At 68.2% G+C, this 45,017-nt stretch carries 42 protein-coding genes and 1 riboswitch; of the genes, 27 read left to right on the top strand and 15 right to left on the bottom strand.

The genetic code is table 11. The features are described 5' to 3' along the window. Positions 1 to 81: 81 nt before the first annotated feature. Complete coding sequence (locus tag ACWGE0_RS42030) at positions 82 to 675, bottom strand: N-acetyltransferase family protein (RefSeq protein ID WP_452266464.1); 594 nt, start codon at positions 673 to 675, stop codon at positions 82 to 84. Between the two features lie 55 nt (positions 676 to 730). Between ACWGE0_RS42030 and ACWGE0_RS42025 the strand changes: the two genes are divergently transcribed. Genes ACWGE0_RS42025 through ACWGE0_RS42010 form a run of 4 tightly spaced genes read left to right on the top strand, consistent with a single transcriptional unit; the run spans position 731 to position 5,277 of the window. Next, a complete protein-coding gene (locus tag ACWGE0_RS42025; RefSeq protein WP_452266463.1) occupies positions 731 to 1,645 on the top strand; it encodes an ABC transporter ATP-binding protein in 915 nt (304 codons plus the stop codon). Then, positions 1,645 to 2,418, top strand: coding sequence for an ABC transporter permease (locus ACWGE0_RS42020; RefSeq protein ID WP_452266462.1), 774 nt, complete (start codon positions 1,645 to 1,647; stop codon positions 2,416 to 2,418). The genes ACWGE0_RS42025 and ACWGE0_RS42020 overlap by 1 nt, the downstream gene beginning before the upstream one ends. Beyond that, complete coding sequence (locus ACWGE0_RS42015; protein WP_452266461.1) at positions 2,415 to 3,257, top strand: ABC transporter permease; 843 nt, start codon at positions 2,415 to 2,417, stop codon at positions 3,255 to 3,257. Before ACWGE0_RS42020 ends, ACWGE0_RS42015 begins: the two co-directional genes overlap by 4 nt. A gap of 58 nt (positions 3,258 to 3,315) precedes the next feature. Then, the gene (locus tag ACWGE0_RS42010; protein WP_452266460.1) at positions 3,316 to 5,277 is read left to right on the top strand and encodes a TIGR03960 family B12-binding radical SAM protein; all 1,962 of its coding nucleotides are present in this window, start codon (positions 3,316 to 3,318) and stop codon (positions 5,275 to 5,277) included. Positions 5,278 to 5,284: 7 nt separating this feature from the next. Here the strand turns inward: ACWGE0_RS42010 and ACWGE0_RS42005 are convergent, their stop codons facing one another. Further along, positions 5,285 to 6,034 (bottom strand): PhzF family phenazine biosynthesis protein, encoded by a 750-nt coding sequence (locus ACWGE0_RS42005; protein WP_452266459.1) that lies wholly within the window; start codon positions 6,032 to 6,034, stop codon positions 5,285 to 5,287. Beyond that, positions 6,031 to 7,416: a S8 family peptidase gene (locus ACWGE0_RS42000; RefSeq protein ID WP_452266458.1), complete on the bottom strand. Its 1,386-nt coding sequence runs from the start codon at positions 7,414 to 7,416 to the stop codon at positions 6,031 to 6,033. Before ACWGE0_RS42000 ends, ACWGE0_RS42005 begins: the two co-directional genes overlap by 4 nt. Positions 7,417 to 7,654: 238 nt before the next feature. Between ACWGE0_RS42000 and ACWGE0_RS41995 the strand changes: the two genes are divergently transcribed. The 6 genes from ACWGE0_RS41995 (at position 7,655) to proB (ending at position 15,128) form a co-directional block, all read left to right on the top strand. Beyond that, entirely contained in the window at positions 7,655 to 8,380 is a 726-nt protein-coding gene (locus tag ACWGE0_RS41995; RefSeq protein ID WP_452266466.1) for a TIGR03936 family radical SAM-associated protein, read from the top strand. 216 nt (positions 8,381 to 8,596) lie between these two features. Next, entirely contained in the window at positions 8,597 to 11,581 is a 2,985-nt protein-coding gene (locus ACWGE0_RS41990; protein ID WP_452266457.1) for a translation initiation factor IF-2 N-terminal domain-containing protein, read from the top strand. Positions 11,582 to 11,836: 255 nt separating this feature from the next. Then, positions 11,837 to 12,148, top strand: a complete 312-nt coding sequence (gene rplU / locus ACWGE0_RS41985; RefSeq protein WP_030479431.1) for a 50S ribosomal protein L21 — start codon at positions 11,837 to 11,839, stop codon at positions 12,146 to 12,148. 14 nt (positions 12,149 to 12,162) lie between these two features. Beyond that, positions 12,163 to 12,432 carry a 50S ribosomal protein L27 gene (gene rpmA / locus ACWGE0_RS41980; RefSeq protein WP_319968109.1) on the top strand — a complete coding sequence of 90 codons (270 nt, stop codon included), beginning with the start codon at positions 12,163 to 12,165 and terminating at the stop codon, positions 12,430 to 12,432. A gap of 116 nt (positions 12,433 to 12,548) precedes the next feature. Continuing rightward, the gene (gene obgE, locus ACWGE0_RS41975; protein ID WP_452266456.1) at positions 12,549 to 13,997 is read left to right on the top strand and encodes a GTPase ObgE; all 1,449 of its coding nucleotides are present in this window, start codon (positions 12,549 to 12,551) and stop codon (positions 13,995 to 13,997) included. A 3-nt stretch (positions 13,998 to 14,000) separates the two neighbouring features. Then, entirely contained in the window at positions 14,001 to 15,128 is a 1,128-nt protein-coding gene (gene proB / locus ACWGE0_RS41970) for a glutamate 5-kinase (protein ID WP_452266455.1), read from the top strand. Positions 15,129 to 15,130: 2 nt separating this feature from the next. Here the strand turns inward: proB and ACWGE0_RS41965 are convergent, their stop codons facing one another. Together ACWGE0_RS41965 and ACWGE0_RS41960 are read right to left on the bottom strand one after the other, a co-directional pair. After that, entirely contained in the window at positions 15,131 to 16,396 is a 1,266-nt protein-coding gene (locus ACWGE0_RS41965; RefSeq protein WP_452266454.1) for an MFS transporter, read from the bottom strand. 12 nt (positions 16,397 to 16,408) lie between these two features. Beyond that, positions 16,409 to 16,765 carry an alpha/beta fold hydrolase gene (locus tag ACWGE0_RS41960; protein WP_452266453.1) on the bottom strand — a complete coding sequence of 119 codons (357 nt, stop codon included), beginning with the start codon at positions 16,763 to 16,765 and terminating at the stop codon, positions 16,409 to 16,411. Between the two features lie 233 nt (positions 16,766 to 16,998). Here ACWGE0_RS41960 and ACWGE0_RS41955 point away from each other — a divergent pair, with 233 nt between their 5' ends. After that, positions 16,999 to 17,382, top strand: coding sequence for a VOC family protein (locus ACWGE0_RS41955; RefSeq protein WP_452266452.1), 384 nt, complete (start codon positions 16,999 to 17,001; stop codon positions 17,380 to 17,382). On the opposite strand, the gene ACWGE0_RS41950 is transcribed toward ACWGE0_RS41955, so the two are convergent. Further along, on the bottom strand, positions 17,364 to 18,263 hold the full coding sequence (locus ACWGE0_RS41950; protein WP_452266451.1) for an AraC family transcriptional regulator: 900 nt from the start codon (positions 18,261 to 18,263) through the stop codon (positions 17,364 to 17,366). The two genes, ACWGE0_RS41955 and ACWGE0_RS41950, sit on opposite strands and share 19 nt — an antisense overlap. A gap of 82 nt (positions 18,264 to 18,345) precedes the next feature. Between ACWGE0_RS41950 and ACWGE0_RS41945 the strand changes: the two genes are divergently transcribed. Continuing rightward, positions 18,346 to 18,756: an anthrone oxygenase family protein gene (locus ACWGE0_RS41945; RefSeq protein WP_452266450.1), complete on the top strand. Its 411-nt coding sequence runs from the start codon at positions 18,346 to 18,348 to the stop codon at positions 18,754 to 18,756. Here the strand turns inward: ACWGE0_RS41945 and ACWGE0_RS41940 are convergent. Continuing rightward, entirely contained in the window at positions 18,734 to 19,918 is a 1,185-nt protein-coding gene (locus ACWGE0_RS41940; protein WP_452266449.1) for a cytochrome P450, read from the bottom strand. The genes ACWGE0_RS41945 and ACWGE0_RS41940 overlap by 23 nt on opposite strands. 55 nt (positions 19,919 to 19,973) lie before the next feature. After that, positions 19,974 to 22,058 (bottom strand): RecQ family ATP-dependent DNA helicase, encoded by a 2,085-nt coding sequence (locus ACWGE0_RS41935; RefSeq protein ID WP_452266465.1) that lies wholly within the window; start codon positions 22,056 to 22,058, stop codon positions 19,974 to 19,976. Positions 22,059 to 22,323: 265 nt separating this feature from the next. Here ACWGE0_RS41935 and ACWGE0_RS41930 point away from each other — a divergent pair, with 265 nt between their 5' ends. The 10 genes from ACWGE0_RS41930 (at position 22,324) to ACWGE0_RS41885 (ending at position 32,764) form a co-directional block, all read left to right on the top strand. After that, on the top strand, positions 22,324 to 23,589 hold the full coding sequence (locus tag ACWGE0_RS41930) for a glutamate-5-semialdehyde dehydrogenase (RefSeq protein ID WP_452266448.1): 1,266 nt from the start codon (positions 22,324 to 22,326) through the stop codon (positions 23,587 to 23,589). 16 nt (positions 23,590 to 23,605) lie between these two features. Beyond that, entirely contained in the window at positions 23,606 to 24,775 is a 1,170-nt protein-coding gene (locus tag ACWGE0_RS41925) for a cytochrome P450 (RefSeq protein ID WP_452266447.1), read from the top strand. Positions 24,776 to 24,954: 179 nt separating this feature from the next. Further along, positions 24,955 to 25,536 carry a nicotinate-nucleotide adenylyltransferase gene (nadD, locus tag ACWGE0_RS41920; RefSeq protein ID WP_452266446.1) on the top strand — a complete coding sequence of 194 codons (582 nt, stop codon included), beginning with the start codon at positions 24,955 to 24,957 and terminating at the stop codon, positions 25,534 to 25,536. Positions 25,537 to 25,621: 85 nt separating this feature from the next. Continuing rightward, positions 25,622 to 25,825, top strand: coding sequence for a transcription antiterminator/RNA stability regulator CspE (cspE, locus tag ACWGE0_RS41915; RefSeq protein ID WP_053735596.1), 204 nt, complete (start codon positions 25,622 to 25,624; stop codon positions 25,823 to 25,825). A gap of 141 nt (positions 25,826 to 25,966) precedes the next feature. Next, positions 25,967 to 26,350 (top strand): ribosome silencing factor, encoded by a 384-nt coding sequence (gene rsfS / locus ACWGE0_RS41910; protein WP_030468098.1) that lies wholly within the window; start codon positions 25,967 to 25,969, stop codon positions 26,348 to 26,350. Positions 26,351 to 26,358: 8 nt separating this feature from the next. Continuing rightward, positions 26,359 to 26,964, top strand: coding sequence for a histidine phosphatase family protein (locus tag ACWGE0_RS41905; protein ID WP_452266445.1), 606 nt, complete (start codon positions 26,359 to 26,361; stop codon positions 26,962 to 26,964). After that, positions 26,961 to 27,674, top strand: coding sequence for a diglucosylglycerate octanoyltransferase (gene octT / locus ACWGE0_RS41900; RefSeq protein WP_452266444.1), 714 nt, complete (start codon positions 26,961 to 26,963; stop codon positions 27,672 to 27,674). Before ACWGE0_RS41905 ends, octT begins: the two co-directional genes overlap by 4 nt. 20 nt (positions 27,675 to 27,694) lie before the next feature. After that, positions 27,695 to 28,552 (top strand): DegV family protein, encoded by an 858-nt coding sequence (locus ACWGE0_RS41895; protein WP_452266443.1) that lies wholly within the window; start codon positions 27,695 to 27,697, stop codon positions 28,550 to 28,552. Positions 28,553 to 28,675: 123 nt separating this feature from the next. Next, positions 28,676 to 29,365, top strand: a complete 690-nt coding sequence (locus ACWGE0_RS41890) for a helix-hairpin-helix domain-containing protein (protein WP_452266442.1) — start codon at positions 28,676 to 28,678, stop codon at positions 29,363 to 29,365. A 630-nt stretch (positions 29,366 to 29,995) separates the two neighbouring features. Continuing rightward, positions 29,996 to 32,764: a DNA internalization-related competence protein ComEC/Rec2 gene (locus ACWGE0_RS41885; protein WP_452266441.1), complete on the top strand. Its 2,769-nt coding sequence runs from the start codon at positions 29,996 to 29,998 to the stop codon at positions 32,762 to 32,764. Here the strand turns inward: ACWGE0_RS41885 and ACWGE0_RS41880 are convergent. Beyond that, a complete protein-coding gene (locus tag ACWGE0_RS41880; RefSeq protein ID WP_452266440.1) occupies positions 32,752 to 32,946 on the bottom strand; it encodes a hypothetical protein in 195 nt (64 codons plus the stop codon). The genes ACWGE0_RS41885 and ACWGE0_RS41880 overlap by 13 nt on opposite strands. A 408-nt stretch (positions 32,947 to 33,354) precedes the next feature. Further along, entirely contained in the window at positions 33,355 to 34,611 is a 1,257-nt protein-coding gene (thrC, locus tag ACWGE0_RS41875) for a threonine synthase (protein ID WP_452266439.1), read from the bottom strand. Positions 34,612 to 34,622: 11 nt separating this feature from the next. After that, positions 34,623 to 34,766: riboswitch (SAM riboswitch) on the bottom strand. Between the two features lie 78 nt (positions 34,767 to 34,844). On the opposite strand from thrC, the gene holA reads away from it, so the two are divergent. Next, positions 34,845 to 35,822, top strand: coding sequence for a DNA polymerase III subunit delta (gene holA / locus ACWGE0_RS41870; protein ID WP_452266438.1), 978 nt, complete (start codon positions 34,845 to 34,847; stop codon positions 35,820 to 35,822). 12 nt (positions 35,823 to 35,834) lie between these two features. Here the strand turns inward: holA and ACWGE0_RS41865 are convergent, their stop codons facing one another. The 3 genes from ACWGE0_RS41865 to ACWGE0_RS41855 form a co-directional block, all read right to left on the bottom strand. Next, entirely contained in the window at positions 35,835 to 36,641 is an 807-nt protein-coding gene (locus ACWGE0_RS41865) for a class I SAM-dependent methyltransferase (RefSeq protein WP_452266437.1), read from the bottom strand. Positions 36,642 to 36,726: 85 nt separating this feature from the next. Further along, positions 36,727 to 36,993 carry a 30S ribosomal protein S20 gene (rpsT, locus tag ACWGE0_RS41860; protein ID WP_452266436.1) on the bottom strand — a complete coding sequence of 89 codons (267 nt, stop codon included), beginning with the start codon at positions 36,991 to 36,993 and terminating at the stop codon, positions 36,727 to 36,729. Between the two features lie 123 nt (positions 36,994 to 37,116). Next, positions 37,117 to 39,381, bottom strand: coding sequence for a glycoside hydrolase family 3 N-terminal domain-containing protein (locus tag ACWGE0_RS41855; protein WP_452266435.1), 2,265 nt, complete (start codon positions 39,379 to 39,381; stop codon positions 37,117 to 37,119). Positions 39,382 to 39,535: 154 nt separating this feature from the next. Here ACWGE0_RS41855 and ACWGE0_RS41850 point away from each other — a divergent pair, with 154 nt between their 5' ends. Beyond that, positions 39,536 to 40,285, top strand: coding sequence for a PIG-L deacetylase family protein (locus tag ACWGE0_RS41850; RefSeq protein WP_452266434.1), 750 nt, complete (start codon positions 39,536 to 39,538; stop codon positions 40,283 to 40,285). A gap of 3 nt (positions 40,286 to 40,288) precedes the next feature. Here the strand turns inward: ACWGE0_RS41850 and ACWGE0_RS41845 are convergent, their stop codons facing one another. Then, on the bottom strand, positions 40,289 to 40,504 hold the full coding sequence (locus ACWGE0_RS41845) for a hypothetical protein (RefSeq protein WP_319968134.1): 216 nt from the start codon (positions 40,502 to 40,504) through the stop codon (positions 40,289 to 40,291). After that, a complete protein-coding gene (locus ACWGE0_RS41840; protein ID WP_452266433.1) occupies positions 40,504 to 41,430 on the bottom strand; it encodes an SPFH domain-containing protein in 927 nt (308 codons plus the stop codon). Before ACWGE0_RS41840 ends, ACWGE0_RS41845 begins: the two co-directional genes overlap by 1 nt. 71 nt (positions 41,431 to 41,501) lie before the next feature. Between ACWGE0_RS41840 and ACWGE0_RS41835 the strand changes: the two genes are divergently transcribed. The 3 genes from ACWGE0_RS41835 to ACWGE0_RS41825 are packed head-to-tail and all read left to right on the top strand — an operon-like array spanning position 41,502 to position 44,677. Then, positions 41,502 to 41,936: an NUDIX hydrolase gene (locus ACWGE0_RS41835; protein WP_452266432.1), complete on the top strand. Its 435-nt coding sequence runs from the start codon at positions 41,502 to 41,504 to the stop codon at positions 41,934 to 41,936. A gap of 42 nt (positions 41,937 to 41,978) precedes the next feature. Further along, positions 41,979 to 43,325, top strand: coding sequence for a polysaccharide lyase 6 family protein (locus tag ACWGE0_RS41830; RefSeq protein ID WP_452266431.1), 1,347 nt, complete (start codon positions 41,979 to 41,981; stop codon positions 43,323 to 43,325). Further along, positions 43,322 to 44,677, top strand: coding sequence for a polysaccharide lyase 6 family protein (locus ACWGE0_RS41825; RefSeq protein ID WP_452266430.1), 1,356 nt, complete (start codon positions 43,322 to 43,324; stop codon positions 44,675 to 44,677). Before ACWGE0_RS41830 ends, ACWGE0_RS41825 begins: the two co-directional genes overlap by 4 nt. Positions 44,678 to 45,017: the final 340 nt, after the last annotated feature.

The raw sequence follows: 45,017 nt of genomic DNA, 5'->3' as shown, positions 1-45,017 counted from the left end.
GTGTCGAGTTGACACCCCTCCCTGGTTGCAGCAAGTGCTGTGGCACGACTCGTGACGGGACCACACCACCGGAAACGCTCGCTAATTGCTGGTTCTGCGGGGGCTGCTTCCCAGGCCGCCTGGCTTTGCGCCGTTGAGGGTTGTGCCCTCCGGGTAGCCGAGTTGCAGGTACATCGTCACGTCGTCCCAGCGTTCTTGTCCCACGGCGATGGCGTTGGGCATGCGGCCGCATTCGCGGAAGCCGATGGCTTCGTAGAGTTCGATTGCGCCGTGGTTGTTGCCGCGCACGCCGAGCATGAGGATTTCGATGCCTGCCTCGCGGGCGTTGTCCACCAAGCCCCGCACTACCCGCTGGCCCAGTCCCAGGCCGCGTGCTGAGGGGTGGGCCATGATCTGCTGGATTTCGGCGCGGTGCTGGAAGACGGCGGTGCTGCCGCGTCGCCACAGGCCGATGGCCCGGACCACGTTGTCGACGGACACCGTTGTGAAGGCTGCGTTGTTGTCGCGGACCTGCTTCAGGGCGGTGTCCAGCCAGGTGGAGATGCGTTCCAGCGTTGGGGGCTCGTGGTAGCCGACGGCGCCGCCTGCTGCCACTACGTCATGGACGACGGTGTGGATCTCGGTGCGCAGCTGGTCGGTGGCTTCGGACAGCCATCGCAGGTTGATCTCTGGCATGGGGCGATCGTAATTGCGTCGAGAATTGTCAGACCTGGTCGTTATCGTCGTGCGGGTGGAGAACCTCGTTGAGGCCAAGGCGCTGACCAAGCATTTTGGGACGTTTGAGGCCGTTCGTGGCATCGATGTCGAGGTGCGCAAGGGGGAGGCGTTCGGGTTTCTGGGGCCGAACGGGGCTGGGAAGTCGTCGACCATGCGGATGATCTCGTGCGTGTCCGGGCGGACGGGTGGGGAGCTCAAGGTTCTCGGCATGGATCCGGGTGCCGATGGGCCGAAGATTCGCGCGCGGCTCGGGGTGGTGCCGCAGCTCGACAACCTCGATACGGAGTTGACGGTTCGGCAGAACCTGCAGATTTATGGAAGGTACTTCGGGATGTCGCGGCAGCGGTGTCGCGAGAAGGCTGCCGAGTTGCTGGAGTTCGCGCAGCTCACGGATCGGGCCGATCACGAGGTCGAGCCGTTGTCCGGAGGGATGAAGCGGCGGCTGACGATTGCCCGGTCGTTGGTGAACGACCCGGAGTTGCTGCTGTTGGACGAACCGACCACCGGGTTGGACCCGCAGGCTCGGCATCTGTTGTGGGACAGGCTGTTCCGGTTGAAGCAGGACGGCGTCACGCTGATCATCACGACGCACTACATGGACGAGGCCGAGCAGCTGTGCGATCGGCTGGTGGTGATGGACGGCGGGCGGATCGCGGCTGAGGGGTCGCCCAGTGAGTTGATCAGTCGGTACTCGACCCGGGAAGTGCTGGAGTTGCGGTTCCAGCCGGGGGCGCCGAAGCCGGAGCTGGAGCGGTTCGCCGAACGGGTTGAGGTGTTGCCGGATCGGTTGTTGCTCTACACGCAGGACGGCGAGCACACGCTGAACTTGGTGCACGAGCACGGAGTGCAGCCGGTGCAGAGTTTGGTGCGGCGCAGTTCGCTGGAGGACGTGTTCCTCAGGCTCACGGGCCGGACGTTGGTGGACTGATGCAGACGCTGAGGGCCTCTTGGTTCGGCTTTGAGAAGCATTGGTTGTGGTACCGGCGCAATTGGCGGGCCACGGCGGTGTCGAGTTTCTTGACGCCGGTGTTGTTCCTGGTGGCGCTGGGGCTGGGGTTCGGGTCGCAGGTGCAGTCGACGGCGTTGATCGGTGGCGTGCCGTACCTGCAGTACCTCGCGCCGGCGTTGGTCGTGGTCACGGCGTTGCAAGGGGCCACGTTCGAGTCGACGTACGCGATCATGTCGGCCTTCTTGTGGCAGAAGACGTACATCGGGATGGTGGCCACGCCGATCACGCCCGCGCAGGTGCTGTACGGGCAGACGTTGTGGATCGGGTCGCAGCTGTTCGCGCGGGCGGCGGTGTTCGTGGGCATCGCGGCGGTGCTCGGGGCGGCGGTGGGGCCGGGGATTCTGCTGGCGATTCCGTTTGCGACGTTGGCCGGGCTGGCGTTCAGCGCGCCGTTGGTCGCGTACAGCTCCACGTTGGACAAGCCGGACAGCTTCACGACGATCTTCCGGTTCATTCTGATGCCGATGACGTTGTTCACCGGGGCGTTCTTCCCGGTCAGCCAGTTGCCGTCGTGGTTGTTGCCGGTGGTGTGGCTGACGCCGTCGTGGCACGGCATCGAGCTCGCGAGAGGTGCGGCCTTCGGGACGATGGACCTCTTACCGGCGTTGGGGCACATCGCGTACCTCGTCGCGTTGACGGCCGGCGGCATCGCGCTCGGCGTGAAGTTCTTCCACCGAAGGCTGGCGGTATGACTCAGACCCTTGATCGAACGAATTCGGCGCCCGCCAGCGTGGGGCTGTTGTGGCGGGTGATCCCGCCTGGGCTGTACGGCGGGCGGGCCAGCATGCTCGTCGAACGGGCCGCGCTGGTGAACCGGCGGGCCTGGTTCGTGCTCGTCGGCGGGGCGTTCGAGCCCATGTTGTTCCTGTGGTCGCTGGGGCTCGGGTTCGGGCAGATGGTGAGCGCGGTGGCCGGGCCGGACGGGCGGCCGATCAGCTATGCGGCGTTCGTGGCGCCCGCGCTGCTGGCGGCGTCCGCGATGAACGGTGCGGTGTACGACGCGACGTTCAACGTGTTCTTCAAGTTCAAGTACGTGAAGTTGTACGACGCGATGCTCACGACGCCGATGGGGCCGATGGACATCGCGATGGGCGAGATCGCCTGGGCGTTGATCAGAGGTGGGCTGTACTCGGCGGGGTTCATCTGCGTGATGCTCGGGATGGGGTTGATCGCCTCGCCGTGGGCGGTGCTGGCGTTGCCGGCGGCCTTGCTGGTGGCGTTCGCGTTCGCGGCGGTGGGGATGGCGGCGACGACGTTCATGCGGTCGTGGCAGGACTTCGACCTCGTGCAGCTGGCGGTGTTGCCGCTGTTCCTGTTTTCGACCACGTTCTACCCGCTGTCGGTCTACCCGGGCTGGTTGCAGACGGTGGTGTCGTGGACGCCGCTCTACCACGCGATCGAGCTCATGCGGGGGCTCACGCTGGGCGTTGTCGGGTGGGGGATGCTCGGTCACGTCGCCTACTTCGCGGTGATGGCGGCCGTCGGAACGGTGGTGGCGGCGCGGCGGCTGGGCAAGTTGTTGCTGGACTGAACCCACCGGTTCCGGCACGCGATTCGGCGGGCACCGTGAGGGCCGTTACTCTGGTCGTGTGAGTGTCGAGTCTGTTTTCCCCAGGTTGGAGCCACTGCTGCCGCGGATCTCGAAGCCGGTGCAGTACGTCGGCGGGGAGCTCAACGCGACCGTCAAGGACTGGGACGCGGCGTCCGTGCGCTGGGCTTTGATGTACCCCGACGCGTACGAGGTCGGGCTGCCCAACCAGGGCGTCATGATCCTTTACGAAATCCTCAACGAGCTGCCTGACGTGCTCGCCGAGCGCACCTACGCCGTGTGGCCGGACCTCGAAGCTCTCATGCGTGAGCACGAGGTTCCGCAGTTCACGGTGGACGGGCACCGGCCGGTCAAGGCGTTCGACCTGTTCGGCATCAGCTTCGCCACGGAGCTGGGCTACACGAACATGCTCACGGCGCTGGACCTCGCGGGCATCCCGCTGCACGCGGCGGACCGCACCGAGGACCACCCCATCGTGGTCGCCGGCGGGCACGCGGCGTTCAACCCGGAGCCCATCGCGGACTTCGTGGACGCGGCGGTGCTCGGCGACGGCGAAGAGGCCGTTCTCGAGATCACCGAGATCGTGCGGACCTGGAAGGCCGAGGGCTGCCCTGGTGGCCGCGACGAGGTGCTGACCAGGCTCGCCGAGACCGGTGGCGTGTACGTCCCGCGCTTCTACGACGTCGAGTACCTGCCGGACGGCCGCATCCAGCGCGTCGTGCCGAACCGCGACCGCGTGCCGTTCCGCGTGTTCAAGCGGACCACGATGGACCTCGACGCGTGGCCGTACCCGAAGCAGCCGCTGGTGCCGCTCGCCGAGAGCGTGCACGAGCGGATGAGCGTCGAGATCTTCCGCGGCTGCACGCGCGGCTGCCGGTTCTGCCAGGCGGGCATGATCACCCGCCCGGTGCGCGAGCGGTCCATCGAGGGCATCGGTGCCATGGTCCAGAAGGGACTGGAGGCGACCGGCTTCGAAGAGGTCGGCCTGCTGTCTCTGTCCAGTGCCGACCACAGCGAGATCGCCGAGATCACCAAGGGCCTCGCGGACCGCTACGAGGGCACGAACACGGGCCTGAGCCTGCCCAGCACGCGCGTCGACGCGTTCAACATCGATCTCGCGAACGAGCTGTCCCGCAACGGAAGGCGCTCGGGTCTCACCTTCGCGCCCGAGGGCGGCAGCGAGCGGCTGCGGCGCGTCATCAACAAGATGGTGTCCGAAGAGGACCTCATCCGGACGGTGTCGGCCGCGTTCTCCAACGGCTGGCGGCAGGTGAAGCTGTACTTCATGTGCGGCCTGCCCACCGAGGAGGACGAGGACGTCCTGCAGATCGCGGAGATGGCGAAGAACGTCATCCGCGCGGGCCGGCAGGCGAGCGGCCGCAACGACGTCCGCTGCACCATCTCGATCGGCGGTTTCGTGCCCAAGCCGCACACGCCGTTCCAGTGGGCCCCGCAGTGCGACCCGGACACGGTCGACGACCGGCTGCGCAAGCTCCGCGAGGCCGTGAACTCGGACCGCAGCCTCGGCCGCAACATCGGCATGCGCTACCACGACGGCAAGCCCAGCCTCATCGAAGGCCTGCTCAGCCGCGGTGACCGCCGCATCGGCAAGGTCATCGAGGCCGTGTGGCGCGACGGCGGCCGGTTCGACGGCTGGAGCGAGCACTTCTCCTACGACCGCTGGACCAGCAAGGCCGCGGAAGCTCTGGAGCCGCTCGGCGTCGACCTCGCCTGGTTCACCACCCGCGAGCGCGAGGAGCTGGAGGTCCTGCCCTGGGACCACCTCGACTCCGGCCTCGACAAGGAATGGCTCTGGGCCGACTGGCAGGACGCGCTGGACGAACGCGAGCAGGACGACTGCCGCTGGACCCCGTGCTTCGACTGCGGTGTCTGCCCGGCGATGGGCACGGACATCGAGGTGGGCCCGACCGGCCGCAAGCTGCTGCCGATCTCACCGGTCGGCGTCGGTTCGCCGGTGAAGAACACGGCGCTCACGCCGTAAGGGCTGCTCACGCCACAACGGTTGCCCGCCCGCCCACCATCACGCCCGGTCCTGAGACCGTGGCCGTGATGGTGGCGGGCCGGCCCAGCGAATCGCCCATGTCGACGGCGATGTCCGCGGCCAGATGAGCCGCGAGGCAGGCCGTGCTGTTGGCGTTCGCGATGTCCTCAGGCACGCCGATGGACGGCGCGAACATCCGCGCCGCATACCGTCCAGCAGACCCAGGGCTGTAGACGTAGCAGCCCAGCAGGCCGAACTCGTCGGTCGCCGCACGCAACCGGCGAAGATCCGGTGTCAGCGCCGCGAGTCCGTCGGGCAGTTCGACGAGCATCCGCGGCCGGCCGAGCGTCGCGACCACGCACGTGCCACCCGCGCCCAACGCAGCCACGACGGCATCCCGCTCGGCCGTGGTCGCTGGCCTGACCTGCACCGGACCGGGATCGAAGACCCCTTCCACTCCATCGGGAACGAGCCTCGCCGTGCCGCGGAACGTCCGGCCACCGGCCCGAAGCGCGAACTCCTCGTCACCACCGGCGGCCAGCACGGCAAGCGCCGCAACCGTGCCGTGTCCACAGCCCGGCAACTCACCCTCCGAGGTGAAGAACCTCAGCGCGTTGCCCGGTCCGACGAACACGGCGTGCGAGGTTCCACATCGCCCCGGCATCGCCTGGCGTTCAGCGTCGGTGAAGTCTCCGTCGGTCAGGACAGTGGTCGGACTGCCGCCGCGCCCGTCGCGCAGACAGGCGTTGACGATCACTTGGTGACGGCGGCCAACGCGTCCACGAGACCGTGGCCGTAGAAGGAGTTGTACTCGGAGTAGCCCGTGCAGAACGCGTCCTGCACGCCGGTCCCGTTGAGGTCGTAGTCAGCGGGGCACGCGAGGGTCTCTGCCTGGGCGTTCAGCATGCGTCCCAGCGACACCGCGTCCGTCTCGGGATGCGTTGACGCGATCAACGCCGCCACGCCGGAGACGTGCGGTGTCGCCATCGAGGTGCCGCACGAGTAGTCGTAGCCGGACGGCACGGTGGAGAGCACACAACCCGTGGGTGTCCGGGTGTCACCACCGGGCGCGGTCACGTCGATCGCACCCAGCCCGTACGAGCTGTATCCGGCCTTGGTCTTGGTCGACTCGACAGACGACACGCCGACCACGTTCTTGAGTTGCGCCGGCAGCACCACGCAGGTCGAGTCGACCGGACGGGTCTGCGCGTCGCCGTTCGTCGGCGACAGCGAATCGCGCCCCGGCCGGGACAGGTCCGCGGCGTTGTTGCCGGCGGCCGCGACCGTCAGCACGTTGCGAGAGGTGGCGTAGTCGACGGCACGACGCACGGCCTCGTAGATCACGCGCTGACCGGGCTCGCTCTGGCACGTGAACAGGTACGGGTCGATGAAGTAGCTGTTGTTGGTGATGGTCATGCCCTGCGCGGCGGCCCACATGAAGCCGCACACCGCGTACTCGGGGTAGATGAAGCCGTCGTCGTCGACGACCTTCACGGACGCGATGCGCACGCCCGGTGCGACGCCCGTGGTGCCGCGGCCGTCGTCAGCTGCGGCGATGGTGCCGGCGACGTGCGTGCCGTGCGCGGAGGTCGTCGGGATCCACGCTGAGGGGGACGTGTCGGGCTTGCCGCTCAAACAGCCGGCGGACAGTTCGGGTGCCAGCGCCCCGGCCAGATCGGGGTGGCGGGCGTCGACGCCGGAGTCCAGCACGCCCACGACCACGGATTTCGAGCCCGTGCTGATCTCGTGCGCGGCCGGGGCCTTGATGAGATCCATGTCCCACTGCTCGCCGGACCGGACGCCGGACGGGCGGAACAGCTCGGTGTCGTCCTTCTTTCGCATCACCGACCGCTTGGCGAGGCTCTCGGCCTGGGCGCTGTACGCGCGCTGCGGGCCGATCAGCTTGAGGAACGACGGGTCCGGCGAGGTGGCCACCGCGACCCCGATCTCGGGGTAGTAGACGGTCGCCGTGCCGCAGGCTGCCGTGATCTCCGCATTCGCCACGTCAGGGGTCGTGAGCTGCGAGAACACCACGAGGTAGCGCAGCAGAGGACCAGGCTGGATGCACGTCTGGACGTGCGGCTCCGCACCAGCGGGCAGGGACACCGCCAAACACCCGGCCGCGAGCAGTGCGGTCATCGCCACTGCCCGTGCGCGGTGGAGCAGAGGCACCAGGGACCTCCAGGTTGGCAAGGCGTCCAGTCAGCCGGACCGTAGCCACGCGCAACGATCTAGACAAGCTGAACGTTCTGAATCGGGTTCACGGTACCGTCCTACCGGACGAACAGCCTGCGCCGATGGGACCGCTCACCCGTCGGAACACCCATGGGGAGCTCCACTGAGCCGCAACCTGCCCAACAACCCGTCGGCCGTGGCCGTGCAGAAACTGCGCCTCCGCTACACCAAGCGGGGGAGGCTGCGTTTCACTTCGCACCGCGACATCGCTCGCACGTTCGAGCGCGCGCTGCGCAGGGCCGGCGTACCCATGGCGTACTCGCAGGGCTTCAGCCCTCACCCGAAGGTGTCGTGGGTCGGTGCCGCACCGACCGGCGTCGCCAGCGAGGCGGAGTACGTCGAGGTGTCGGTGGTCGAACAGCTCGACCCGGAGGCGTTGAGGATCGCGCTCGACAAGGCCCTGCCGCCGGGCATCGACGTGGTCGACATCGTCCAGGCGCGAGGTGGCAACCTCACCGAGCGCATCGACGCGAGCGAGTGGCGGATCGAACTCGACGGTGTCGAGCCGGAGAGACTCGCCGAGGCGGTGAGCGTCTTCCTCGCGCAGGAGCGCGTGGAGGTCGAGCGTCTCACCAAGGACGGCAAGAGGATCATCGACGTGCGGCCCGCCGTCGTCTCAGCGCTGGTCGAACCCCGTTCGAGCGACGCCGGACACGATGAAGCCGCATTGTCACAACCGTGTGGGATACTCATGACGGTCGTTCGGCAGGTAACGCCTACCGTCCGACCCGACGACGTGCTGAATGCGCTTCGTGTCGTGGCCGATCTCGTGCCGCCGGTACCTGCGAGAGCAACCCGGATGGCGCAGGGAAGGCTCGACGGCGAAGGCAGGCTGGTGGACCCGCTCCAACAGGACAAGGAGTCCTGACGCAGGAGCGCTGGAACGTCACACCTGCTACGCAAACAGGAGGAGCGACGCTGCCAGCGGCGTCGTCGTGGGACCTGCGCAAGCGTGCGCCCAGAGAGGCGCCACGCAGCTGCGCGCGAGGCAAGGATTCCCGCCGCGAGCAGCGGTGGAGAGAGACAAGAGAGGCCCCTGCGCGGCCGCGTCCTCACGGGACGCGCCCGGGGGTGGAGGAGCTGCATGTCGAACAAGGACAAGCCTGCCGGTCCTACCGGCGGGCAGGGCGTGGTTGCCGCACGCCCTGAACTGGCGGACCTGCCGGACAAGTTGCGGGTTCACGCTCTGGCGAAGCTGCTGGACGTCAGCAGCAAGGACGTGATGACAGCGCTGGCCGACCTCGGTGAGGTCGCCCGAAGTGCGCAGTCGAGCGTGAGCCGGGACGTGGCCCTGAAGGTGGCGGAGACGCTGCTGGACTGGGACGACGTCGTCACCGGCGAGGTCACCGAGGACTACGAGGCCCCCGCGGTCCCGGCGTTCGAGGCACCGGCGCTCGCACCGCTCTTCGCGGCCCCGACGGCGGTGTTCATGCCGCCGCAGCCGATCGAACGGCCGAAGGTCCAGCCGGTCTTCGCGCTGCCGGAGGAGCCCGCCGCCGTCGTCGAGGACGAGAAGTCGGTCGGCGAGATCGCCGCGGACGAGCTCGACGCCGCCGAGTCGGAAACCGAGGACGAGGCAGAAGGCCGTCGCCGTCGTCGCCGTGGCCGTCGTGGCCGTGGCCGCGGCAAGGGCACCGACTCCGAGTCGGACTCCGAGGAGACCGACGAGGCCCAGACCGAGGACGCCGAGGCTCCGGCCGAGAGCACCGAGGCCGAGGCCGACGACTCGGACGACGAGGGTGACGAGGGCTCGACCCGCCGCCGTCGCCGTCGCCGTCGTCGCAAGACCGGCACGGACGAGGAAGCGGTCTCCGAGGACGACCCGCCGAACACGGTGGTGCACGTCCGCGAGTCCCGCGACGCGCGTGACGACAAGGCCGACTCCGAGGCCGCGCAGAACGAGGTGCGCAGCATCCGCGGCTCCACGCGCCTGGAGGCCAAGCGCCAGCGTCGTCGTGACGGTCGCGAGGCCGGCCGCCGCCGCGCCCCGGTGCTGACCGAGGCCGAGTTCCTGGCCCGCCGCGAGGCCGTGGCCCGCACGATGGTCGTCCGCGAGCGCGGCGACCGCACCCAGATCGGCGTGCTCGAGGACGGCGTGCTGGTCGAGCACTTCGTCACCTCGTCGGGCTCCGGCTCGATCGTGGGCAACGTCTACCTCGGCCGCGTCCAGAACGTGCTGCCGAGCATGGAAGCCGCGTTCATCGACATCGGCCGCGGCCGCAACGCCGTGCTGTACGCCGGTGAGGTCGACTGGGACGCCGCCGGTCTCGAGGGCAAGTCCCGCAAGATCGAACAGGCTCTCTCGAGCGGCGACTCCGTGCTCGTCCAGGTCACCAAGGACCCGGTCGGCCACAAGGGCGCGCGCCTCACGACCCAGATCAGCCTCCCCGGCCGCTTCCTGGTCTACGTGCCGGGCGGCGGTGCCACCGGCATCAGCCGCAAGCTGCCGGACAACGAGCGCAAGCGCCTCAAGGACATCCTGAAGAGGGTCGTCCCCGAGGACGCCGGCGTGATCATCCGCACCGCCTCCGAGGGCATCGTCGAGGAGGAGCTGGGCCGCGACGTCACGCGTCTGCAGGCTCAGTGGCAGGTCATCAAGGAGAAGTCCGCGAGCACCTCCACCAAGGCGCCGACGCTGCTCTACGAAGAGCCGGACCTGCTGGTGAAGGTCGTCCGCGACCTGTTCACCGAGGACTTCGCCCAGCTCGTCGTCCAGGGCGACGAGGCGTGGGAGGTCATCGACTCGTACGTCCGCCACGTGGCGCCGGACCTGCAGGACCGCCTGAAGAAGCACGTCGGCAACAACGACGCGTTCGTCGAGTACCGCATCGACGAGCAGCTGATGAAGGCGCTCGACCGCAAGGTCTGGCTGCCCTCGGGTGGCTACCTGATCATCGACCGCACCGAGGCGATGACGGTCATCGACGTCAACACCGGCAAGTTCACCGGTTCCGGCGGCAACCTTGAGGAGACCGTCACCAGGAACAACCTGGAGTCGGCCGAGGAGATCGTCCGTCAGCTCCGGCTGCGCGACATCGGCGGCATCATCGTCATCGACTTCATCGACATGGTCCTGGAGTCGAACCGCGACCTGGTGCTGCGCCGCCTGACCGAGTGCCTCGGCCGCGACCGCACGCGTCACCAGGTCGCCGAGGTCACCTCGCTGGGTCTCGTGCAGATGACCCGCAAGCGGGTCGGCACCGGCCTGCTGGAGGCGTTCAGCCAGACGTGTGAGCACTGCCGCGGCCGTGGCGTCGTCGTGTCCACCGAGCCCGTGCACTCGCACGGCGGTGGCAACGGTGGTGGTCAGCAGCAGCAACAGGCTCAGAGCGGTGGCCGCAAGTCGCGCCGCAACAAGGGTGGTGGCGAGCAGGCCGCCGAGGTCGTCGAAGCCGCCGTCGAAGCGCCGGAGGCTCCGGTCGTCGAGCCCGAGGTCGTGGAGCCGGGCGATCCCGAGGACACCTCGGAGTCGTTCGTCGCCGCCGACCAGGAGCACGACGGTCACGGTGGACGTCGTCGCCGCCGTCGTCGCCGCGACAAGGAGCCGCAGACGCCCGTCGAGGCGGTGGTGGACGCGGTCGTGGTCGAGGAGCAGGCGCTCAACGGTCACGTGCCGGTCGACGCCGATGACTCCGTCGACGCTGTCGAGGACCCGGCGCCGATCGAGCTCGAGCCGGTCGCAGAGGCCGCCCCTGAGGTGATCACCGAGGCCGCCGAGGAACTCGTCGAGCCCGTGACGGTGGCCGAAGAGGTCGCCGAGACGGCAGAGGAAGTCGCGGAAGAGGCCGCAGAGGTGGCCGAGGAGGTCGCTGAGGCTGTCGCAGCCGTCGAGGCGGCCGCGGTGACAGAGGAACCAGCCCCGGTCGTTGCGGAGGCTCCTGCGGCCCGTCCGCGCCGTCGTGCCGCCAAGCGCCCCGCCGGTGCACCGGCGGCGATCGAGACGCCCGCCCCGGTGGTCGTCGAGGTCCCGAAGCAGCCAGAGGTCCAGATGCCCGCACCGGTGGTCACCACCACCCGCAGGCGCCGCGCCGTGTCGCGGCCCGCGGGACCGCCGGTCCAGGAGGACTGACGCGAACGAGCGAGACCGGGGTCGCCTGCGGGCGGCCCCGGTTTTGCGTTGTGAGGGACCGCACAGCCTGCGGGAACGCGATCAGGGCACCCCAGTTTGCTACTGCAGTACCCACTCCCGTAACCTTGTTGACGGCCCGCCATCCGACGGGTCCTGTCGTGTGCCCCCTCTGCTGGTTCTTCAGTGGAAACACTGTTTCGCAGATCGGTGGGCGCATGGCCCGTCACCATCGAGTAGCAGGAGACTTCCGTCCTGATGTACGCGATCGTCAAGACCGGCGGCAAGCAGTACAAGGTCGCTGTCGGCGACATCGTCGAGGTCGAGAAGCTCGAGGGCGAGCCGGGCACCGAAATCTCCCTCCAGGCGCTGCTCGTGGTCGACGGCACTGACGTCACCGCAGACGCGGCGGCCCTGGCGAAGTTCTCGGTTACCGGCAAGCTGGTCGAGCACACCAAGGGCCCGAAGATTCGCATCCACAAGTTCAAGAACAAGACCGGCTACCACAAGCGACAGGGTCACAGGCAGAAGCTGACCCGCGTCGAGGTCACCGGCATCACCGGTAAGTGAGGACCTGACTTCTCATGGCACACAAAAAGGGTGCGTCCAGTTCCCGCAACGGCCGTGACTCCAACCCCCAGTACCTGGGTGTGAAGCGGTTCGGCGGTCAGGTCGTCAAGGCCGGCGAGATCCTGATCCGCCAGCGCGGCACCAAGTTCCACCCCGGCGTCGGCGTCGGCATCGGCAAGGACGACACGTTGTTCGCCCTGCTGCCGGGTGCGGTGGAGTTCGGCATGAAGCGCGGTCGCAAGACCGTCAACATCGTTGCGGTCGAGGTTCCGGCTGCGGTCTGAGAAGACCGCTCCGCAGCACGACTGAACGACTGTTAGACACCTCAGCGAGGGGCGGGACCGGTCATCCGGCACCGCCCCTCGTTGCTTGTTCAAGTCTTTTGAGAGGAAGTAGTTCCGTGGCTCGTTTTGTTGACCGGGTGGTGATCCACGCTGCCGCCGGCAACGGGGGCAACGGCTGCGCTTCCGTGCACCGCGAGAAGTTCAAGCCGCTGGGCGGCCCGGACGGCGGCAACGGCGGGAGCGGCGGCAACGTCGTGCTCGTCGTCGACTCGCAGGTGCACACCCTGCTGGACTTCCACTTCCGCCCACACGCCTCCGCCACCAGCGGCAAGGCCGGCGCCGGTGCGAACCGCGACGGTGCGAACGGCGAGGACCTGATCCTGCGCGTGCCCGACGGCACCGTGGTGATGACCGAGGCCGGAGACGTTGTCGCGGACCTGGTCGGCGAGGGCACCCAGCTCATCGCCGCCGCCGGTGGCCGTGGCGGTCTCGGCAACGCCTCGCTGGCGTCCAAGGCCCGCAAGGCGCCCGGTTTCGCGTTGCTCGGTGAGCCGGGCGAGACGCGGGACCTGGTGCTGGAGCTCAAGTCCGTCGCGGACGTCGGCCTGCTCGGGTTCCCGTCGGCCGGCAAGTCGTCGCTGATCTCGGTGCTCTCCGCCGCGAAGCCGAAGATCGCCGACTACCCGTTCACCACGCTGGTGCCGAACCTCGGCGTGATCACCGCGGGCGAGACCATCTTCACGATGGCCGACGTCCCCGGCCTGATCCCCGGCGCGTCGCAGGGCAAGGGCCTCGGCCTCGACTTCCTGCGCCACATCGAGCGCACCGCCGTGCTCGCCCACGTCGTCGACTGCGCGACGTACGAGCCCGGCCGCGACCCGATCGCGGACATCGACGCGCTGGAGAACGAGCTGGCGGAGTACACCCCGTCGCTCGGCGGCAACTTCGCGGACCGCCCGCGCGTGGTGATCCTGAACAAGATCGACATCCCGGACGCCAAGGACCTGGCCGACATCGTCCGCCCGGAGATCGAGGCCCGCGGCCTGCCGGTGTTCGAGGTGTCGACGGTGTCCCGCGAGGGACTGCGCGAACTCTCCTTCAAGCTCGCCGAGGTGGTGCGCGAGTACCGCGCCGCCCAGCCGAAGAAGGAATCGACCCGAATCGTGCTGCGGCCGACCGCCGTGGACGACGAAGGGTTCACCGTGATCGAGGACCCCTCGGTCGAGGGTGGCTTCATCGTCCAGGGCCACCGCCCCGAGCGCTGGATCCGCCAGACCGACTTCTCCAACGACGAAGCCGTCGGTTACCTCGCGGACCGCCTGCAAAGGCTGGGTGTCGAGGACAAGCTCGTGAAGATGGGCGCCATCCCCGGCTGCCAGGTCACCATCGGCGACCTGGTGTTCGACTGGGAGCCGACCACGCCCGCCGGCATCGCGATGACGATGACCGGACGTGGCACGGACATCCGTCTCGAGCGCAACGACCGCATCGGCGCGCACGATCGCAAGGCCCTGAAGAAGGCCCGTCGTGCGCCCGGCGACTACGGCGACAACTTCGAGGAGTAACCCGTGACGGCCCCCGTGGTCTCACAAGCTCGCAACGCGGTCGCTTCGGCGAACCGGATCGTGGTGAAGGTCGGTTCTTCTTCTCTGACGACGGCCGAGGGCGGCCTCGACCCAGCGCGTCTCGACGCGCTGGTCGACGCCCTCGCCGCCCGGTCCGCCGCGGGCAGCCAGGTCGTGCTGGTCTCGTCCGGCGCGATCGCCGCGGGCCTGGCGCCGTTGAAGATCTCCCGGCGCCCCCGCGACCTCGCCACCCAGCAGGCCGCGGCGAGCGTCGGCCAGCTGACTTTGGCGCACGCCTACGCGAACTCGTTCGGCCGCTACGCCCTGACCGTCGGCCAGGTCCTGCTGACCGCCGACGACGTCGTGCGTCGCGCCCACTACCGCAACGCCCAACGGACGTTCGACCGTCTGCTGGCCCTGGGTGCCGTGCCGGTCGTGAACGAGAACGACACCGTTGCCACCGAGGAAATCCGCTTCGGCGACAACGACCGGCTCGCTGCCCTGGTGGCGCACCTGGTCGGTGCCGACGCGTTGTTCCTGTTGTCCGACGTGGACGCCCTCTACTCCGGCGATCCGCGCAAACCCGGTGCTGTCCGCATCTCCGAGGTCGGCTCAGCGTCCGATGTGGACGGTGTGAAGGCCGGAACCGTTGGTGCGTCCGGACTCGGCACCGGCGGCATGGCCTCGAAGCTGGCCGCCGCCCGACTCGCGTCCTCCGCGGGCATCCCGGTCCTGCTGGCCGGCGCCTCGGACGCCTCCCGGGCGCTGACCGCGGCCGACGTCGGCACCGCCTTCGCCGCCACGGGTTCCCGCCTCACCGCCCGCCGCTTCTGGCTCGGCTACGCCACCGACGCGAACGGCCGCCTGCACCTCGACGACGGCGCGGTCGCCGCCGTGGTCGGTCGCCGCAGGTCGTTGCTGGCAGCCGGAATCACGGGCGTGGACGGCGACTTCGAAGCCGGTGACGTCGTGGAACTGGTGAGCCTGGCGGGCGAGGTCGTGGCCCGCGGCGTGGTCGGCTACGACTCGGCGGAGCTGCCGTCGTTGATCGGCCGCAAGTCCCACGACCTGCCGGCCGAACAGCGCCGCGAAGTCGTGCACGCCGACGACCTGGTGCCGCTGCACCGCTGAACTCAGCTCAACCGAACACCCTTCGTCTCCGGAAGCGTCAGAATGACCAGGAACGAGATCACCGCGGCCACCGCGACGTACCAGAAGAACACGGTGCCGCCGACGGCCTGAATGACCAGCGGCGCCGTGCCGCCGAACAGCGCGACCGTCAGGTTGTACCAAGCGCCGATGCCGAGCCCGCGCAGTTCGGTCGGGAACAGCTCGCTCATCAACGCCGGCGCGATCGACGTGATCGTCGTGTAGAGCCCCAGCCCGACGCAGAACACGATCACCAGGTTGCCCAGACCGGGTTTGACCAGCGTGGACAGTGGCACGATCAGCAAGGCCATCGCCGCGGACCACACCAGGATCTGCGGTTTGCGGCCGTAGCGGTCGGCCAGCCAACCCATCGGATACTGCAGCGCGATGAACACGACCGTGCCGATCGACAGCGCCAGGAACACGTCGATGTCGTTGGCGCCCTTGGTCTTCACCGCGAACGGCGTCAGCGCGCTGAAGAACGTGTAGAAGCACAGCGTCGACAGCAGCGTGACTCCGATGAGCTGCCCGACGGCTTTCGGGTGTTCCTTGATGGTGAGCAGCAACGGGTTGCGCAGCTTCTCCGCCTTGGCACGGTTCTCCTCGAACTGCTCGGTCTCCGGCAGCTCGCGGCGCAGCCACAGACCGATCAGGCCGAGCACACCGCCGATCAGGAACGGCACGCGCCAGCCGTAGGAGGCCATGGCGGCCTTGTCGAGGTTGCGGCTGAGGAAGAACCCGAGCAGCGACGCGATCAGCACCGCCGCGCCCGTCGAGATGTAGAAGAACGACGAGTACCGGCCGCGATGGCTCGGCGCGGCGATCTCCCCGAGGTAGGCCGACGCGTTGGACACCTCGCCGCCCAGCGCCATGCCCTGCGCGACGCGAGCGAGCACCAGCAGCGCCGGTGAGAGCCAGCCGACCTGCTCGAACGTCGGCAGCAGCCCGATCACCACCGAACCACCGGACATCAACGCGATCGTCAGCAGCATCGCGGTGCGGCGGCCCTTCAGGTCAGCGAACCGGCCGAGCAGGTAGCCACCGAGCGGGCGGAAGAAGAACGCGAGCGCGAACGTGGCGAACGTGCTCAGCAGCGCCGCGGCCTCGTTGCCGCTGGGGAAGATCTGGGTGGCGAAGTAAATGCTGAACGCCGTGTAGATGCCCCAGTCGTACCACTCAACGGCGTTGCCGGCGGAGGCCGCGACCAGCTTGCGCACGGGCAGTCGATGCGTTTCCGAAGTAACCGCCATAGAGGCACCCAATCACATACGGCGACGAATCGGAGCGTACGTCTCAACTGGTTCATTGGTTAGGAAGTCAACGATCATCGCGTTGCACAGCGCGGGTTTCTCGTGCAACAGGCCGTGCGACGTGCCGGGAACAACGGCCCGTTCGGCGTTCGGGAGCGCCCGGTACATGGCCGTGGCGTGCTCCAGCGTCACCTCGTCGTCATCGCCGATCATGATCAGGGTGCGGTTGGGCAACGTCGCCAGGTCCTGTTCGGTCAGCGCGGGCGAACGGTGGTGCATGGGCGTGAGCTCCGTCGCCGGATCCCAGCCGTTGTGGTGGAACACGCCGCACACGACCACGAGTCGTTGCACGAGATCGGGTCTGAGCACGGCGGTCAGCAACGCGACCGTGGCGCCGTCGCTGCACCCGAGCAGGTGCGCGGGCCCAGGCCTGTTCCAGGACCTCGGGCGTTCACTCCGATGAGTGAACCTCGTCCCGATTCACGCCTGGAGGCCTCTAGTAGATGTCACGAAATCATGGTCATCTTCCTCGCGACGAGAGGAAGGAGCGCACGGGCGAGCATCTGCGGGGCTACCTTTCTCATCGGGCCATACTGATCAGCGTGCGTTCAATTGGTTTGGTGACGTTGGTGGTCCGCGACTACGACGAGGCGATCCGCTTCTACGTGGAGGGGCTCGGGTTCACGCTGGTCGAGGACACGCCGCAGGGTGACAAGCGTTGGGTCGTGGTGTCGGCGGGGGAGGGGGCGTCGCTGCTGCTGGCACAGGCCGACACGAGCGAGCAGTCCGCACGAGTCGGTGACCAGACCGGCGGCCGCGTCGGTTTCTTCCTCAACACCGACGACTTCGACCGCGACCACGCGCGCATGACCGCGTTCGGCGTGCGCTTCCTGGAGACGCCGCGCGACGAGGTCTACGGCCGCGTGGCCGTGTTCGAGGACCTCTACGGCAACCGCTGGGACCTGCTTCAGCCCGCCCGCGCCTGACCGGGGGAGACTCCGACGATCCGCTTGAACGCCCGGCTGAACGCGGCCTCCGACTCGTAACCGAGGCCGCGCGCGATTTCGCTGACAGTCGTGTCGCGGTCCTTGAGGCGGTTCATCGCGACGTGCATGCGCCACCGCGTGACGTACCGCATCGCCGGTTCGCCGACCAGGTCCGTGAACCGTGCCGCGAACGCCGAGCGGGACATCGCGGTCTGGTGCGCGAGGCGTTCGACGGTCCACGGCTGCGCGGGGTCGCGGTGGATCAACGCCAGCGCCTGCCCGATCTGCTGGTCCTGCAACGCACCCAGCCAACCCGTGCGCGCCGCCGGGTCGTTGGCCAGCCACGAGCGGATCGTCTGGATCACCAGCACGTCCGCGAGCCGGGTGATGACCGCTTCGCCGCCGGGGCGCAGGGTCCTCGCCTCGGCGGCCATCAGGTCGATCGTGGCGCGCATGTCGTCGGCGCGGCGCACGTACACCACGTGCGGCAACACGTTGACGAGGTGCTTCGCCGCCGGATGGTCGAACTTCACCGCACCACACACGAGATGCGTCACGGCACCACCACCGCCGTGCCGCAGGATCGCGTAGTTGTCCGTTTCGAACGTGTGCGGCAATGTCGTGACGACCGGCGAATCCGTGTCGCCGTGGAAGAGCCGGTGGCCCTGCCCGCCGGGAACCAGCAGCACGTCGCCGGGTTCGAGCGTCGTGATCTCGCCGTCCACCTCGATGTCGCAACGGCCGCTGGTGAGCACGTGGAACCACAGGCAGTCGGCCATGTCGGGCATCGTGAGCCCCCACGGCTCGGTGAGCTCGTTCCGGCAGTAGAAGGTGCCGGACATCCGCAGCAGGTGCAGTGCCTCGCCCAACGCGTCCGTCATGCCCACCAGTCTGGACGAACGAGCAAGCGCACGCGATGAAATGTCATTGAGAGTCCGGCGCTGACCAGACACAGTGAGCGCCATGGGGATTATCACGCTGATCGCAGTCGCCGCGTCCGGCCTGATGGCCGGCTTGTTCTTCGCGTTCTCCACCGCCGTCATGCCGGGCCTCGCCGACCTGCCCGCAGAGCAGGCTCGCGGAGCCATGCGCCGGATCAACGTGCGCATCCAGAACCCGTTGTTCCTGCTGGTGTTCCTCGGCACCGCCGTCCTGTGCGGCATCGAGGTCTTCCAGGGCAGGATCGCCGGCGGCCTGCTCTACATCGTCGGCTGCTTCGTGCTGACGATGGCTGTCAACGTGCCGATGAACAACCGCCTCGAACGGACCGACGACGCCTACTGGCCCGAGTACCTGCGCAAGTGGACGCTCTGGAACCACGTCCGCGCCGTCGCCTGCCTCGCCTCGGCGGTCACCCTGCTGCTCGGATTCTGAGGCCGTGCTTCGGGCGCATCGCGGCAACGCTGGTAGGCGTGATGCGCTGGGGAAGCAGCTCCGGTTTCGGCCGCTGCAACAACGCTTTCAGCATCACGGTCAGCTCCGTGGTGGCAAGCCCGGCGCCGATGCACCGGTGCGGCCCACCACCGAACGGCAGGAACTCGTGCGGCGCCGGCTTGCGCTCCCACCGGTCCGGGTCGAACCGCAGCGGATCCGGCCACACCTCGGCCAGCCGATGCGTGACATACGGGCTGTACAGCAAGAACGTGCCCTGCTTGATCTTCTTCCCGGCGAACTCGAACGACTGTGCCGCCACCCGAGCCGAGACCACCGCGGGCGGATACAGCCTCAACGTCTCGTTGACGACGTTGGCCAGGTAGTCGTCGTCCTCCTGCGCGCGTTCCCAAACCCCGTTGTGCCGCAACAGGTTGAACACCGACCACGCCATCGCGCCACTGGTCGTCTCATAACCGGCCGCGATCAGCGTGACCACCTGATCGCGCACCTCGAGATCACTCAGCCCGTCGCTCTGCACAAGAGAGGTGAGCACGTCTCCAGCCGTGTTGCCCTGACGTGTCTCCTCAATCGCCTTGTAAACCCGCGCGTCAACAGCCCTGCGCGCCCTCATCGCGTTGCGCCACGCCGGCGCCTTCATCGTGCGCAACAACGTGACCACCGCCGGGTTGCGATCGATCAGGTTGATCAGCAACTGCAGGTGCGCCCCGAAGAACTCCGCGTCCTGCGCCAGCTTCTCGCCGAACAACGCCTGAATCGTGCTGCGCCGAATGGCCCGCCGGAACTCCTGATAGACGTCAACCGTCTGGCCAGGCCGCCAAGCGTCAAGCGTCTCCTCCGCATTGGCCCGCATGACCGGCACGTAGCCGGCGATCTGCCGATGCACCAACGCAGGCTGCACGAGCCGGCGCCGCCGCTTGTGGTCCTCCCCGTCGCTGACGATCAACGACGTGGGCCCGTCCACCGGCACCAACGACTGGAACGCCCGCTCCACCTCGAACAACTCGGAGTTGGCGAACACGAACCGATTCGCCTCCGCCCCGAGCAGGTAGGTGTACGGCCCCATCCGCACCACCGGCCCGAACCTCCGGTACAGGGCGCCGAGAAGGTCGGCCTGCCGGAACCGCACGACGTCCGGAATCATGACCACGACAGTGCCACACCGCACCGCGCGACGGCCCGCGATGCCGGTCCGGGTTTCAGTTCGTCACGGCCAGTGCGAACGGCAGCACCGCGGGCACCCCGTCCTTCCGGAGCATCCGAGCCGCCACCGTCATCGTCCACCCGGTGTCGATGTGGTCGTCGATCAGCAGCACCGGACCGTCCACACCGGACACATCCGGTGTCTCACCTGTCCGCACGAGCCCCGCCAGGCGTTGCGCGCTGTTGGCTCGGTGCGTCGACTCGCCGAGCCACACCGTGCCGAGGAAGGGCAGCCGGCCGATGGACGCGATCTGCTGGCCGAAGCTGCCGACCAGTGTCGGGCGCCTGCGGGAACCGACCGTCACGACGCCTACCGGGCGCTCGTCCCAGCCCCACGCCGTCAGCACCTTCACGCAGGCCGCGAACACGTCCTCCGGGATCTCGCGGTCGGCGCCGTCGGCGAGCAGGTCGCGCAGCCGGGTGCCCCAGCCGATGTCGGTGAGGCGGCCGAGTGCCCTGCCTGTCGCCGCGATCTCCGTCGGCGGGATCTTGCCGGACAGCGGCACGCCGATCGCGGACATGCCGGTCGGCCACATCTTGCGCGGGGCCACGTCCAGGCCGGGGCGCAGCAGGCGTTCGCGAGCCGCACCCGCGGCGGTCTCGGACACCTCGACCGACAGACGTTCGCCGGTGCAGTTGTCGCAGCGGCCGCAGTCGTGGGAGGTCGGGTCGTCCAGCTGGTCCTGCAGGAACTTCATCCGGCAGCCCGGCGTGCGCTGGTACTCGATCATCACCTGCTGTTCGGCCTTACGCGCTTCCGCGATGCGCGCATAGCGTTCGCCGTCGTACTCCCACGGCCGTCCGGTGGATTCCCAGCCGCCGCGCACCCGCCGGACCGCGCCGTCGACGTCCAGCACCTTCAGCACTACCTCGAGCCTGCTGCGGGACAGCTCGACCATCGGTTCCAGCGCCGCCGTCGAGAGGGGTTTGCTCGCTCCGTCGAGTGCGGACAGCACCTGCCGCACCACCACCTCGGCCGGGAAGGCCAAGGACGCGAAGTACGCCCAGATGTCCCGGTCCTCATGGCCCGGCAGCAGGATCACCTCGGCGCGCTCGACGCCGCGGCCCGCCCGGCCGATCTGCTGGTAGTAGGCGATCGGGGAGGAAGGCGCGCCCACGTGGACCACAAAGCCCAGGTCCGGCTTGTCGAAGCCCATGCCGAGCGCGGAGGTGGCGACCAGCGCCTTCACCCGGTTGTTCAGCAGGTCTTCTTCGGCACGCTCGCGTTCGGCGGGCTCGGTCTTGCCGGAGTAGGCGGCCACCGCGAAGCCCCGGTCGGACAGGAACGCCGCGATGTCGTCCGCCGCGGCGACGGTGAGCGTGTAGATGATCCCGGAGCCCGGCAGGCGGGTGAGCTGTTCCGCGAGCCAGCCCAGACGGGACTCGGCGGTCGGCAGCAGCGCGACGTTCAACCGCAGGCTGTCGCGGTCGAGAGGTCCGCGCAGGACCAGCGTGCCCTCGTCGGCACCGAGGCCCAGCTGCTCGGTGACGTCGTGCACCACCCGGTCGTTGGCCGTCGCCGTGGTCGCCAGCACCGGCACGCCCGGCGGTAGTTCGGTCAGCAACGTTCGCAGCCTGCGGTAGTCCGGGCGGAAGTCGTGACCCCAGTCCGAGATGCAGTGCGCCTCGTCGACGACGAGCATGCCCGCGGACGCCGTCAGGGAGGGGAGCACGGTGTCGCGGAAGTCGGGGTTGTTCAGCCGTTCCGGACTCACCAGGAGCACGTCGACGTCGCCCGCGGCGACCTGCTCCTGCACGGCGTCCCACTCGTCGGTGTTCGCCGAGTTGATGGTGACCGCGTGCACGCCTGCTCGTGCCGCTGCGTCGACCTGGTTGCGCATCAACGCGAGCAACGGCGAGACGATGACCGTGGGGCCCTCGCCGAGTTCGCGCAGCAACGCCGTCGCGATGAAGTAGACGGCCGACTTGCCCCAGCCGGTGCGTTGCACGACCAGAGCTCTCCGGCGGCCGGCCACGAGGGCGTGGATCGCGGCCCACTGGTCGTCGCGCAGCACCGCCTCCGGGCCCGCCAGTGCCCGGAGCCGTTCGTCGGCCAGTTCCCGCAACGCGATCTCGTCCACGTGGAGCAGCATGCCAGGCGGGTCTGACAGTGTTCATTGCCGCTGCTCCGCAGACGGCGGCGAGTTCGTCTGGAAGTCGGTCGTCCGGCCGAATCGCTCGCACCGAATTGGGCTTCGCCGAATTCGGCGCGAGCGGTTGACCGGACGACCGACACGAACTCGCGGGCCGCGGGAAACCCGTTCTCGGTATCCAGCCGACCGACGCGAACTCGCGAGGCCTCAAACCGTTTTCTGGTGCCCAACCGCAGGTCGTAAGCTGTGTGACGTGACTGATGACCTGCGCGACCAGGTGCACGCCGCAGCCCGCCGCGCCCGCGTCGCCGCCGACGAACTCGTCCTCGCCACCCGTGAGCGCAAGGACACCGCGCTGCACGAGATGGCCGCCGCGCTCCGCCAGCGCGCACCGGAGATCATCGAGGCCAACAAGAAGGACCTCGAAGCGGGCAAGGCCGCCGGACTCCCGGACGGCATCCTGGACCGTCTCGCGCTCAACGAAGCCCGCATCGAAGGCGTGGCCAAGGGCCTGGAAACCGTTGCGGGACAGGCTGATCCGGTCGGCGAGGTGCTGCGCGGCGGCATCCTCCCGAACGGACTGGAGATCAAGCAGATCCGCGTCCCGATGGGCGTCGTCGGCATGGTCTACGAGGCCCGCCCGAACGTGACGGTCGACGCCGCCGGTCTCGCGCTGAAGTCGGGCAACGCCGCGCTGCTGCGGGGCTCCTCGACCGCCGAGCACTCCAACACCACGCTCGTCGCCGTGCTGCGCGACGCACTCGAAAGTGTGAACTTGCCGGCCGACTGCGTGCAGTTGCTGCCGTGCCACGACCGCGCGTCCGTCACGCACCTCATCACCGCGCGTGGCCTGGTGGACCTGGTGATCCCGCGTGGTGGAGCGGGACTGATCAACGCGGTCGTCGAGCAGGCGACGGTTCCCACGATCGAGACCGGTGTCGGCAACTGCCACGTCTACGTGGACGCGCACGCCGACCTCGACATGGCCGAGGCCATCGTCCTCAACGCCAAGACGCGACGCACGAGCGTGTGCAACGCAGCGGAATCCCTTCTGGTGCACAAGGACGTTGCCGCGGAGTTCGTCCCGCGCATCACCAAGGCGTTGCAGCAGGAGAGCGTGACCATCCACGGCGACGAGCAGTTCGCCCAGCAGCCCGACGTCGTCACGGCCAACGACGACGACTGGGGCACCGAGTACCTGAGCCTCGACATCGCCGCGAAGGTCGTCGACTCCCTCGATGACGCGGTGAAGCACATCGCGACGTACGGCTCCGGCCACAGCGAGGCCATCGTGACGAACGACGTTGCGGCAGCACGGAAGTTCACCACGCGTGTGGACGCGGCAGCCGTGTTCGTCAACGCCTCCACGGCGTTCACCGACGGCGCCGAGTTCGGCATGGGCGCGGAGATCGGCATCTCCACGCAGAAGCTGCACGCACGCGGACCGATGGGCCTATCCGAGCTGACGTCCTCGAAATGGGTCGTCTGGGGCGAAGGCCACACACGTCCGAAGGCGTAGCTCTACCTTCGGAGACATGGCTCCCACCTACCCGTTCTCCGAACCTGACGGCCTGGCCCTCGATCCGACCTACGAACGTCTACGGCGTGACGAACCCGTCTCGCGCGTGACGTACCCGTACGGCGGCGAGGGCTGGCTCGTCACGTCTTACGAAGAGACGAAGTTCGTCCTGGGCGACCCGAGGTTCAGCCGAGCGCGAACGGTCAACCAGGACGTGCCGAGGATGCAGCCCCTCATCGCACCAGGCGGGTCCATCCTCACGCACGACGGCGCGGACCACTCGCGCATGCGCCGCCTGGTGTCCAAGGCGTTCACGGTCCGGCGGATCGAGGAACTGCGGCCGCGCGCCCAGCAGATCACCGACGACCTGCTCGACCGGCTGGACAACCCCGGCGACCTGGTCGAGGGCTTCACCATGCCGTTCCCGATCACGGTCATCTGCGAACTGCTGGGCGTGCCGTTCGAGGACCGCGCCGACTTCCGCACGTGGTCGAACCAGGTGCTGTCCACGGTCGGCGGCTACACGCCTGAAGAGGCGATGCACGGCATGATGAAGCTGCACGCCTACTTCGTCGACCTCGTCGCCAAACGCCGTGCGCATCCCACGGACGATCTGATCAGCGCGCTTGTTGCCGCGCGTGACAACGACGACCGGCTGAGCGAGGACGAACTCGTCCGTTTCGGCATCACGTTGTTGGTCGCAGGACACGAGACGACGGCGAACATGCTCGCCAACAGCGTTGTGACGTTGTTCGAGCGCCCAGACGCCATGAAGCGCCTGCGTGAGGACCCCGGCACGCTGCCGAACGCCATCGAGGAGTTGCTGCGGTTCATCCCGCTGGGCAGCGGCGCCGGCTTCACCCGCATCGCGACCGAGGACGTCCAGGTCGGCAACGCGCTGGTGAAGGAGGGTGACGCCGTGCTGGTGGTCGTGTCGTCGGCGAACCACGACGAGTCGATGTACCCCAACAGCGCGGAACTGGACATCGAGCGCGAGGTGGGCCAGCACCTGCAGTTCGGGCACGGCATCCACTTCTGCCTCGGCTCCCAGCTCGCCAGGATGGAACTGCAGGTCGCGCTGGGGACGTTGCTGCGCAGGATGCCCGATCTGCGGCTCGCGGAACCCGTCGAGTTCCGCAAGGGATCGCTGGTCAGGGGCCCTTTGAGGCTCGTCGTGGCCTGGTGAGAAAAATCTTGGCCGAACCGCGTAATGGTGCACGGGCGGGTGCGTTCCTCCAGTACGCGGCTCTGCTTCGGGGTGGGCCGCGACCCGAACGGCCCGTCCTCCCCCTGGGCCGTGCGGTGTGATCAGCACGACCGGCGTCGGGCCACGGGAGCGGCCCCACGCCGGTCTACGCTGTTTTGATGCGCATCGGCGTCATGGGTGGCACGTTCGATCCCATTCACCACGGCCACCTGGTGGCCGCCAGCGAGGTGCAAGCCAGGTTCGACCTGGACCGCGTGATCTTCGTGCCGACGGGTCAGCCCTGGCAGAAGGCGTCGCGCGAGGTCTCACCGGCGGAGGACCGCTATCTGATGACGGTCATCGCCACCGCCTCCAACCCCAGGTTCTCGGTCAGCAGGGTCGACATCGACCGCGACGGCCCCACCTACACCGTGGACACGCTCTCAGACCTCAAGAAGCAGTACCCGGACGCCGACCTGTTCTTCATCACCGGCGCCGACGCGCTGGAGCAGATCCTGTCCTGGAAGCGCGCCGCGGATGCGTTCGAGCTGGCCCACTTCATCGGAGTCACCCGGCCGGGTTACACGCTCGACGACCACCACCTGCCACCGGGTTCCGTGTCGCGCGTCGAGATCCCGGCCATGGCCATTTCGTCAACTGACTGCCGTGCCCGAACGGCTTCAGGTCAACCCGTTTGGTACCTCGTCCCCGACGGGGTCGTCCAATACATCGCGAAAACGGGCTTGTACTCCGAGTCGTAACCACGTTCGAGTGGATTTTGCGTGCATCCGTGGTCCCGGGGAGCAACAATCATCGGGTTGTTGCTGGTTCGTGGAAGGCAAGACTTTGGCTACAGGCACCGTGAAGTGGTTCAACGCCGAGAAGGGCTTCGGCTTCATCGCCCCCGACGACGGCTCGGCTGACGTCTTCGTGCACTACTCGGAGATCCAGTCCAAGGGTTTCCGTTCGCTCGAGGAGAACCAGAAGGTCGAGTTCGAGGTCGGTCAGGGTCAGAAGGGGCCGCAGGCCCAGCAGGTTCGCCCGATCTAAGCTTCGGCACAGGTGAAGGCCACCTCAGGGCGCTGAGGTGGCCTTCGTCATGCGTGCGTGTGAAGTACCCGTTGGCGCGCGCCGGTACCCTCAGTAACTCGTGTGGGCGTATCGACGCCTGCCGGAAGTCAGAGGAGTGACGTGGCAGCCACCGACGAGGCACGACGGCTGGCGCTGGTCGCGGCGAACGCAGCGGCCGACAAGAAGGCGCACGACGTGACGGTGCTCGACGTCTCCGACCAGCTCGTGATCACTGATGTGTTCGTGATCGCGTCCGCTCCCAACGAGCGGCAGGTCGGCGCGATCGTCGACAACATCGAGGAGAAGCTGCGGGAGGCCGGTACGAAGCCGGTGCGCCGCGAAGGAGCCCGCGAGGGCCGGTGGGTGCTGCTGGACTTCGTCGACGTCGTGGTGCACGTGCAGCACGTCGAGGAGCGCAGCTTCTACGGCCTGGAGCGGCTGTGGAAGGACTGCCCGCGCATCGAGTTCGAAGCGGACGTTCCCGCCGACTCCACGGCTGAATGAGGTAGCTGATGGCCCTGAGCCGGCTCGTGCTGTGGCGGCACGGTGAGACCGACTACAACGCGACAGGTCGCCTGCAGGGTCATCTGGACTCGGCGCTCACCGAGACCGGCTTGAACCAGGCGAGGTTCGCCGTGCCGGTGCTCGCCGGGTTCGAACCGGAGATCGTGGTCGCCTCCGACCTGCAACGCGCGCGCGACACCGCGCGCGTTTTCACGACGTCCGCGGACGTCCCGTTGCGGATCGACGAACGGCTGCGCGAGACCCATCTGGGCAAGTGGCAGGGCCTGACCACCGCCGAGGTGGACCAGGAGTGGCCGGGTGCGGTCACGGTGTGGCGCACCGACCCGACCTACACGCCGCCGGACGGTGAGTCGCGGGTCGAGGTGGCCGAGCGGGCCATCCAGGTCGTTCGCGAAGTGGACGCGGAGTTCTCCGAGACCGTCCTGCTGTGCGCGCACGGTGGCCTGATCAGTGCTCTGACCGGGCGACTGCTCGACCTGCCGGTGGAGAACTGGTCGCAGCTCGGTGGCATCTCGAACTGCCACTGGACGGTGTTCACGCGGCGCAACGACCGTTGGCGGCTGTCGTCGTACAACGCGGGCACCACGCGTTGAGACTGCTCGTCCTCGGGGACTCGCTGTCGTTCTTCGGCCCCGGTGGGCCTCTGCCTGCTGATCACCCGCGGTTGTGGCACAACATCTGTGCCGCTTCCCTGGGTGGCTCGGCGGAGCTGGCGGCCGGGTTCGGGTGGACGGCCCGGGACGCCTGGTGGGCGTTGACGGGGGATCCGCGGATCTGGTCGTTGCTCCCTCGCACCGACGTTCTGGTGTTCGCGGTGGGCAGCATGGACACGTTGCCCTCGCCGTTGCCCACGTACCTGCGTGAGGGGCTGCGTTATGTGCGGCCGGACTGGTTGCGGCGTTGGGTGCGCAAGGGCTACACGGCGGCTCAGCCTCGGTTAGCGCCTTACGCGCGCGTTGCGTTGCCTCCTGCGTTGACCGCGCGGTATCTGCGCGACTCGCTGCAGTCGATCCGCAATCTCGAGTACACGATGCCGGCGGTCGGGATCGTGCCGTCGGTGCATCGGGCGCCTTCGTACGGGTTCGTGCACGGCGGGCACGCGGCTGCGGTTGCCGCTGTGCGTGGGTGGGCCTCAGATGCGGGTGTGCCGCTGGTGGACCTGCCGGCCGTGATCGGGGAGCACGTGCGGTCCGGCGCCGGAAATCCGGACGGGATGCATTGGGGCTGGGAGGGGCACGAGCTGGTGGGTGAGGCGATGGCCGCCTTGATCTCGTCCGTGGCGTTGAGTCCCTCGGAGGAGTGAGCCCCGTAGGCTCGTCGCTCGTGCGCATCACCATCGTCACCGACTCCACGGCATACCTGCCCGAGGGGTTCGCGAAGCGCCATTCGATCACCGTGGTGCCGCTGCACGTCGCGGTGGACGGTGCCGGACGCCTCGACGGCGTCGACTTCGGTCCCTTCGAACTGGCCGGTGCCCTCGCAGAGCACCGCCGGGTGACCACATCGCGTCCCACCCCTGGCGAGATGGCCTCCGTGTATCGCGAGGTGCTGTCGTCGTCGGATGCGGTCGTGTCCCTGCACCTCTCTCGTGAGCTGTCTGGGACCTGGGAGGCCGCACGGCTGGCGGCTGAGGAGATCGACTCTTCTCGTATCCGCGTGGTGGACTCGCGCTCCACGGGCATGGGGCTCGGGTTCGCGGTCTTGCGCGCGTGTGCGGCCGTTGCTGCCGGGCGCTCGCACGCCGAGGTGGAGGACGCCGCCACTTCCGCGGCTCAGCAGACCCGAATGTTCTTCTGCCTCGAGACGCTGGAGCACCTGCGCCGGGGCGGCCGAATCGGTACGGCGGCGGCTCTGGTGGGGACCGCGCTGGCCGTGAAACCGTTGCTGCACATGGACGACGGCCGGATCGTGCCGCTGGAGAAGGTGCGCACGATGAGCCGCGCCGTTGGCCGTCTGGTCGACCTGGCGGCGGCCGCGGCGGGCGACGGACCGGTCGGCCTGGCCGTGCACCACCTCGCCGCTCCCGAACGCGCCGCCGAACTCGCGACCCGGCTGGACGAACGCCTGCCCGGCTCGACGGGATGCGTGATCTCCGAGGTGGGCGCGGTGATCGGCGCACACACGGGCCCAGGCGTGCTGGGCGTGGTGGTGCTGCCGGGAGGACCCGACAGTCTCCCATAGACCCCCGACAATTCCCCGTCTCCGAGGCGCGAGTGATCGCGACCTGTCCACAACCCGCGAGTAATCCACAGCCCCGGAGTTCACCCCACCTCCCCACCCGCCCCGCTCCGTAACGTCGCCCGCATGTTCCCCCGCCCCCATCCGGACGACCGCCCGAGTGAACGTCTGGCCGCCCTGGCCGAAAAGGCGCGAGCCGACCCGACCCTGGTCTTCGCGCGTTCAGAGGACTCGGACGAACACGGCCCACCCCGCCGCCGCTTCCGCCTGCCCCACCTCCCACGCCGAGGCCTGCTGGCCTTCGGCATAGCCATCGCCTGCACCGTGATCGGCCTGGGCAGCTGGTGGCAGAGCCCCGCCGCCGAACCCGCTCCAGACCTCGCCCTGGTGAGCACCTCGGCCCCGGCCCCAGAACTCGTCGTGAACGTGATCGGCGAGGTGGCCACCCCAGGCCTGGTGACGGTGACCTCAGGCGCCCGCGTGGCCGACGCCCTCCGCCTGGCCGGAGGCGTGAAGCCGAACACGAACCTCCACAACCTGAACCTGGCCCGCAAACTCACCGACGGCGAACAACTGGCCGTGGGCATCCCACCCCCACCCGCCGGCGCCGCCGCGGCCGTTCCGTCCAAGTTGGACCTGAACTCCGCCACCGCCACCGAACTGGACAGCCTCCCCGGCGTAGGCCCGGTGACGGCTCAGCGCATCGTCGACCACCGCACCCGCAAAGGCCCCTTCGCCTCAGTCGACCAACTCCGCGAGGTGGAAGGCATAGGCGACTCGAAACTCGCCAAGCTGGCCGACCTGGTGCACACATGACCCTCGCCACCGCAGCCCTGGCCCTCTACCACCGCACCAAAGCCCAGTACCTCCAACTAACCCACTCCACACCCCTCCTCCCGCCCGACCACAACCACCTCCAACACCCGCTCGCCATCACCTTCCAGACCCACCGCACCACCACCCACCGCCGTCGCCCGCGCCGACTGACCAAAGCCATCCGCCACCTGCTGACCGCCTACCAACCAGCCCCGCTCCCACCACCAAGCCCCGCCCCACGCACCCCGAAGCCGCCGCCCTGCCGCCTCTGCGCAGCCACCACCCAGCCCGCACCCACCCGCCGCTGCAGCTGATCCACACCCCGCCGCCTGTGCGCGGCAACAACCCAGCCCTCATCCCTCTCAGTCCCGCCCACCGACAGGAGCCCGTCATGCGGTCCGTCCGCATCACCCGACGAGCCATCGCTGCCCGGCCGATCGCCAACTCCCGCAGCCGCGCGCCACAGCCCGGCGTCGACACCACGTGGCACCGCCCCACAGCCAGGCTTCCTCTCGTCCGGCCAGAAGCCACAGCACTCCGGCATCCCACCCCGAACCCCCGACGGCCACCCCACCCGCGCCAAGGCAGCCCCACCCGTGACCCCCGGCCTCCCAGCGAGCGGAGGCAACGGTGGCCCGCAAACGCCCGATAACCCAGGACTACCGCCTGGTCCCAGCCGCAGCCGCAGTCTGGACAACCGCCATCGCCGGTCTCTTTCTGAGCTGGCAAGCCGCGGTCGTCACCGGCCTGGCGGCAGGAGCCATCGGCCTCGCAGCATGGCGAAGAGCCTGGTGGACCAGAACCTGCGCGATAGCCCTCCTGATCTCCGGACCGGTAGCGGCAGCCTGGGTGGGCGGCCACGTCCTGCGAGCCGAAACCCACCCCCTCCGCCTCGCCGCCGACGAAGGCAAAGCCACCAGCCTCACCGTCGAACTCACCTCCAGACCCAAAGGCATCCGGGCTGCGGGCTTCGGCGGTCACCAGGCAGGCATCGACAACGTCGTGATCACGGCCGAAGCGAACGGCGCCCAGCTGGTGCTGTTCGCTCCCAAGGACAAGTGGCGAGACCTGTTGCCAGGCCAGAAGGTCACGGTCAAGGGCAACCTCGCGCCACCTCGAGGCGGCGACCTGGCGTCGGCGCTGCTGAGGGTCCGCGGCCCGCCGATCGACCCGCGACCACCTCCGGCCTGGCAGAGCTGGGCGGACGACCTCCGCGACTGCCTGGCTCGGGCCAGCAAGGTCCTCGACGACGAGGAAGCCGGGCTGCTGCCGGCACTCGTGGTGGGCGACACCGAGCAGATGGTGCCGCGCATCGTGGACGAGTTCCGGACCGCGGGCCTCGCTCACCTGCTCGCGGTGAGCGGCGCGAACCTGGCGATTGTGTGTGGCGCGGTCTACCTGCTGTTGCGGCGGTTCGGACCGCGTCAGGCGGCCGTCGCGGCGATGGTGGCGCTGGTCGGGTTCGTGATTCTGGCCGGGCCCGAGCCCAGTGTGCTGAGGGCCGCGGTCATGGGTGCCGTCGCGCTGCTGGCGTTGGTGCTGGGCCGGGAACGGTCCGCGGTGCCTAGTCTCGCGACCGCCGTGCTCGTGCTGGTTCTGATCGATCCGGCACTGGGCGGCGATCCGGGGTTCGCGTTGTCGGTCGTGGCGACGGCGGCGTTGGTGCTCGTTGCGCCGAGGTGGGCGCGGGCGCTCAAGCAGCGCGGTGTGCCCAACGGGTTGGCCGAGGCGATCGTGGTGCCCACGGCCGCGAGTCTTGCCACGGCACCGGTGGTGGCGGGGCTGTCCGGGCAGGTGAGCCTGGTTTCGGTGGTGGCCAACCTGGTCGCCGGGCCGGTGGTCGCGCCGGCGACGGTGCTGGGTGTCCTCACGGCGGTTGTCGCGCCGTTCTGGCCCGGTGCGGCCGAACTGATCACCCACGTCGCCGGGCCCGCCGTGACCTGGCTGATCCAGGTCGGGCGACAGGCGGCGACCGTGCCCGGCGCGGCGGTCGGCTGGCCCAAGGGCTGGGCCGGGGCGTTCGTGCTGACCGCGGTGGTGGCGGTGGTCATCACGTTGCTGCGCCTCAAGAAGACGCGGACGTTGGTCGTCGCGGTGCTCGTCGGCGGGTTCGTCGTGCTGGTGCCGCTCAAAATCGCCGCGCCGGCCTGGCCGCCGGACGGCTGGACGGTCGTCAGTTGCGATGTGGGCCAGGGCGACGCGCTGGTCCTCGCGACGGACGATGCCGACAGCGCGGTCGTGGTCGACACCGGGCCCGATCCCGGTGCGGTCGACCGGTGCCTGAAGACGTTGGGAATCAAGAGGATTCCGCTGGTCGTGCTCACTCACCTCCACGCGGATCACGTAGGAGGCCTCGAAGCGGTGCTCACCGGGCGTGCGGTGGGCGCGGTGGCGACAGGCCCGCTCAAGGAGCCCGCGTGGGCGTGGAGGGAGGTCAACGAGCAGGCCCGCAGGAACGGCGTGCGCGTCACAGAACCGAAGGCAGGCGAACGATTTTCCTTGCCCGGACTGGAGTTGGAGGTGCTGGGCCCACGACGGCCGCCGACCCCGGGAGACGCGAACACGACGGTGAACGACTACTCGCTCGTGCTCAAGGCCCACACGAAAGCAGGCCGGGTGCTGCTTACCGGTGATGTCGAACTGGCCGGCCAGTCGGCGTTGCTGGGGGAGCGGGACCTCGCGGCCGAGGTGCTCAAAGTGCCGCACCACGGCTCGCGGTACTCGCTGCCCGCGTTCCTCAAAGCCGTGCGGCCGCGGGTGGCGTTGGTGAGCGTCGGCATGGGCAACAGATACGGGCACCCGAGCCCGCAGGTGATCGACATGTTGCGGGCGGGAGGTGCGCTGGTGTTGCGCACGGACCAGGACGGAGACCTGGCGGTGTTGCCAGGAAACCGAATCGTACGAAGGAGAAGAGATGGACGACGTCTGGATCAGGCTGTTCAACGCGCGCTACCCGATCCCCGGTGGCACACCAGGGCTCGCGTGGGCGCTGTGGCAGATGAACTACTCCGCTTCGCCATGGCCGCACGACGAGCTAAAACCCGATTTCGGTTACTACATCTGCGAAACGCTAGAGGACGGCACACGCGCCCTCACACACAAGGCGACGGCCACGCACGTGCTGCCGCCCACCAAGGCCACGACGCCGGAGGAGGCTTTCGCTCTCGTCTCGGAGTACGTGTTCGACGACGACCTGCGGATCGCGCCGCAGGACTGGAACGACTACCACTACAACGTGCTCAAGGCGGAAGCCCCGTGGCCGCAACGGATCGTGGCGTGGCGTGCGAACGTGCAGCCGGTCGGGCCACACGTGATGGAGGGCTTGCAACGGTTCCCGCGCACCGGCTGGGTCAAGACGGACGCGATCTCCGTGTGAGACAACGCGTTCAGTGGTGGTGATCGAGGAGACTGTCGGCCAGCGGCATGGAAAGGCGCATGGTTGCAGGCCACGGCGGGCGGTCTGGAGTCGATCCCCAGGTGAGGTGGACCTGAGCGAACCACGCAGGATCCTCCTCGACGCTGTACACCACCTCGTCGCAACGATCACAGCGAGCGATCGCGATGACCGTCTTGCCGAACAACGGGTGTCCGTCCGCGACTTCGGTTCGCAACTGGGTCTCCAACCCAGCCCTGGTTCCGCTGTCCGCGATAGCCGCCCACGGCTCCGGCAACGGTCGCAGCGTCGCGAAGACGTAGTCGTGTTCAGGGAGCGATCCGGCATCGGACCACGGGCCCGTGTCGCCTTCAGGTCGCCAGGCTGCGTGGCGGCCCGTTTCGCATCGCCGTAGCTCACGTATGTCCTTGCGGCGCGCGCGAAGAGGGTCGTCAGGCGACGCTTGGCGGACGGTCCGGCCGGTCAGCGGCGCGGAGCAGGTAGGGCACGAGTCCACGTCAGGAGCATGCCAGGAACCGAATCGTGACGGGGCCTCGATGACTGAGCACAACGCGGCTCGGGGACGCACGCGCGTCCCCGAGCCGGAGGGAGGTGATTAACCCAGTGCCTTGATGACGGCCTCGGCCGACGCCGGGACCGTCGCGCGCGGGCCGACCGTGTCGCCGAGCGCGTCGAGGGTCTTGAGGCCGTCGCCGGTGATCAGCAGCACGGTCTCGGCGTCCGGGTCGAGCTGGCCCGACTCGATCAGCTTCTTCGCCGTCGCCACGGTCACGCCGCCGGCGGTCTCGGCGAAGATGCCCTCGGTGCGGGCGAGGAGCTTGATGCCCTCGACGACCTCTTCGTCGGTCACGTCCTCGATGGCGCCGTTGGTGCGGCGCACCGCGTCGAGCACGTACGGGCCGTCGGCCGGGGCGCCGATCGCCAGCGAGCGGGCGATGGTGTCCGGGCGGACCGGGCGGATGACGTCGTGGCCTGCCTTGAACGCGGTGGAGATCGGGGAGCAGCCGGTGGCCTGCGCGCCGAACACCTTGTAGGGGCTGGCTTCCACGAGGTCCAGCTGGCCGAGTTCGCGGAACGACTTGTCGACCTTGGTGAGCTGCGAGCCGGAGGCGATCGGCACGACGATCTGGTCGGGCAGGCGCCAGCCGAGCTGTTCGGCGACCTCGTAGCCGAGCGTCTTCGAGCCCTCCGCGTAGTACGGGCGGACGTTGACGTTCACGAACGCCCAGTCCTCGTTCTCCGCGGCGAGTTCCTGGGCGAGGCGGTTCACGTCGTCGTAGTTGCCGTCGACGGCGATCAGGGCGCCTTCGTAGACGGCGCTCATCAGGATCTTGGCGCGCTCGAGATTGGAGGGAACGAGAACGACCGACTTCCAGCCCGCGCGGGCTGCGGCCGCGGCGACGGCGTTCGCCAGGTTGCCGGTGGACGGGCAGGCCAGCACCTTGAAGCCGAGTTCGCGGGCCGCGGCGAGCGCGACGCCGACCACGCGGTCCTTGAAGGAGTGGGTGGGGTTGCCGGTGTCGTCCTTCACCCAGATCTTGCGCACGCCCAGGGCCTTGGCGAGGTTGTGAGCCTCGACCAGGCGGGTGCCGCCGGGGTCGGTGTTCGGGTGCTGTTCCACAGTGGACGGAACGGGGAGGAGGCCGCGGTAGCGCCAGATGGACCTGGGGCCGGCTTCGATGTCCTCGCGCCGGATCTTCCCGAAGTCGTAGGCCACTTCCAGCGGCCCGAAACACTCGAGACAGGCGTACTCAGGAGCGAGAGGGGTTTCATTCCCACATTCCCGGCACAGCAGTGCCCGGGCAGGGCCGAGGTCGAACTTGGTGCTCGTGGGCACAGTGACAGCAGTCATCGCGAGGTATCTCCTCATCTTTCCCGCGAAATCGAACGGGTCGGAATTGGCACCGTGATCGTCTGCGCATGACTCTGTGCATGGCTCTGCACATAGCGCTGACGCCGGTTGCCGGGGCTTCGTCGGGCCGTTCCCTCTGCCCCTCTGGATGAGCGGTGTTCAGTTGTGGCTACCAAGCTACGGCACCGGTCCGTTGCTCAGCCACCGACGTCCACGATTCGAGACGTGGGAAGATGCGGAGCGTGAGCGCACCGGAGTCACTGCACCTCGTCATCGGCGAGGAGGAGTTGCTGGTCGAACGTGCTGTTCGGGCGGCTCTCGACGCAGCACGCAAGGTCGATCCGACCGCCGACCTGACCCGTGTCCAGGTGACTGATCTCACGGCCCCGGAGCTGGCCGAACTGGTGAGCCCGTCGCTGTTCGCGGAGGGTCGCGTGATCGTTCTGCAGAACACGCAGGACATCGGCAAGGAGGTCGCCGACACGGTGCTCTCCTACCTCAAGACGCCCGCGGACGGGGTCACGCTCGTCGTCCTGCACACGGGCGGTGGTCGCAGCAAGGCCGCCAAGGACCTGCCGGGACAACTGAAGAAGGCCGGTGCCGCGGTCACCGAGTGCGCCAAGATCACCAAGGCCGCTGAGCGCGAGGCGTTCGTGCGCAACGAGGTGCGGCAGGCGGGCGGCAAGATCGACTCCGAGGCCGTCGCCACGCTCATCGACGCCGTGGGCACGAACCTGCGTGAGCTCGCCGCGGCGTCGTCACAGCTCGTGTCGGACACCGACGGCAAGGTGACGGTCGACGAGATCCGCCGCTACCACCAGGGCAAGGCCGAGGTGACCGGGTTCGCGGTCGCCGAGAAGGCCGTGACCGGTGACCGGGCCGGCGCCATGGAGGCGTTGCGCTGGGCCATGCAGCTCGGCGTGCCGCACGTGCTGGTCGCGGACGCGCTGGCGGACGCGGTGCGGACGGTCGCGCGGGTGTCCGCTGTTGGCCGGGCCGACCCGTTCAGCCTGGCCGGCCCGCTCGGCATGCCGCCGTGGAAGATCAAGAAGGCGCAGGCCCAGGCCCGCGGCTGGGACCAGTCAGGGCTCGCCGACGCGATGCAGGTGGTCGCGGGGCTGAACGCGGACGTGAAGGGCGTGGCGGCCGATGCCGACTACGCGCTGGAGCGGGCCGTGCTCAGGATCGTCGCCGCGCACAGCCGCCGCTGATCCCCAGAAAGATCACTGGCGAGGGATCCCGATCAGGTACTGGGCTCCCGTGAAGCCGGGCACGACGCCGATCGTCCAGTTGAACGACTCGGAGTTGTCGAGGCCGTCGACCATCCGACGCAGTTCCGAGCGTCCGTACATGCGCAGGAACGACACGACGCTGTCGAAGAACATCATGAACGGCAGCACCGGCACCACGTAGGTCAGCGCCAGCCGCAGCAGATAGCGCGGCAGGGGATTGCGCTGGAACGGCGCCGACAGCAGCACGGCCAGCGTGGTGAAGAACGGGAAGGCCAGCACGTAGAGCCATGACCGTTTGGTGTCCACGACGACCATCGGCTGCCGGGTGTCGACGGCGTTCTGCAGCATCCGCCGGGCGAGCGGCGGCGGGAAGTGGTGAAAGGCGCCGTAGATCGTCCGCGTCCCCTCGACCGCGCAGTCGGTGGCGTCGACGGACGACGACACGTAGTCCACGGAACAGCACTCGTCGGGCAACAACCGCTGGTTCGAGGCCTGAACACGTTGGAACGCACGCACGTTCGGCACCAGGTCCGTCAGCGTCACGCGGGTGTGGACGCCCTCGCGGTGCAGCCGCCGCTGAATCAACGGCACCGGCCCGCCCGACCCCGCGCACAGGTCGACGATCCGATGATCGGCACCGGAACGCAGGGCCAGCGCCAACGGCTGGGAGTACTCCCGCGCGGCATCCGTCAGCCGGTAGATGAACGCGATGGACTCCGTGTGCAGCGTGCGCAAGACGGCCGGCGTGCCGTCGAGGTCGTGCAGCTCGACGAAGTCGATGCGCGGAAGCGATTCCATGACCCAATACCTACCGCGCCACCGAGACAGCGAAAAGGGCCCGCTCGACGAGGAGCGGGCCCTTCTCCAAAGCTCTACAGCGTGATCAGCCCTCGAGGGCGTTCACGCGCAGGGCCATCGCCGACTTCTTGTTGGCGGCCTGGTTGGCGTGGATGACGCCCTTGGTGGCGGCCTTGTCGAGCTTGCGGGACGCGTCCTGCAGCAGCTCCAGGGCCTTCGCCTTGTCACCGGCCTCGGCAGCCTCGCGGAACTTGCGGATGGCCGTCTTGAGGGACGACTTGACCGACTTGTTGCGAAGGCGAGCCTTCTCGTTGGTCTTGATCCGCTTGAGCTGGGACTTGATGTTCGCCATGCGACATCACCCTTCTTGTCGAAACCGGAGTTCGTGACGCGCTTTGTCGGCACCGGCCAGGGGCCGGCTCTCCTCCACGACGGAGTGCCGCGCATTCACGACGACGAAGGATATCAGGCCAGCTCAGCGCACCGTGAAGGCGGCCTTCTCGGCACCCACCACGGCCTCGTAGTTGCCGCGCGCGACCTCACGCCGCCCGTCGCCGTCCACGTCGCCGACGGTCAGTGCCAGCTGCGAGAGCTTGAACGACACCTCGACCTGCTTCGACTGTCCCGCAGCGAGTTCCACGCGGGTGAAGCCCACCAGCCGTGCGTCCGGAGTGAGCACGGGGGAGGCCGGCTGACGCACGTAGACCGGCACCACAACGGTGCCAGCGCGCGCGCCGGTGTTCGCCACCGTGAACTTCACCACGCCGTCACGACGATCAACGGCCGCCGTGGTCCCCGAGGTCGTGAACGAGGTGTACGACAGCCCGTGCCCGAACGGGTAGAGGGGGTCGTACTTCGCGTTCGCCGCGGTGTTCGCACCCGGCAGCTGGTCGTAGGTCAGCGTCGGGTCGCCCAGCGTCTTCGGCCACGACACCGGCAGCTTGCCGCTCGGGTTCACCGCGCCGAACAGCACGTCCGCGACCGCCCTGCCACCCTCGCTGCCCGGCAACCATCCCGCGACCAGCGCGTTCGCGTCCGCCGCCGACCCGAGCACCTGCGGACGCGCGGTCAGCAGCACCACGACCACCGGCTTGCCGGTCGCCTGCACCGCGTCCACCCACGCCTGCTGCTCGGCGGTCAGGATCGGGTTCTCCGTGTCGGCAGGACCCTCCGCACCGGGCTTCTCACCCAGGACGACGACGACTGCGTCCGCACCATCCGCCTCAGCCACCGCCGCGGCCTGAGTCGGAGCGTGCACGACGGACGCGCCAGGAACGGCCTCACGAACACCGGTCAGCACGGTCGCGGTCGGCGGCAACGGCGAGTCGTCCGGCACGCCCTGCCACTCGACGGTCCAGCCACCGAGCTGGCGGCGCACGTCGTCCGCGGTCTCACCGGTCACGACGATCTTCTTGGCAGCCGAGGAAAGTGGCAGCACGCCGTCGTTCTTCAGCAGCACGGTGCCCTCAGCGGCAGCCTGACGCGCCAACGACCGATCCGCGTTCACCACGTTGCCGTCGGCCTTGGCCGGGTCCACGTACGGCTTCTCGAACAGCCCGAGGTCGAACTTGAGCTTCAGGACTCGCCGCACCGCCTGGTCGATCCGCCCGCGCGACACGGAACCGTCGCGCACGTTCGCCAGCAGCAGCGACGTGAACTCGGCCGCGTTCGACGGCTCCATCGCCATGTCCACACCGGCGTTGACGCTCATCGCGATCGCCGTCTTGTAGTCCGGTGCGACCTTGTGCCGGTCCACCAGGTACTTCATGTCCTGCCAGTCCGACACCGCGACGCCCTTGAAGCCCATGCGGTCACGCAGCTGCTTCTGCAGCATGTACTTCGACGCGTGCACCGGCACCCCGTTGACCGAACCGGAGTTGATCATCACGGTCTTCACGCCCGCGTCGAACTGCGCCTGGAACGACGGCAGCACGACGTCCTGCAACTGCCGGATCGGAATCTGCGCGGCACCGCGGTCGTGCCCGTTCTCCGGCGCCGAGTACCCCGCGAAGTGCTTGGCGGTCGCGGTCAGCTGTGCGGTGTCGTCCACCTTGGCCTGCTGCCCGCGCACGTTCGCCGCCGCCAGCTGCCCGGCCAGGAACGAGTCCTCGCTGTAGGTCTCGTAGAAACGGCCCCAACGCGTGTCGCGCGCGATGTCCGAGACCGGCGCGAAGTTCCAGAACACACCCGTCGAGCGCAACGCCTTCGACGCGGACACACCGATCTTCTCCTGCAACGCGGGGTTCCACGTCGCGCCGAGACCGATCTGGTGCGGGAACATCGTCGCCGAGATGACGTTGTTGTGCCCGTGCACGCCATCGGCGCCGTAGATGATCGGGATCTTCAACCTGTTGTGCTCCAACGCATAGCGCTGGATCGCGTTGTTCATCTCGGCCCACGCCTTCGGCGTGTTCTCCAGCGGCGCGTCACCGCCACCGGACAGGATCGAGCCCACGTGTGCGTCCGCGAGCACCGTCTTCAGGCAGGACTCGACCAACGGTCCGTTGGCGTTGTTGCAGTCACCGCGCAGCTTCCCGACGCGGATCTGCGCCATCTGCCCGATCTTCTCCTCGACCGTCATTCTGCGCAGCAGGTCCTCGACCCGCCGCTCGGTCGACGCACGAGCGTCCAAATAGATCTCTTTGCCGGCAGCGAGACCTCCGGCTGGTGTCAGCGACGCGATCACCACAGCAACGCCCAGCACGCCGAATCCGGCGCGCTTGCGGGAAAACAATGACAAGACCCCTCCACGTTCCCGTGCGCCCGCCGCACACGATCGTCTGCGGGAGTCGGACAAAAACACCCCCGAACGGAGGAACTCCATGGAAGCGGTTTCATGCTGGTGAAACGCCTGTTCAGGCACTCGGCTGCGGCAGGATCGAAAGCGGAGAATGATGGCCGGCATGACATTGCCTGCCTTCCCAGAGGGGTCTTTCCAACGGGTGCTCTGCGTCGTCGCGCACCCCGACGACATGGAGTACGGCACGTCCGCTGCCGTCGCTCGCTGGACCGCGAGCGGCATCGAGGTCGGTTATCTCCTCCTCACCCGCGGCGAGGCCGGGATGCCGAACCCTCCCGAGGAGACGGCACGCCTGCGCGCCGCCGAGCAGCGGGCCGCCTGCGACACCGTCGGCGTCAAGCACCTGACCATCCTCGAACACCCGGACGGCGTGCTCGTCTACGGCCTCGACCTGCGCAGGGACATCTGCCGGGAGATCCGCCGGTTCAAGCCCGACGCCGTGCTCGGCACCGGCTTCGAGGTCTTGACGCCCTACGGCTTCGACCAGGCCGACCACCGTGCGGTCGGCCTCGCGACCCTCGACGCGATCCGCGACGCGGGCAACCGGTGGGTCTTCCCGGAGCAGGTCGACGACGAGGGCCTCGAACCGCACTCCGCGCGCTGGTACCTCGTTCCCGGTCTGCCCGGCTCCGGCGCGACCCACGGTGTCGACGTGACGGGTGATCCGCTGCGCCGCGGCGTCGCCTCGCTCGAAGCGCACGCCGCGTACCTGGCCGCGCTCCCGGACCACCCCGCCCCCGCGGACTTCATCCCGAAGTTCCTCGCGATGAGCGGCGAGGCCATGGGCGTCGAGCACGCTGTGCTGTTCCGCGCCCATGACCTGCAGGCACCACCGGAGTTCTGAGCACTATTCGTCTGGTTCGTCTTCGAGCTTCTTCGGGGGCCTGCCGCGGCGAGGCATCTTCTTCGCCTCGCCGGGCAGCCGGCCCGCTTCCGCCAGCGCACGCCGCAGCAGGAACTCGATCTGCGCGTTGGTGCTGCGCAGCTCGTCGTTCGCCCACCTGCTCAGCGCGTCGTGCACGGCCGGATCAAGCCTGAGCAGAACGCTTTTTCGATCAGCCATCAGGTGTAGAGGGAACCGGCGTTCACCACGGGCTGGGTGGATCGGTCACCGCACAGGACGACGAGCAGGTTCGACACCATCGCCGCCTTGCGTTCCTCGTCGAGCTCCACGACGTCGTGCTCGGCCAGCTTGGCGAGCGCGAGCTCCACCATGCCGACGGCGCCTTCCACGATCCGCGACCGTGCCGCCACGACCGCGCTCGCCTGCTGCCGCTGCAGCATCGCGTGGGCGATCTCCGGCGCGTACGCGAGGTGCGTGAGCCGTGACTCGATCACCTTCACGCCCGCGGACTGCACCCGCGCGGCGATCTCGATCGAGAGCGTCTCGGTGATCTCGTCCGCGTTCTCTCGCAGCGAGAGCCCGGCCTCGTCGTGGTTGTCGTACGGGTAGCTGTTCGCGATGTGCCGCACGGCGGTCTCGGTTTGGATGCCGACGAACCGCACGAAGTCGTCCACCTCGAACCGCGCCCGCGCGGTGTCCTCGACCTGCCACACCACCACGGCGGCGATCTCGATCGGGTTGCCGTCCGCGTCGTTGACCTTGAGTGCGGACGTCTCGTGGTTGCGGATCCTGGTCGAGATCTTCTCCCGCGTGTTGAACGGGTTCACCCACCGCAGACCGTCCGTGCGCACCGTGCCCACGTACCGGCCGAAGAACTGCTGCACCCGCGCCTCACCCGGCGCCACCGTGAAGAGGCCCCTGAACACCAGCGCCGCCGCCAGGAACAGCAGTATCGCCGCGATCAGGAATCCCGCTGGCGGGCCGTCGTTGTCGGCGGCCTTGATTCCCTCGATGAACGTCCATGCAGCCACCGCGACCAACACCACCCCTCCGAAGAACATGGGCAGACCGGGCAGGTCCCGTGCGCGCTTCTCCCGCACCACAGGCGCCGGCATCTGCACCGTCGTGTCCACAACCGCGCTCATTCAGCCCCCTATCGAAGTAGTATCTAAGTGATATCACTTTTCTGGGGTGATCGCCAGTTAGGCTTGATCGCATGAGGGCGAAGAAGCAGCGTGTGGCCGCCTATGGGGTGTGCATCAACGACAACGACGAGATCCTGCTGGCGCGCTGGCTTGGCCCAAAGGGCAAACGTTGGATCCTGCCCGGTGGCGGCATCGACCACGGCGAGCACCCGTACGACGCCGTCATCCGCGAGTTCGAGGAGGAGACCGGATTCGACGTCGAGGTGCTGCGGCTGCTCGGCATCGACTCGGAGTTCCGCGAGGAGCCGGACCGCGACTACCACGCACTTCGCATCCTGTACGAGGTGCGGATCGTTGGTGGCGAGCTGCGCTACGAGGTGGGTGGCACGACCGACCTCGCCCAGTGGTTCCCGCTCGCAGACATCGGACAACTGGAACGCGTGCCCTCGGTCGATACGGCTCTTGGTTTGTATCGAACTACTCCAGCTGCTGGGATCTTGCGGTAACTTGGGTCCACCGCCGCCAACGGCCCACAACGGAGTTGGCGAATGATCCGATCACTGGCCGCAGTCGGCGCGGCCGCCCTGCTGTCGTCCTTCGTCCACGTGCCCGCCTTCGCGGCGGTCGTCGGCGTGTCGAGCGTGTCCTCCCTGCAGGCCGCGATCGACTCCGCACGTCCTGGTCAGCGCCTGGTGCTCGCGAACGGCGTGCACCTGGCCGACCAGCCCGTCAAGATCACGAAATCCGGCATCACCATCGCGGCGCAGACCGTCGGTGGCACGGTGTTCACGCGTGGCGGCTTCGAACTCGGAGCCGTCAAGGGCGTGACGATCGAGGGGTTCGTCTTCGACGGAACCAGCACGCTCTCGGTCCCGCCGGAGGCACAGGCCACCCGCATCACCCGCAACACGTACTCCGGTAACAAGGACGGCGCCTCGCTCAGCGTGAGCGCCGATGACGTCCAGATCGACCACAACACGTTCCAGAACCGGACGAACGAGGGCGTCTACCTGCAGATCACCGGCCCTGGCAGCGAGATCGCCAAACGGTCGTGGATCCACCACAACTACTTCTACAACCACCAGTTCACCGGCGCGAACGGCGGTGAGTCGATCCGGCTCGGCTACAGCCACAAGCAGTCGAAGTCGGCGAACGCGATCGTCGAGCACAACCTGTTCGAGAAGGCGGACGGCGACGCGGAGGCCATCTCCATCAAGTCGTCGGACAACACCGTCCGCTACAACACGATCCGCAACAGCAAGGGCTACATCGTCCTCCGCCACGGCCACCGCACCACGGTCGAGGGCAACCTGCTGTTCAACAGCGGCATCCGGTTCCACGGAAACGACCACAAGGTCATCAACAACTACGTGGAGAGCACCAAGGACCGCGCGATCGTGTTCGGCTCCGGCAAGGAAGCCGACTCCGGGCCGACGTCGAAGCTGCACGACCGCCCTGACCGCGTGACGGTCGCGTTCAACACGCTGATCGGTGCCGGCGCCGTGGTCGACAGCGACGGTGGCGACTTCAAGCCGAAGGACTGCGTCCTCGCGAACAACGTCATCAAGGGCTCGTCGGGTGGTGTCGTCTCCATGCACAGCGGTTCGACCGTGAAGTACGAAGGCAACGTCATCTGGGGTGGCACCGGCGGCAACATGCCGTCGTCGGGCTACAAGTCCGTCGACCCGAAGCTCGTGAAGGACGCCAACGGACTGTTCCGGCTCGCTTCCGGCAGCCCGGCGATCGACGCTTCGGCCGGCACCTACTCCTACGTGACGCGTGACTTCGACCCGCAGGCGCGCTCGGGCAAGCCGGACGTGGGTGCGGACGAGTACAGCACCTCGGCCACGCGCAAGCCGCTGACCAAGGCCGACGTCGGTCCGTCCGCGCCGTGAACGTCGTCTTGGCAGGCCTGTTGATCGCGGTGGGTGTGGCCGTTCCCGCACCCACCGCGATCACCAGGGTGACGAGCCTGGCCGCATTGCAGACGGCGCTGGACAACGCCCAGCAGGGCGAACGGATCGAACTCGCCGACGGCACCTACACGTCGTCGAAGGCGATCACGATCAAACGAGCCGGCGTGACCGTCGCGGCGGAACACGTCGGCAAGGCGCAGATTCGCGGCAAGGCGGGCTTCGTGTTCGCCGCCGGTGTCGCGCAGGTGGTGGTCGAAGGCTTCGACCTGCGCCACGACGGCCGGCTGGCGGTCCCGGCCACCGCGCACCACGTGCGGATCACCCGCAACGTGTTCGAGCTGAACGTGCCGGTGGTGCCGGACGACGCGGGCGGCTTCGTCGAGGTCAACGGCGACGACGTCGAGGTGGACCACAACACCTTCCAGAACCGCACGAACGAAGGCGTGTACCTGCACGTCGGCGGTCCGAAGCCGGGGATCGCGAAGCGCACCTGGGCGCATCACAACCACTTCTTCAACCACAGGTTCAGCGGCGGCAACGGTGGCGAGTCCGTGCGCATCGGCAACAGCGACCGCCAGAAGGAGTCGGCGCGGACCCTCCTCGAGAACAACCTCTTCGAGAAGGCCGACGGCGACTCCGAGGCGATCTCGGTGAAGTCGTCGGACAACGTGGTGCGGCACAACACCATGCGGGACAGCCGCGGCTTCCTGGTGTTGCGGCACGGCAATCGCAACGTGGTCGACGGCAACGTCCTGCTCGGCACCGGCATCCGGTTCCACGGAAACGACCACCGCATCGTCAACAACTACGTCGAGGGCGGTCGTGACCGGCAGATGGTCTTCGGGTCGGGCAAGGAAGCCGACTCAGGGCCCACCTCGAAGCTGCACGACCGGCCTGACCGGGTGACGGTCGCGTTCAACACGCTGATCGGTACCGGCGCGGTGGTGGACAGCGACGGCGGGGCGTTCCTGCCGAAGGACTGCGTGCTGTCCAACAACGTCATCACCGGGTCGTCGTCGAAGTTCGTGGACATGAAGTCCGGGTCCACGGTCCGGTACGAGGGCAACATCGTGTTCGGCGGTTCCGCCGGCATGCCTTCCGGTGGCTATCGCGCCGTTGACCCCAAGCTGGTGCGCGACGCCCACGGGTTGTTGCGCCTGTCGTCGGGGAGCCCCGCTGTTGACGCGTCCGTGGGCTCGTTCCCCTATGTGACGACCGACTTCGATCCGCAGCCGAGGGTGGCGAAGCCGGATGTGGGGGCTGATGAGTACGACGTCGCCGCGGTGCGTCGTCCGCTCACGCGTGCCGATGTGGGGCCTTCCGCGCCCTGACGACCGTGTTTGTCCTGGTAGTCGCACGTTTCGCGGCTACCGGGACCCCCCGATTTGGAGATCGAAACAGGCCCGTGTAATGTTCTCCAAGTCAGAGCGAAGCGGGCCGGAAATCAAAACCGGAACGAGCCTGGCAAAAGCCGGAGAGAAAGAGCCTCCTAGAGGCCGATTTGACACCGGCGAGCAAGACTGAATAAGCTTTGCAACACAAGCCCCGGAAGTAAGTCAGCGTAAAGCTGATGTGACTGCGGTGTGCGCGTGTTCTTTGAGAACTCAACAGCGTGCCGATAACACAGCCAGTAATATATGAATTACCTCCTCGTCGAGGTAGTTCCTTTGA

The organism is Lentzea sp. NPDC054927 (assembly GCF_053610285.1).
Note: the sequence above shows the minus strand (reverse complement) of the source record. Positions and strands in the feature narration are given on the sequence as shown.

Coding starts and splice junctions, on each gene's coding strand:
- ACWGE0_RS42030 (WP_452266464.1), bottom strand. CDS start 675: ATGCCAGAGATCAACCTGCGATGGCTGTCCGAAGCCACCGACCAGCTG.
- ACWGE0_RS42020 (WP_452266462.1), top strand. CDS start 1,645: ATGCAGACGCTGAGGGCCTCTTGGTTCGGCTTTGAGAAGCATTGGTTG.
- ACWGE0_RS42015 (WP_452266461.1), top strand. CDS start 2,415: ATGACTCAGACCCTTGATCGAACGAATTCGGCGCCCGCCAGCGTGGGG.
- ACWGE0_RS42000 (WP_452266458.1), bottom strand. CDS start 7,416: ATGACCGCACTGCTCGCGGCCGGGTGTTTGGCGGTGTCCCTGCCCGCT.
- ACWGE0_RS41990 (WP_452266457.1), top strand. CDS start 8,597: ATGTCGAACAAGGACAAGCCTGCCGGTCCTACCGGCGGGCAGGGCGTG.
- rplU (WP_030479431.1), top strand. CDS start 11,837: ATGTACGCGATCGTCAAGACCGGCGGCAAGCAGTACAAGGTCGCTGTC.
- rpmA (WP_319968109.1), top strand. CDS start 12,163: ATGGCACACAAAAAGGGTGCGTCCAGTTCCCGCAACGGCCGTGACTCC.
- ACWGE0_RS41965 (WP_452266454.1), bottom strand. CDS start 16,396: ATGGCGGTTACTTCGGAAACGCATCGACTGCCCGTGCGCAAGCTGGTC.
- ACWGE0_RS41950 (WP_452266451.1), bottom strand. CDS start 18,263: ATGACGGACGCGTTGGGCGAGGCACTGCACCTGCTGCGGATGTCCGGC.
- ACWGE0_RS41945 (WP_452266450.1), top strand. CDS start 18,346: ATGGGGATTATCACGCTGATCGCAGTCGCCGCGTCCGGCCTGATGGCC.
- ACWGE0_RS41940 (WP_452266449.1), bottom strand. CDS start 19,918: ATGATTCCGGACGTCGTGCGGTTCCGGCAGGCCGACCTTCTCGGCGCC.
- ACWGE0_RS41925 (WP_452266447.1), top strand. CDS start 23,606: ATGGCTCCCACCTACCCGTTCTCCGAACCTGACGGCCTGGCCCTCGAT.
- nadD (WP_452266446.1), top strand. CDS start 24,955: ATGCGCATCGGCGTCATGGGTGGCACGTTCGATCCCATTCACCACGGC.
- ACWGE0_RS41905 (WP_452266445.1), top strand. CDS start 26,359: ATGGCCCTGAGCCGGCTCGTGCTGTGGCGGCACGGTGAGACCGACTAC.
- ACWGE0_RS41890 (WP_452266442.1), top strand. CDS start 28,676: ATGTTCCCCCGCCCCCATCCGGACGACCGCCCGAGTGAACGTCTGGCC.
- thrC (WP_452266439.1), bottom strand. CDS start 34,611: ATGACTGCTGTCACTGTGCCCACGAGCACCAAGTTCGACCTCGGCCCT.
- holA (WP_452266438.1), top strand. CDS start 34,845: ATGCGGAGCGTGAGCGCACCGGAGTCACTGCACCTCGTCATCGGCGAG.
- ACWGE0_RS41865 (WP_452266437.1), bottom strand. CDS start 36,641: ATGGAATCGCTTCCGCGCATCGACTTCGTCGAGCTGCACGACCTCGAC.
- rpsT (WP_452266436.1), bottom strand. CDS start 36,993: ATGGCGAACATCAAGTCCCAGCTCAAGCGGATCAAGACCAACGAGAAG.
- ACWGE0_RS41850 (WP_452266434.1), top strand. CDS start 39,536: ATGGCCGGCATGACATTGCCTGCCTTCCCAGAGGGGTCTTTCCAACGG.
- ACWGE0_RS41845 (WP_319968134.1), bottom strand. CDS start 40,504: ATGGCTGATCGAAAAAGCGTTCTGCTCAGGCTTGATCCGGCCGTGCAC.
- ACWGE0_RS41840 (WP_452266433.1), bottom strand. CDS start 41,430: ATGAGCGCGGTTGTGGACACGACGGTGCAGATGCCGGCGCCTGTGGTG.
- ACWGE0_RS41835 (WP_452266432.1), top strand. CDS start 41,502: ATGAGGGCGAAGAAGCAGCGTGTGGCCGCCTATGGGGTGTGCATCAAC.
- ACWGE0_RS41830 (WP_452266431.1), top strand. CDS start 41,979: ATGATCCGATCACTGGCCGCAGTCGGCGCGGCCGCCCTGCTGTCGTCC.